We start from the raw sequence: 57,671 nt of genomic DNA, 5'->3' as shown, positions 1-57,671 counted from the left end.
TTGAGCTTGAAAAACGGTCGAAGTTTCCGCAATATTAACTAAATTCACTTCCCTCTTTAACAAGACAGCTAATTCTTGTGCAAGCATAAAAATTTCATATTTATCTATTTTTTATTCTTTGTATAAAAACCAATATCAATGTCACTTTCTCGATGGTTAATTCCTTTTGCAAACAATCCAAATACAATGATAAAAGAAGGTTATATGTGAGTGTGTAAAAACTTCGTAACGGTTTGAATGATCGTACGATCCATAAAACCCCTCCTTTGCTTACCCCTATTGTAGCAAATTTTATTTCTCTAGATAAGAATAGGTTGCATACTTTCTTTTTAGACAGATGAAAGTACTTAATGTGGTGGTGATGTAGTTCGCTTACATTATAGGCGACTTATTACCTTCTTATTCTCAACACCCATTTCCTTCTCTCTTTCTTTTTCACTTTACAATAAGTTCAACTAAATAAATATTATTGTTGATATTTGCAAGTTTTTGATGATAAATAAGTTCAACTAGAAGATTGAACAACCTTTTTTCTTTGTGTATAATTAGTTCAACAGAAGTTCAACTAAAAAAAGAGGTGTATAGAGATGAAAATTTCACGTTTTAATAAAGACTGTGGGAACTCAGTCGATATGAATATTATGGATGGGTACCTATTTGATTTTCCAACCAACGTAGTAGAACTCCAAAAAGAAGCTGCTGATTCATTCTTTACAGATGCGGTGACAGCACCAGAGGAATTTAAAAAGCGTATCTTACTGTCTACAACCATTGGAGAGGAAGAAAAAGAACGTTATTTCTTAGTTGGTGACATTGCCGCAAGCCAACAATTAGCAAACAATCACATCAATCGTTTACATAATAAAATTACAAGTCATATTCCATACGTGACATTTTTAGCTGCCATTGCGTATTACCATGCGTTGCATGCAAAAGATCAAAAGGACAACAACATCGAGATTGACTATTTCTCTACGATGTTACCAATCTGGTTACTAAAAAAAGAAAGCACATTTGGTGAAGCACAAAAAGCAATGGCAACTCGCTTCTTAGATGACCATACTTTCCGCATTCATACACCAGGGTTCGAAAAAGAAATAAAGGTCTCTGTAGAAGAAAGTGTATGTTTAAAAGAAGGTGAAATTGCACGCTTTGCGTTAAAGAAAGACCTAACACTTCAAGACCGTGAAGATGCCAATGAATATGTGGAATGTGAAACTGTGATGGTCGATATAGGTGGAGGATCTATTGATGTTGTAATCTTACCTGAAGGATTGAAGGCTGCGAACAGTCGTGAATCATTCCAAAGTATCGAAGGTATTCCATATTTAGCACATATCGATAAGTTAAGAAAAGAAAAATTCCCAGAGTTGTTTACCGATTTACGCGCTTTTGATCAATTTATTTTAGATAACTACAGCAAACAAAAGTTTGAATTAAAAAATGAAAACACAGGCGAATCCATTGATTTGACAGCTCAAATCAAATCTTCTCTAAGGGATTACGTAGAGATTTTACTAGCCAAGTTAAATGATGTGGCTCCACCACCTGCCAATAAAATCCGAAAATATGTATATAGTGGCGGTGTCGCTCCTACACTAGAAGTAGCCATTATGAATAGCATGAACGAAAAAATTGGCGAAGAACGTACAGAGAAATATCATAAAGTACCAGAAGATAGTCGTCACTTGAATTTATTCGGCTTAGAGATTCGAAGCATTGGTTACCTTCAAAAGAAACAAACCGAGAAGAGAGCCGTTAAATCCTAACAACGTAGGTGATAACCATGTCAGAGCGTCAGAACGCCTTTACAATTAAAACTAATCAGTTGAGTGATGAAGTCTATGGCATACTTGCAAAATATGCAAAGTCTCGAAAATTAGGGGACTATATTTCATCTTTAATTGTTCGAGACCTTCACCGTGCATCTACCAACCAAGTAGAACCAGGGCATAGAACAGAAGAACTTCTTAAACATATCAATTCAGAATTGAAAGAATTAAAACAATTAGCTAAGGCTAACGGTTTTGTAGGTAAACAAGAAGATTTAGAAGAGAAGCCTTCAGAAATTCAAACCTTAAAAGAAGGTCAGATTGCAGATTTAGAACAGGTATCTGGGTCTTTAGACGACGATGATCTCGAAGAATATAGCGATTTTTAAAAGACTCAGTCGCTAGGTGTACTAATACGTGAATTCTTTTATGTATTATGTTGGGTCTTTTCAATTACAATCTAATTATGCTAGTTCCAGGAAGATAGTACTATTATGTTAATGAGAATCCTCAGACATGATGGGCGCAAATTGGTGCTAGCTACCACTTCTCTGATGACAATGGAGCTTTTACGGGGTGGGCATGGTACCAAGGAGACTTGATACTATTGGAAAGCTGCATGATGGCGATGGAACGGCACTTCATGGGAATCTAGAATACCTCCAGCATAACTGAGGTAACTTTTGAGCAAACTACTCAAGATGCCGGGAGGTATCTTTGTATAAAGTCGTTAAATAGAAAAACCAACCTTTAGGGACTTAAAGGTTGGTTTTTCTGTTCTTCTAGTTGTATATCATATGCAACCCTAATTACCATAATGGATTTTATCAGCAATTGCTATGTATAAACAAGAAAAACAAATAAAAAAGTTAGCATAAAACTAACTTTTAATTATTAACAATCTCCAGCAAAGCCACAAAAATAAGAAGCGCCAATAATGATTAATAAAATAACCAATACAATGACAATAGCCCAAGCAATTTTAGTATCTAGGCCTATAATAATCAATGTAAAATCATTATAAATTTAAAGAGGGGTATAGCTGTGAAAAAAGCAAAAAAATCGTCAGAAAACAAAAAATGCAGATTAAAAGTAATATCAAATAGTTCATGTAAATTACCCAAAAGACCGTAAGTCTTACCTTAAAGAACAGAAAACATCATCTTAGCCAGTAGTTTTTTTCTGCTCTTTTCAGTCGTGTACCATATACGACCCTAGTTACGTCGGGTAAGTTTGGGGCATGATTGCCCCTGCTCCCCTAAGAACCGTGCGAGTCCCTTTCGAGATAACTGTATTCCCTTTCTTGCGTATCCTTTACCCTCTGCCATATCGTTTGAGCTTACGATTTCCCTACTGCACATCCAAATGACAAAGGGCTTACCAAGTTCCACAGCTTATATCTACGACAAGATTAGGTGGGTTCTTTACTGCGGGCAAGATATGGGACGTGTCACAGCAGCATTATGAGCCTGCATCCCCTCTTGCCAATACCCAAACAAATTTGTGAACTATCTTGATCTAATCCTCACGAAGCTTACAAATCTTCACTTTCGTTCACCATACTAATCTTCTCCTATAAATGTTCTGAGTCGTACACCAACTCTTTGTTTCCGTCTAAACTAGTGGAATGAACCACACTATATAAATACGATTTCTTGTCACAACATGATGTGGAATATAGGAAATAATTTCAATACCATTGGACAAGCATACAAGCATTTTTGAAAATTTTTCATATTAATAAAATATCACTATACAAAGGAGGTTAAACTTTGGGCTCTTCTAAAAAAGAACGTTGCCGCCGTTGTTCTCACAAATGCTCTAATCATTGTTGTTGTCTACCTTCAAAGCATTCCAGAAAAAAAGATAATAACATCGATGCGCTTATCAGATTCGACGAAAACCAAGTAATTACCGGAAATCAATTTTCCGATGCAATAGTTTTCGTGAAAAATTCTTGCAATGTTGATGTTAACTTAACGGATAGACAGACGATAATAATTTTTCAAACATTTATACAGTTGTTAGCGATCTTTTTATTATTAATAGGTTTAGATACCAATTCAATTAAACTGTTTATACAGGAAGTTACTCAAATTGTAAAAGTAATACAGTCTAGCCGCCAAAAAGTTATTATTAAAAACAGTAGCCATGTTAATGTAACTGCAACTAATACTGACACCGTTATTTTTATACAGACCTTTTTGCAAGCTTTGGCAGTTTTATTAATTGCCTAACGATATTTGTGAATTCCCCTCACTTATTAACCTTAAGGATTAATGAAATAGGAACTTCTTGGGTAATCGTCGCTTTTGATAGATGGAAAAATAGACCAAGCTAACCCCCTTCATTCCAAGAGTTTACATCTTTTTTTTCGTATCAGGTACTTGCTAATATGCGTATGCCTTCATTTTCGACATTGATGGCTGAATCATAATTTTTATCTAGATCGAGATGATATATATCGGTAGGTAGGTTCTGATAATAGTATTTCTTTCACCAAAATATAACATGGACAAGTTTTTGTAGACGGAAAGCATGTATCTACGTTGACGAGTTATTTCCCGTGTTCTTTTAATTTATAGTTTCAAACAATAGCAAGCATTCCTAATCCCTTGTCAGCAACACGCTTTCCGAGTGTATATACTTGTGAGAGCCTTGTTATATCTAAATCTGGAATTTCTAAATAGGTAATTCTAGATTTTCAATTTTTTAGATAGCATAATTTGAATACAGAACGAATTAAAGAAGTTCTGTATTAATTATTCATTTTCCCTTGGCCGCCAAAAATCTCCACTTTTCTCACCTGTATGAATTTAAAATGTTTTTGATAAAGCAAAATTTCTAATGCGGCCAAGCTTAACCATCTCATATAAGATCATAAAGTTTATAAATACTTGAAGTTTCAAAAAAGAATTATGCTTCTAAAAAGTTATAAAATAGTGCACTATTAGAAGTTTGCTGAACTTCTCTTCTACGTTCCACTGCAAATAAACCTCTAAGTGTTCCATAAAAATACGCTCTAAAAGTGTTCTTTATCCGCTTTTTCTTATAAGCAAAAACTGTCTCCTTAAATGCTTGAATAGCCACAAATTCTAGGTGTTCTAAAGGTTGATTAAGATCACTTATTCTATAAGCTAATCGCACTTTCCCCCATAATTCATAAATATCGTCTGCGTAAGGAAAAAAAGGTCTTACAGCATCTTTAAAAGCTGTTGGAATAAAAGACGGTACATAATCCGATGAGAGTTTATAATTAACATTATTACGTATGTATTTATTTAAATCTTTTAAAGATAAATTATAGGTAGACTGTTTTTTTGTATCTTTATTCTTACTCTCCCAAGCGTTCTCATTATTTTCTGTTTTAACATCTGCTTCAACATTAGACTCTAAATCAAGCTGTAAATACTTAACCCAATAACTAAAATAAGGGTGATTTACAAATAAGTGCACTGGGTTCCCTTTTCCATTGTTACGAGGACAGCGACGATAAACTGTAACAATTTGTCCTTGTTTTCGTAATTCTTTTAAATGACGATCGATTGTGCCTTTTGACTTTTCGTAGGTTTTACCTAAGTATGTACTGCCTGGGAAGCAAAATCCTTTTTCTGCAGCAAACCAACAAAGACGGTCTAAAGCTTTTCTAGTTCCTTCATGGAGACGATAAAATTTCTCTCCATAAAGGTTGATAATTTCTTTAAGTAATTTTCGTTTCATTGATTGATGTTGAGAACGGTTTTCTATAAAACTCTGATAACTTTTCATATAATCAAATTCTTCTGTCGTAAGCATACGCGTAGTAGCCATTAGTCTATCCTCTCCTTTTCAGGAACAAAAAAAAGACATCGCATCCCAGAAAATAGGAAAACGATGTCGGATTTTTTGACAGACTACGCCCTTGAAATAAATCTAATTATCCGATAAAATAAAGGCGTAATTAAATTTATGTATTAGGACTTCGACAGGTGTTTTCCCTAGTTGGTTTAGGGTTAACGGTGTAAGGGTGTTGGCGCACCACTTGCACACGTTGGAGTCTTTTTATATTCCGCACTGTTTTGGTGACTCTATTATACCGTCTATTAATCTTATAATTCAATAAGAATTCGTGAACTCCTCATAAAACCTCCGTATTTTACTTTACATATGATTAAAAATTTCTTCGCTGGGATATACTGCTAATATTCTAAAAACCTCACTACAAATGGATTCCTTTACTTAATTATTAATCTTTAAAGTTATAAAGTAAAAAAACAGCTACTCTCTTATGTTGTTTTACTGTTTTATATATTGTTTTATATATTTGTTTTATTGTTTTATTGTTTTAGAGAGCCCATAGACACTGATATTACAATGTTTATAAGCCTAAACTATCACTAATTTTGCGCGAACTATCACTAATTTTGCGCGAACTATCACTAATTTTGCGTGAAACTATCACTAATTTTGCGCGAAACTATCACTAATTTTGCGCGAACTATCACTAATTTTGCGTGGAAAATGCAAATATGGCTTAAGTATCACTAATTTTGCGTGGACAATCTAGATGTGCTTTAAGTATCACTAATTTTGCGTTGAAAATGCAGACATGCCTCAACTATCACCAATTTTGCGTGTTAAAATGAAGATTGAGTTTAATAAATCAAGAATGAGTAAGGTTTCTAAAGTTAACAAACCTCATGAAGTATCACTAATTTTGCGTGATATTTAATTTCTAAGGACAGGTTGCTATTTAACATGCAATTTACACAGTATCACTTTTATGATATTTTAGTGATAGTTTAGAAAAATATGGGGGATTTTATGAAGAAAACGACTGTCGTTCAACCATATGATCTGGAAAGTATAAATATAAAAAATTGGGTAACTAAATCAAACATCCTCATTGAGAGTACATATAAATTGTCTTTACAAGAGCAAAGAATTCTTTTAATCATGGCATCTAAAGTGCAGCCTAATGATGAAACGTTGAAGACCTATAGATTTCGAGCTAAAGACTTTATCGAAATCGTAGGCAATAAGAAAGGAACAGGTTTTTACTCTTACTTAAAAGAAATAGTGAATGGCCTTCAAACAAAAATTCTTACGATAAAAGAAAAAGGCAGACAAAGAAATTACAACTGGGTAATTACGTCTATTTATGAAGAAAACGAAGGATACATAACATTACAATTTCATCCTAGCTTAAAGTATCTGTTTTTAGAGCTTAAGGAAAAATTCACATCGTATCAATTAGAGAATGTAGTGAGACTCAATTCGGTCTATTCCATTCGTATTTATGAGCTGCTTAAGCAATATGAGCGTCTGCGAAAAAGGGAACTGACTCTTGAAGAATTACGTCATTTTTTAGCTATTGAACCTACTAAGTATAAACAGTATGGCCATTTTAAAAGTAAAGTATTAGCAGTAGCTCAAAAAGAAATTAATAATAAAACGGATATCCACTTTGAATTCGTAGAAATAAAAACCGGTAGAAAAGTAACATCCATAGAATTTATCATTACTAGTTCACCCGCGTTGAATGATGCTAGCGCTACTAAAGAGAAAAAACTAGAATTAAATCAACACTTAGTGGAGTTAGAAAATCACGAAAACATTATTCAGAACGATTTAGTGGACTTAGGAGTTAAACCGGAAAAAATAGAGTGGCTTTTATCAGAATTTACAAAAGAACACCTAGAAAGAAATATTAGATATACACAAGATCGTTTGATTACTGGAGATGTTACTCATCCTCATTCCTACGTAGTAAAAGCGATTCAAAAAGATTACGCCAAGCTCTCACAGGAATCAAAGCTTATTAATTCTAAAAAGACTGCAAAAAAAGAATTAGTTCCAGATTTTATAGCCCAAGATAGAGATAAACAACAACTCCTTAAAGATGCTACATTAAAGGAAAAGCAAGAATCATTTTTAAAAGAAATTGGAACTCAAATGGAATTTGAAGAAAAGCTCCTGCAGTTTCAAGAATTAAAAAAAATGCTGATTTTAAGTTCAGATCAACCCACTCAAGAAGAAGTAAAAAAAGCTAAAGAAGCCGGCTTACAAGAAGTCATTCGAAATATGAAAGAAGACTTCAAAAACCATGAAAAATTGGGTCTAGAGCCAAGACTTGTTAAGGATTTTAAAAATAAAGAGTTAAAAAAGATTTATAAAGATTTTTTACAAAGTAAAGTTTTAAATAGAAATTAAATATGGAAAAAACGTGTAAAGACTGGGTCTTTACACGTTTTTTCACAAAGATAGGTAAATTTAATATACAGAACGCAATTAGAACACTTTTAGTAAGCTTGTTTATTATTTTTTTGTTACAATAATAGTATATTAAATTCACCTAAAGATCGGATGTGTCTTATTTGGATGACTTTATTTTGCTTCGGGATTTCCTGTCTCACTTAGTCGATTCTAAAAAGAAACCTTCTACAATCTCAATGTATAAGCATGATCTAAAACAGTTTTTTGAATGGTTAAATCGTTATCACCCTAATATACCTTCAGAAACTTTGCCAGGAGGCAAGAAATATTACGAATCATACTTTACCTATCTAAAAGAAAAAAACTTGTCAGAAGCTAATCTGAGACGTGTAGCATCACATTTAAACGGATTGTTGAAATATTATAACCTCACAAATGATATTGGTCTTTTACAAGCAACAACAAAAAAACAACGAGAATTAACTGATACTGATTTTATAACTCAATCTGATACTTTGATTCTTTTAGATTCAGTTATAAGTGACGAACATTTAAGTGATATTCAGTTACAGATACATAAATATATAGGACCTCGTAATCATTCTATATTCATCCTGCTGCTCCGTTACGGTCTTACCATTAATGAAGTTGTATCTTTAACTATAAAAGACATTAACTTTGCACAGAATACATTAACGATTGACAATAATAAAACAAAACGCACCTTGGAGCTTTCTAAACATGACAAGAAAATCATATATAATTACTTATCAACGATCCCTTTGTTATTTAGACCTAGGGATTATACAAATGATCCGTTATTTATTTCTTTTCACCCTCAAAAAATGGTTTATTGGTATGATTACAGTTTAAGTAAACCTAAAAGGATTAGTGTAATTGGTACAAAACGTATGATTGAAAGAGAAGTTAAACGTTCTGGCATAAAAGCGATCGTAAGATCTACTCACTTTCGAAACAGCTGTATACTAAAGAAAATTCATGAGGGATATTCCAACGAACACATTATTTACTACTTTGGATTGTCTAGCCGCCATGCTTTATATCGGTTTAAGCGATATCTAAAAACAAAATGAAAAACTTTCTTGAAATTAAGTTAAACTTATTTCCTACTTAAATACCTTTATATCAGTATTTTCACCTTATAGGTTGAACTTAAATCCATTTTTATTTTAGTTCTTTTTAGAAAAAACGTGAAGTTGAACTTTAGTTAAACTTCACGGTTCACATTTTTGGAATTCACCTATTTTAAAAAGTCAAATGTCATGGCAATAGTTTTTTCATGTATTATAAATCTATAGTTTAACGGTCATACCTCAATTGTATAAGAACGGATTTCTCGTAAAATTATCTAGAATTTAATTAGATTTATTATTCTTGATTAAAATCTAGCAGAAGTTCACTCTAGATTCTTTAAAAATGCTTTATTATCAATGTTCATTATATTCTAGCTTTCATTATAAGGTTTAAATAACTTAGAAAAAATTAATGTTAGTTTCACACTAATAAAATACTTCTATAAGAATTGCATAAATAAAAAAAGAAATTTCATTAAATCACTACAATAGATTGAAAAAGGAAGGAATATAACGCTTACATTCTTTTGTAAAGAATACTTAATATGGTATACATGAATCTTGAATTAAAGCTAGAGAAAGTACATTCTAGATTCTTCTAAAACCGTTTTATATCAAACTCTATAAGCATTCTAGTTTTTTGAATTTCGGAAAAGGGAAAGATGTGAATTTTTATTACCAAAGATATTTCTTAACTCATGAAAAACATTTTTTAGAAACATTCGGTAAAATGAAAATTTAATTAAGGAAGAGCAAGCGTTAACTCTTAAATTAATTTTTTGAATCACCTATATAATTTATCTACGATTAAAATAAATGGTTTTACTCTTGTAAAGTTCATGTTTTCATTTAGAATTGAAAAGGAAGAATAAGAAGTTGAGTGAAACAAAAGAAAAAATGTACATAGAAAACAGGAATATAAAGTAATTAATAGAATTTTACTAGAAATGTAAAGCTTGAATAATATCTCGTACAACTACATTCTAGAATCGCTGTTAACATTGATATATCAACTTGAAAGTTTATCTAGATTTTTATATAGAAAGGAGAATCCTAGAAAAATGCTTGAAAAAAATGAGAATGAAGTAGTTTATACTTTGAAAGACACAGTAAAGCTAACTGGATTAAGTGTGGATCTTATTCGCTTATATGAAAAAGAGTTCAACCTCCAAATTCAACGCACAGAAGGCGGACATAGAAGGTATAACAAACAAAACATTGATTTATTAACCGAAATAAAAAAAAGAATTCAAGAACAAAATTGGAGCTATAAGATGATAAATCAATGGCTTCAAGGTGAAATTGTGCCCGAAGCAGTTGAAGTTCAATCAAATCTTGAGAAGAAAGTAGAATCTCTTGAAGAGAAAGTTCAAGAATTGCTTAATCGCTCTGAAAAAGATGAGCAATTTCAACTAGCACTTATCCAACGATTAGATGAACAAGGGAGTCTTATAAAGAAACTTACAGAAAAGCTAGACCATCAAGACAAATATATTGAAAACAACCTAGAAAAACGAGACGAAAAATTGACTAGTGCCATACGTGAAATTAGCGATACAAAAAAACTGATCGCGGCCGCCCAAGAAAATCTAGATTCAAAACCAAAAGGATTCTGGAGTAAGATTTTTGGCGGTTAATATGTAACTTAAACTATGAAAGCAGCAGGATTTTTTGTACATTACAGAAAATCCTGCTGCTTTTCTAATTTATTTTTAGTGATTAAATATTGAATTTCGAAACTTTATAGTTAGTTGCCAGAAAAAATTTATGATTGGTAAACAATTCTATAAGGTCTTGAAGGAGAATTTACAGGTGAGGCAGCTTTTACTAATACAGTTTGTCCATTTGATGGAATCCTATTTTTAAACACATAAACTCTGGTTTCTCCGCCTGGGGCACCACGTCCTCTAGAAGCTTTTCTCGGAACGATATTTCTTTCGTTATTTGGATCAAGTATCCAATGAGAATACCATAGCTGTCGTAGAAACTGTCTATTGGTACTTTGAGGGCGTTCATCAAATATGCAGTGATTAATTTGTCCTGTCCAATATAAATACCGACCATTAGAAATTCTCCATTCGTTACCTGAACGGTATCTAATTCCTACACATTCTCCAGGATAAATAATATTAGGGATATTATAATGGTTAGCCCTTTGGCAATTAGGGTCATTATATCCAGTATAAGGTGTTACCCTTACCATTTGTATCTGGTTTCTTCTAAAATAAAGATATTGTTGAGTTACTTGTCCTGTAGAGCTATCAACAGCCAAATGACTAAGAAGAATGCCATAGTAGGATTGAAGGTTTGTAGTATCTATACGTGTAGTGACAGTTAGCGTATTAGAAGTAGCATTTACAACGCCACCTACCAACCTTCCGTTATGAACACAATATCCATTTCTACATGAAGCGCCACTGCTTGCTCTATATAAAACTCCTACACAAGATCCACGGTTTATTATTGCCAATTGTTTTCACCTCCACTATAAGAAATTTTATGATTTCTTTGAAACTACCATCTCTACATTTCTCTAGGACCATAGCGATACTGCGGTTCTGTTTGGTAATAATATCCACTTCTCACTTGAGCAATCCAATTTTGAAATATCTCTCTCCATTCAACTCGATTAAAGAACTCATCAAGTGGTTTGGTAGAGTCCCATTCTATGATCTGGAATGGAGTGACAGCTGGATTCCATACACCTACGCTATTGACTCCTTTTTCTTTGATGAGCAGGAGAGGTAATCCTCTTTGATAACCCATACTAGGTTCTATCTGTAAAAAAGGAGCGCCTTCCCATGACGGTTGGGGTAGATTTTCTCCTGTATTTGTTTGTGTATAATTAGCAAAAACCTGCTGCATATTGACTGCAATTAATCCATAACTTGAGAGCACCAACCGTCGTACGTTTGTCAATGTTTTTTCAGGATACTGCTCTGTATCGGGTAAAGTACGTGGAAAAAGTAAAACATTCTCAATTTCTCGAATGAGACGTCGGAGAAATCTCGATTGAATAGTATTAAGAGAGGAGGGGTGGCTCAAAAATACAGGTATTCTAAAAGCCATGTCAGCTGCATTATCGATTCCATTTTCCTCTTGTGCCTCCCTATATTCCTTTTGAGAGTTAGGGTAACGCTCATTTAAATAATAATTGCCATCTCTAGAATTGTAGTGGGTGTAATATTTTTTGATTGTAATCATCCTTTCTTCATGAACTCTCTATATTTTATTCATTTTTATAAAAAAGAAATGTGTGCTTGTCCAAGGTCTTTAGTAACATTTTCACTTAGCTTTTTCAGAGTTAATATTAGAGGTTAAAAATTTATAGTTAAAGCAATCCATAATAACGGTTAAATTATCTTGAAAGTGTAGTAAGTTTGTCCAAGCAAAAATACATAATTAAGCATTTAATATACTAGAGAATTCAACGCATAAAAGATAAAGATACACCAGTCTTTTAGAACCTGACATTATAAACAATCAGCACTAATCCTGTTTGTAATAATCTAAGGTTGTTAGGTTTACAAACTCTCTTACAACATACAAAATTAAAGGAGCATACGGAGGAATATCTGTGAGTATATTGGTAACCGGAGGAGCTGGATACATCGGGAGTCACACTTGTCTTGAACTCCTCAATGCCGGCTATGAGATTGTAGTAATAGATAATCTTTCTAATAGCAAACCTGAATCATTGAAACGGGTATCCGAATTAGCTAAAAAAGATTTCAAATTCTACAATGGAGATTTACTTGATGAAAAAACTGTAGAGAAGGTTTTCTCTGAAAATAAGATTGACGCCGTTATTCATTTTGCCGCACTAAAAGCTGTTAATGAATCAATAGAAATTCCCCTTCATTATTATCATAATAACGTCACTGGGACCTTAATTCTTTGTCAAATAATGAAAAAACACAATGTTAAAAAACTGATATTTAGCTCATCTGCAAACGTTTATGGAATACCAAAACATGTACCAGTTACTGAGGATTCTCCATTAGGACCAATAAACCCTTACGGACGAACAAAATTGATTATTGAGGGAATTTTAAGCGACTTATATATTTCAGATCATAATTGGAGTATTAGCCTTTTGAGATACTTCAATCCAATTGGAGCGCATGAAAGCGGAAGGATAGGGGAAGATCCCTCCGCCATTCCAAATAATCTAATGCCCTATATTAATCAAGTTGCGATAGGAAAAAGAGAAAAGGTTAATGTATTCGGCAAAGACTATAATACGCATGATGGGACAGGGATAAGGGATTACATTCATGTTGTAGATTTGGCTAAGGGGCATATAAAAGCTTTGGAGAGAGTTCTTGGAACTACAGGCATTGATGTATTTAACCTCGGAACGGGAGTTGGATATAGTGTAATCGACTTGATTAAGAGTTACGAAAATATAACGTCTCAAAAAATTTCGTATAATTTCACCCACCGGAGAGCTGGAGATATTGATAAATGTTTTGCAGATACGACTAAAGCTAAAGAAATACTAGAATGGCGACCAAGCAAAAATCTCAGCGATATGTGTCGAGACTCCTGGAATTGGCAGAAGAACAACCCCAATGGCTATATAGAATAAAACATTTAATAACTAAAAATATGATTCAAACTATTCTCTGACTCCATTTACAAAATTTGTATTTTGGAGTCATTTTTTTAATTTATACATATCTTAATAAATGTTTTTTAAAAGAGAACAATTTTCTATTAAAGATTAGTTTGTATAAAATCAGGCCTGCTTATGCACGGAATTACTATTATATCCTGTTCTAAATTGTAACGCCTTATTTATTAGCCTAATAAAATATAAGGTTAATTTTTATAAGGAGGTAATACAATGGCTTTTCCCTCAAACAGCCAATTTCAGCCAATATTAATAGGAACCCAACCTATATTTGATATGGTAGGGGACCAATCTCCTGCAGCAACAGACCTTGTAGGCAACACGCAATTTCCTGCAGCATTTTTTGCATATGATGCAACAAATGTTTATTTTAGAATTCGTGTTAATGAGGATCCAAGAAACTCTAAATTAACTGGATTCGCTAATTACGGTTGGGGAGTACTTATTAATACGTCAGGAGATCCCGGTGTTTATGACTGGCTAGCTAACGTTAACGGACTGGATAATACTATAAATTTAATTAAAAACACGACACGGGTTTATAATTCATGGAATGATCCTGCAGAAGGAACAGATGGACGTGGAGCTCCAAATTTTTCGCGTCCAATTGTCAATTTTGATGTAGCCAGAGCTACATTAACCAATGATGGTTCAAATTTTGGTGGAAACCCTGATTATTTTATAGATTTTCAATTCCCCGCTGCAAACTTTTTTTCACTTCTTGGAATTACCGCCTCAACTCCCATTGGGCTAGTCATTTTTTCTTCCGCAAATGCAAATAATTATAATAAAGATTCTTTACAAGCTGGTGAAAACTTCCAATTTGTTCAATCGATAACAAATCCAACTCCCCCAGCAGATGTAGATGTTCGGGCAGCTTTGACTGCAACTAAAACAATTACCTCCGGTCCAACCTCTCTCTTAACAGGTTCCTTAACAACATGGACACAAAGGATAACAGTAACAAATACAGGCCGAGATATAGCAAGAAGCGTAGTTGCAAACGATGTCTTTGGTATTGATCAGCTGTCAAGTGTAAGTAATATTACAGCTTCCGGTGGCTCTGCCACTCTTAATGCGGCTAATAAGACATTGACATGGAATATTGGCAACCTAACCGCAGGACAGAGTGTTACGCTCACTTATACAGTGGTGGGAACATTTTCTACAGCAGGTACAAGAAGGCTAAACACAGTTACTGTTTCTGCTACTGACAACTTTACCGGCTCTCAATTAACTCCGGTAACAGCTGCTAATGACGTAACAGTAGCTGCAGCTGCATCAATTACAGGAAAGGTAACCTCCGGGCAGACTGGTTTACCTCTTAGTGGAGTTACTGTAGAACTTCGCAACCAAAGCAATGTATTAATATCTACAACTACAACTAATATGGAAGGAAATTATAGCTTTACCCAACTTGCTGCAAGTACCTACAATTTAAATTTTGCAGCTTCAAGCTTTGTCACAGCAACCCGTACAACAACGATTACTGCTGGACAAACGCAAGTTTTAAACGTCATTTTACAGCCTCAACCTGGAAATGTAACAGGCACCGTATTATCTCAAGATGGAACTCCAGTGAACGGAGCAACAATTAGATTAATTGATCAATTTAATACTGTTATTACGACAGTTACAACTAATACTCAAGGACAATATACAATTTCTAATGTTACTCCAGGACAGTATTCACTAACAGTCAGCGCGACAAACTTCCAATCACAAAGCGGAGGGGTCACTATTAATTCTGGGCAAACAACTGTTTCAAACTTTACTTTAATCCCTTCACCAGGAACAGTCACAGGGACAATTACAAGTTCTGCAGGTACACCAATTGAAGGTGCTGTTATAGAAATACTTGATTCAGGAAGTAACATAATTGCGACCGCAACTTCAAATGCTCAAGGACAGTATACGATCAACCAGCTTGCTTCTGGCACGTTTCGATTAAGAGCGACCGCTCAAAACTTCCAAACTTCATTACTAGGTTTTACTATTCAAGGGGGACAGACGACAACTCAAAATATCGTCCTTCAACCATCTCCTGGTACTTTGACAGGTACTTTAACTGATGCCCAAACAGGTAATCCTCTTATAGCGGCATCTGTAAATGTGGTGAATCAAGCTGGCGTTACTATTGCAACAGCTACTACCAATGCTCAGGGACAATATACTATTGCAAATCTAGCTCCTGGGACCTACACCGTAACATTTGGACAGCAGGGGTATGCAAGTCAGAGTGTCGGCACAGTTGTTAGAGCAAATACAACAGCCACACTTTCCACAGCCTTAAACCAAAATGTAGGTGTTATCACTGGAACGGTAACAAATAATGAAGGTGCTCCTCTTATTGGTACAGTTATCAATGTATTTTTAAATAACAACTTAGTAGCCTCTGTTAACACTAATGAAGCAGGAACGTATACCATTCCTAACTTAGCTCCAGATAGTTATACAGTAAATGCAATCGCTCAAAACTTTCAATCTCAAGTAAAGGGAGCGCAGGTTTCTGCTTTTCAAACAACAACTGTCAATTTTGCTCTTACCCTTAATCCTGGTGTTTTAACTGGATTAATCATTGATACAAACGATAATACAGTTTCAGGAGCAGTTATTAACGTACGAACCAATACTGGAGGGGCAATAATCGGAACTGGTGTAAGCGACCAAAGCGGTTTATATACCATCCCTAATTTAGCTCCCGGAGGCTATATAGTAACCGCAACAGCTCCTAATCTTCAAACTTCAAGTCAAGGTACCACTATTCAATCTAGCCAGACAACTACTTTGAATTTCACGCTTGTGTTTAGTCCCGTTACTGTTACTGGAACAATTCTAAATCAACAAACAGGAGAATCAATTGCAGGTGCACAAATACAAGTGCGAGTCTTGGATGGAAATGGTGCCGTCATTGCAAATGTATTAGCTAACCAGCAAGGTGTTTTTGAAGTTCCTCAACTTGCTCCCGGTACCTATACTATTTTTGCAACGGCTCCTAATTTCCAAACAAACTTTGCATCCGTGAATGTACCGCCAGGGAGTCAGCCGAACATTCAGATTTCGCTTACCCCAAGTCCTGGCTATATCACTGGGCAAGTTGTAAATACACTAACAGGCAATTCTATTGGTGGTGCCACAATAAGTGTTGTTAATCAGAATAACATCCAATTAAAAACTGTTTTAGCAGATAGTCAAGGAAATTACACGGTTGAAGGCCTACCACCTGGAAGTTATAACATCGTAGTAAATGCTACAGACTTTCAGTCTAATGTTACAGGTGCAATTGTTTTAGCAAATGCTACCACAACTACAAATATAACTTTATCGTCTTTACCAGGAGCCATTGTTGGGAACATATCTCCAAATCAGCCGAATACAGCTGTTCAACTTTACAATACGAACAATATCTTTATACAAAGTACAGTAGCAGATAATAATGGAAACTATCAGTTTCTAAATCTAGCTCCTGGTAGTTATATTGTAAAAGCACAAAGCCCTAACTTTATAACTCAATCGGCAGGGGCCTTAGTTTACTCAAATGTAGCAACCACGGTGAATCTTATACTCCCCCCAAACCCTGCATCTATTGCAGGAGTTGTTACGGATATAAATGGAAATGAAATTCCCAATGCAATAGTTCAGGTTCTAGATGCAAATGATACCATTATTGGAACAGCCGGAACGGATAGTAATGGAAATTATTCAATCGGAAATCTCCCACCAGGTTCTTTTACTACTGTGGTAACTGCGCCAAATTTCGGTAGTCAAATTGGCGGAATTACCCTACAACCCGGCGATGTCATTACAGACATAGACTTTAGTCTCGTTCCTAATCCTGGTGGAATCAGCGGCCTTATTACAAACGAGACAAATGGAGAACCGTTAACAAATACAAGTGTTATAATTCGACAGACTGTTGGATCAGGTACTGCCATTGCTACTGTTACTACAGATTCTTCAGGAAACTTTTTAGTTCAAGGGCTTGCGCCTGGCAGCTATACTATAACAGCGTCGTCTCCAGGATTTGGCACAAAGACTGTAGGCGCATTGGTTACTAGTGATTTAACATCGACAGCTAATATCAAACTCAGTGAACTACCTGGCTCAATTCGTGGGCAACTCATCGATTCTGCAGGAACCGAGATTAACGAGCAGAATTTACAAATTCGACTTCTTGATCAAAATGGCGTGCTGTTACTCACAGAACTTGCTCAACCTGATGGAACATTTGTATTCTCGAATATTCCCCCCGGTAATTACATTCTTAATGCTACAGCTCCTGGATTTCAGGCAAACACAGTTGGTGTTCAAGTTCTCAGGGACCAAGAGACTTCCACGTTTGTACCACTTAAACCTTCTCCATCAATATTAACAGGGCAGGTCATTAATGAACAAACGCTTACAGGTATACCTGGAAGCATTATATCAGTTATTAATCCGAATACCGGGCTGTTAGTAGGAAAAACAACATCAGGGCAAGATGGAACATTTATTCTAGAAGATTTGCCAGCAGGTCCTTTTATAGTAACGGCAAATGCACAAAATTTCGGAACAGATTCTAAAGCGGTTATTTTAAATGCTAGTCAGACAACAAATACAACCCTTACGCTTACCTCTAATCCTGGAAGTGTTTCCGGTTTTATCGTTAATCGTATTAATGGGGAACAACTCCCAGCTGCAAGTATTCAAGTATTCGATCAAACCGGCGCAGCTGTCGTTTCAGTTGTATCTGATCCAACAGGAGAATTTCTTGTTTCCGGTTTGGCACCTGGGCAGTATACGGCAATAGCCACTTCACAAGGGTTTACAAGTGGAATTATCAGCTTTACGATTATTGCTGATACACAGTCTATCGCAAGCTTTGCTTTAGAGCCAAATCCATCGTCTATTACAGGGCAGGTCATTGATATAACAACTGGCCAACCAATAGTTGGTGCTGATGTTATCGTTCGTCAGTTCACTTCTACAGGCCCTATTATCTCTACTACACAAACTGACTCAAATGGATCTTATATACTTTCCAACCTCCCACAAGGTAGTTTTACTGTCATTATTATTGATCCGGACTATAGTTCTCAGTCATCGTCCGTCACACTTACACCTGGGGCAACAATTAATCTTAATTTTAACTTGCAACAATTACCTTCAAGCATTCAAGGAAATATTATTAATCAAGACACCAGTGAGCCACTAATTAACACTCTTGTTCAACTCATTGACAATAATGGAATTTTTATTACACAGGCTCAAACAGACATTAATGGTTTCTATCAAATAACTGGTTTTAGTGCTGACCAATATACACTATCTTTTATTAATCCACTATTCCAATCCCAGACAGTAAGCTTTATTTCTGAACCGGGTGAAACGTCTGTGGTAAATGTAGAATTAGTTAGCAATCCTGGAGCTATAACAGGGCAAATATTTGATTCTCAAACATTAGCTCCACTCATTGGTGCATCAGTTCGTATTTCCCCTGCTTCAAGCTTAACCCCTATTGCTACATTAGTAACGGATAGTACAGGTCAATATTTTTTAACGGGTTTATCTCCTGGAGCGTATACTCTCACTGCTTCATTTGGGACCTATGCCTCTTCGTCTACTGGTATCACTGTACTTTCCAATCAAACAATTTCATCAGATATTATTTTGACTCCAGATCCATCAACCGTTTCGGGAACTATTACATCCGACACTGGATCTCCTATTCCAAATGCTACTGTAAGGATACTTGATCAAAATGAAACCGTACTTGCCACAGTCGTTACAGATGAACTTGGAAACTATTCTGTTACTGATTTACCACAAGGAAATCAAAAGATTATTGTTACTGCTCCAGGGTTCGCCACTCAACTTGGAGGGGTCACTTTGACTCCAGGTCAAGTAGCAACAGGCACTGATTTTGTCTTAACAGCTAATCCTGGTAGTATTACTGGGCAAATAGTGAGTGCTTCCACAGGCACGCCAATTGTAGGAGCAATTGCCATTGTCAGAACTGTTGCTGGTATCTCTGTAGTTGTATCCTCAACGGCAACCGATGAAGTTGGAAATTATACCGTAACAGGTTTAAAACCCGGCTCTTACACAGTCACTGGATCTGCTACTGACTTTGCTCTTAATACCGTTGGAGCGATCGTAGTCAGTGATCAAGTCACGCAAGCAAATATAACTTTATCTCCTCTGGTGGGAACGATTTCTGGAAATATAATTGATATTCAAGGAATCCCAGTCACAGGCCCTAATATTCAACTTCGGGTATTTGATCAAAGTGGTCTATTGCTTCAAACATTAGTCGCACAGTCTGATGGTTCTTTCTTAATAAATAATTTACAGCCTGGATCATACCAATTAACCATCTTAGCACCAAACTTTGAAGCTACTACGGTTGGGGCCGTTGTGACTGCTGATCAAATTACAACGCTTACTGTTCCTCTAACACCGAACCCGGGAACGATACGCGGTCAAGTCATTAACGAAGTAACAGGGAACGCGGTTACTAACGCCATAGTATCTATTACCAACATTAATGGTCTACCAATCGGTAGTGCAGTCACGGATAGCAATGGAAACTTTTCTATTCTAAATTTGCCTCCTACCACTGTTACTGTTTCAGCAGTAGCGCCTGATTTCGGTTCATTATCTCGTTCTGTTATTTTAACTTCAGGAGAGACTGTTACTACTACGTTAAGTCTGGCACCAAATCCTGGTACCATAAATGGGATCATTACAAGCGAGCAAACTGGAGAAATCACCGCCGGAGCAACTGTCCAGATATTTGATTTCACTTCTGGACTTGTAGCCACTGTTGTTTCAGATAGCAATGGCTTTTACCAATTTGCAGGTCTTACCCCGGGTCTTTATCAAGTAGTTTCCAGTGCCGACAATTTTGGAAGCAGCATACAAGATGCTCAAGTGTTCTCAAATCAAACAACTGCTGTTAATTTTAGTCTAGCTCCAAATCCTGGTTCTATTTTTGGTACAGTAGTGAATGAGCAAACTGGAGAATTTATCGTTGGAGCAACTATTGTTGTTCGACAATTTTCACCAACTGGTCCCATTGTGCAAACAATAGCAACAGATAGTAGCGGCCAATTTACTGTTTTAAATCTTGAGCCTGGTACGTATACAGTAACAGCTTACAATCTAAATTTTGGAGCGTAAAGTGCTACCGCATTAGTTCAATCCAATGTACTTTCGACTGTTTCACTTGCTTTAACACCGAATCCAGGAACGATAGAGGGACAGATTACTTCCATCCAAACCGGTACACCGCTTGTGGATACACAAGTTCGTGTTATTGATAATAACGGAGCTTTAGTAGCAGTGATTCAAACAGATATTAATGGAAACTATAGCCTTCAAGGATTAAAACCTGGCACATATACAATTGTATTTTTAAATACTGTTTTTCAAAGTCAAACATTTGGCTTTAGGGTAGGAGCAGGGGATTTATATACGCTTAACACTGCCTTAGAACCAAATCCTGGATTTATTACAGGGACAATTTTTGATAGTCAATCTGGTACTACTTTAGCAGGGGCAGCAGTGCAAGTTTTCCCTTCACAAAGTTTGATTCCAATTGCAAGTGCAGTGACAGACCAAAGTGGTTCTTACAACGTACTTGGCTTGGAACCAGGAGAGTACACTGTCGTTGCTAATGCCCAAAATTACGCAAGAGCAGTGGTAGGGGCCACCATATTTTCAAATGAAACAGCAGTCGCAAACCTTCTTCTCCTGCCTAATCCGGCAACAATAAGCGGGACTATTAATACAACTGACGGAACCCCTATCCCTGGAGCTATAATCCGAATTGTTGATCAAAGTGAAAATTTACTTGGGACCGGTATTACTGATCAAAATGGTATTTTTACAATTGGCAACATCCCTCCAGGATTCCAAAATGGTATTATCTCTGCTGATGGATTCAGTAATCAATTAATTGGCATTACTCTTGGTCCAGGTGAACTAATAACGAATTTTAGCTCACAACTTACACCAAATCCAGGATCCCTTGATGGAATAATTGTTAATGAGCAGACAGGTGAAGAAATTGCGGGTGCTAACGTTATCATTCGTCGTGCAGGTGCTACCTCTATTATCGTTGCTAACACAACGACGGATTTGCAAGGAAACTATCGGTTAGATAATCTTTCACCTGGATCCTATCTAGTAACGGCTACTGAGCCAGGCTTTGGAACAAACACAGTGGGAGTAATAATTATTAGCGATACTGTAGCTACTGCAAATGTTTTATTAACTCCACTTACTGGTTCCATTACCGGTACAGTGGTTGATCCACAAGGCAATCCAATTACGGGTAACAATATTCAAATTCAAGTATTTGATCAAAATGGAACACTTCTTAAATCTCTAACAGCGAATAGTACCGGTTCATTTACAATATTAGATCTGACACCAGGGTCGTATGGATTGACGGTTACTGCACCTAACTTTGCAACTAATACATTAAGTGCAAATATAGTTTCTGAACAAACTACAGATGTCACTGCCGTTTTACAACCAAATCCAGCTTCAACATTTGGGCAAATTATTAACCAAACTACAGGAGAGCCTGTCGGCGGAGCCATAGTAACAGTTACTTTGCCGAATGGAATTGTTGTTGGAGGCACAGTTACGGATCAAAATGGTTCATTTGTTGTGAATAATTTACCACCTCAAACGCTTGTTGTTTCAATTACAGCTAATAATTATGGCAGCAGTTCTCAATCTATTATCCTTACTCCCGGTCAATCAATCGAAACAAATATTGGTTTATTACCTTCTGTAGGAGTATTAAGAGGAACCGTATTTAACGAGCAGACAGAACAACCTATTGCCGGAGTAACCCTTGAAGTCTTTGATTTTACAAGAGGGATAATCGCTACAGTTGTGACTGATACGTTTGGATTCTATGAAGTTCCTAATCTTTTGCCAGGTTTATATCGTTTGATTGCAACAGCTAAGGGTTATGGTGCTATTGTTCAAGAGGTAACTATAAGTGTAAATCAAGAAACAGTTTTAAACTTCTTCTTGCCACCTGACCCAGGTACAATTCAAGGAACAATTACCAACCGTCAAACAGGGGAAGCACTTTTAGGCGTCTCTATCATTATTCGCCAGTTTTCACCTACTGGACCAATTATTGCGTCCCTGTCAACAGATCAAAACGGGCAATTTGTTATAAATAACCTAGCACCCGGATCATACGCGGTAGTTGCTCTCGATCCTGATTTTGGAAGTCAAGCTGCTTCCGTTTTTGTGGAGTCAGATGCTGCTTCAGCAGTTTCTATTTCTTTAGTTCCCAATCCTGGTATTGTTCAAGGAATAATTAGCAATGAGCAAACAGGTGAACCTTTAACTAATGCATTTGTACGAGTTTTAGATAATAACAGGGTGATTATACAGGAGGTTCAAACTGATACGACAGGAGCCTATAGAGTAGAAGGGTTATCACCGGGAGAATATTTATTGATTGCTGTCTCACCTAATTTCCAGAGGGAAAGTGTAGGATTTATCATTGCATCAGGAGATATTAATGAAGTTAATGTAGCCCTCCAACCAAATCCTGGTTTTATCAGTGGAAGAGTTACCGATAATCAAACGGCATTACCATTAGACGGAGCTACAGTTCAGGTTTTTCCTGCTCAAAGTCTTATTCCTATTGCCAATGCAGTTACCGATCAGAATGGTACGTATCAAATTCCTGGTCTTGCACCAGGTGAATATATCGTAGTTGCCACTGCACGTGACTATACGCGTGCTGCCGTGGGAGCAATTGTGTCCGCTGATCAAACGACGAGGGCAGACCTTCAACTATCATTGAACCCTGCCACTATTAGTGGAACAATAACGGATTCACAGGGAAATCCCATTGAAAATGCCACTGTAAGAGTCATTGACCAAAATGAAACAGTATTAGGAACAGCCTTGACGGATCAAAATGGAAATTACGTAATCAGTAATTTACCACCTGGTTCTCAAACTATTATTGTCACTGCTCCCACCTTTTCAAGTCAAGTTAGTGGAGTCACTCTTGGCGCTGGTGGCTTAGAAAATGTAAGCCTTGGACTCACTGGAAATCCAGGAATTATAACAGGCCAAATTACTAACGGACAAACGGGAGATCCTATAGTAGGTTCGATTGTTCTGCTTCGTACTAGTGGAGGGATTGGCTTAATTGTCGGATTTGATATTACTGATGAAAACGGTACGTATTTTATTACCGGTGTAGCTCCTGGAATATATACCGTATTGGCAACTGCAAATGGATTTGGTATTTCAAACGTTGGAGCAATTGTCCAAAGCGATATCACAACTAATGCCGATGTTGCTCTAATACCAAATGTGGGGGCAATCACAGGTGTCATTACAGACTTACAGGGTAGTCCTATTTTGGGAATAGACACGCAAATTGAGGTATTTGATCAGGGAGGGACTTTATTAAAGACATTACTTGCCCAGTCGGATGGGACATTTGCAGTACTAGATTTACCTCCAGGCAGCTATAACTTATTAGTGACAGCCCCTAATTTTGCAGCTCAAACGACTAGTATAGTGATTGTTTCCGATCAAACAAATGAGTTAAATATTTTACTAACACCTAACCCAGCATCTATTACGGGGCAAGTCCTTAATGTTGCTACAGGCTTGTCAATCAACGGTGCAATTTTAACAGTAACGGACTCTAATGGAATCGTTGTTGGATCTGGAACAAGTGGCTTAGATGGCAATTTCACAATTAATAATTTGCCCCCCAATACTTTAATTATTTCAGCAGTAGCCCAAACCTTTGGAAGTGATTCAAAAGCCGTCATCCTTACACCAGGAGGAGAAGGAGCAACGACACTTACTTTAACGCCAAATCCCGGAATCCTTCAGGGAACAGTTATCAATCAAAGAACAGGGCAAGTAATACCTGGAACTACTTTACAAATTTCCGATTCAACAAGAGCTCTTGTTGCTACCGTACAAACAGATCAGAATGGATTTTATCAAATTCAGACGTTATCACCAGGTTCATATCGGGTGATTGCAACTATACAAAATTTTGGTTCAGTATTAGGAGACACTCAAGTAAATCCAGAGGCTGTAACGGAGTTAAATTTCACACTTGTGCCTAATCCTGGAACAATTACAGGGGTAATCTATAATGAGCAAACTGGTTCGCCTATTTCAGGGGCAAGTATTGCAGTACGCCAATTCTCTCCGGTAGGTCCTATTATAGCTACCACTACAACTGATTCTCGAGGTCAATTCACTGTCCTTAACCTCACGCCAGGCGCTTATACTATTGTTGTCTCTGAACCAAACTTTGGATCGCAGGCCTCATCAACCTTAGTGCAGTCAGATCAGGTATCCACTGTCTTAGTAAATTTACCTCCAAATCCGGGAATCATTAAAGGGGCCGTTACGAGTGGGCAAACGGGGCAACCTATAGTAAATACACTTATACGAGTAGTTGATGTGAATGGGATTACGATTGCTGTTACCCAGACGGACATTAGCGGAAATTTCCAAGCGCAAGGATTAGCGCCTGGAACATATAGCCTTATAGCTACAAATCCTGAATTTCAAGGAGAAACAGTTGGCTTCTCAATTGGACCGAATCAGACCATTACTCAAAATATTTCATTAGCCCCTAACCCTGGAATACTTACTGGAACAGTAAGTGATTTACAAACAGGTGTGGCTTTGTCTGGAGCAGTTGTACAACTATTCTCTACAGGAAATCTTATTCCTATTGAGAATGCAATTACCAATCAAAATGGAAGTTTCATTGTAAGAGGTCTAGAACCTGGAGAATATAACGTGTTAGCCAGAGCTACAAACTTTGGTTCTGTAGTCGTAGGAGCTACAATAACACCTGGAGATACTACAAATATTACAATATCATTAGCTCCTCTATCTGGGTCTATTTCTGGGCAAGCTACTGATTTTTCAGGAAATCCCCTCTCCAATGCTACATTACGCTTACTTGACAGAAACCAGAATGTTGTTGGAATTGGAGCAACGGATATCAGTGGTGCTTATACAATTAGTAATATTGCGCCTGGAACGTATATCCTTGTGGCATCAGCACCTGGATTTGGAACAAGTAACCAGGGAATTACCGTTGGACCGGAACAATTTTTAACAGGTGTAAATATTCCTCTTGAAGCAAACCCAGGTAACATTACGGGGCAAGTTGTCAGTGGCGCTACTGGTAATCCTGTTATTGGAGCCACTGTAACAGTTCGTAGTCTTCAAACTGTTGGTGGAATAGCGGTGCAAGTCGCAAATACAGACCAACAAGGGAACTATGTGGTTTCAAATCTTAGTCCAGGATCTTACTCTGTCACAATTAACCAACTAGGATTTGGACTACAAACAAAAGTAGTTACAGTATTTAGTAACCAAACAACAAATGCAGATTTCACCCTTATTTTAGATACAGGAAATATTTCAGGTTTGGTAAGCGATACGAGTGGAAATCCGATTACAGGATCGAATATCTTTGTCCGTTTATTTGACGAGAATCAACTCCTGATACAATCAATAACAGCGTTACCTAACGGTACATTTACCATTTCAAATTTAGCACCAGGAACTTATTTCATCAGTGCAGAAGCTCCTAACTTTGGAGTGAACACTGTTTCTACCGTAGTTGTAGCTAATCAAACTGCCAATGTTACCATTCTATTAACACCAAATCCTGCTACAGTAACAGGGCAGGTATCAAACCAGCAAACAAGTACGTCACTTAAAGGTGTTTCAGTTACAGCAGTAGTAAATGGGCAGGTCGCGGCAAATACTGTAACAGACCTTAATGGAAACTTTCAACTTACCAACCTACCATCAGGGGAAGTTACTATTATAATATCGACACCAAACTTCGCAACAGAGACACAAACGTTAACTCTTACACCAGGCGAAACAGTATCTACTGATGTGTCTCTTACTCCTCTTCCAGGCACAATTACAGGTATTATTACTAATGAGCAAACAGGTGCCCTAGTTCAAGGTGCCATCATTACAGTTCGCCAATTCTCACCAGCTGGACCTATAGTGACAAATACAACAACTAATACTCAAGGACAATTTTCAACAATTAATTTACCACCTGGAACCTATACAATAATTGCCGAAGCAACTAGTTTAGGCACTACATCAGCTACAACTGTTGTCGTTCCTAATACATCTTCAACAGTGAATATTGGGCTTGCACCTAACCCAGGAACTATTCAAGGTACAATAACGGCTGCGGGCACTGGATCGCCAATTCCAGAGTCCAGAGTACAAGTGATTCGAAAAGATGGAACAATTGTTAATGAGGTAATAACAAACGAAGCTGGTTCCTTTAATATCACAGGTCTCACACTGGGTTTTTATACGTTAGTAGTTACAAAGTCTATTTTTCAAGGAAAGACTGTAGGATTTCAAATTTTCTCTGATCAAATTACCACTGTTAACGTTATTCTTCAACCAAACCCTGGTACATTGACAGGAAGTGTTACCGACTCATTTACAGGTAGACCAATTTCCAATGCATCTATTCTTGTCTTTCCGTCCCAGAGCCTAACACCTATTGCGCAAGCAGTAACCGACCAAGCTGGTTTATATACAATCGCAGGGGTAGCTCCGGGCGAGTACGAAGTTGTAGCTGCAGCTACGAATTTTGCTAGACGCGGCACTGGGGCTTTAATTCTTTCAAATGAGTCAACAATCGCAAATATTCAATTGTTCCCAAATCCTGCTACAGTTTCAGGAACAGTCTCAACTCCCGAAGGTGCACCAATTTCTAATGTATCTATTCAAATTCTGGATCAAAATGAAACAGTCTTAGGAACCGGTATTACTGATCAGAATGGAAATTATGCTATTTCAAATCTACCTGAAGGTACACTAACAATCATTGCCTCATCCTCAGGTTTCGCAACTCAACTTACGGCAGCAACAGTAACAGCTGGACAGATATTATCAAATGTAAACATACAACTTAATCCTCTTTCTGGAAATCTTTCTGGAAAAATAATTAATAGTGTGACAGGGGAACCAATCATCGGAGCAATTGCTATAGTACGTACGATTGGTGGAACAAATATCGTAGTCTCAACTGATACTACTGACACAGATGGAAATTACTTTATTGCTGGCCTTTCTCCTGGAACCTATTCTGTGGTTGGATCAAGTACAGGTTTTGGAACAGTGACGATAGGAGCAATTGTTCAAGCAAATCAAACGGCTACTGCAAATCTAAGCCTTCCTCCTCTAACAGGAACAGTAAGTGGAACTATAACGGATTTAAGAGGCAACGCTATTACGGGTTCAAATACTCAGATTCAAGTATTTGATATAAGCGGTATTTTACTAAAAACACTTCTTGCGAATGCAGATGGGACTTTTAATGTTATTGATTTAATTCCTGGAACGTATTTAATTCAAGTAACAGCCCTAAATTTTGCCACAGCCATTGCCAGTGCCAGTGTAGCAGTTGAACAAACTACAAATATTATCGTGCCACTCACTCCCAATCCTGCAACCGTTACGGGGCAAATTATTAACAAACAAACTGGGGCATCTTTGTCTGGTGTAATTGTAACTATAACAGATCTTAACGGTCTTATTCTTGGTAATGCTGTAAGTGATATTAACGGCCAATTCATCATCCGGAACCTCCCTCCAAATACAGCAGTAATTACAGCTACCGCAACGCAGCCTGGTTTAGGCTCTGCTTCTACATCTGTCCAACTTGGCCCTGGTTCTACTAATAATGTGACACTTTTCTTAACTCCAGAAGTAGGCAGTTTAACAGGTACCATCCGGAACATCCAAACCAGCGAAACACTTGCAGGGGCTACTGTCCAAGTATTTGATTTCACAAGAGCTCTTGTAGCTACACTCGTAACAGATCAAAATGGCCAGTATCTTTTAGAAAATATTACACCTGGAACTTACAGAGTTCTTGTATCTAATCAAGGTTTTGGAACACTTGCCCAAGAAGCAGTCGTTATCGTTAACCAAGAAATCATTTTAAACTTCAGTTTAACACCTAACCCTGGAACCATATTGGGAACAGTCCTCAATCAACAAAACGGCCAGCCACTCGGTGGAGTAGGTGTCGTTGTACGACAATTCTCTCCAGCAGGACCAGTGGTCGCTAATTCAGCAACAGATGGAAATGGAGTATTTACAATCCCTAACCTTGCTCCTGGCACTTATACTGTAATTGCAACACTTCCTAATTTCGGAACTAGCGCAGCATCAGTTGAGGTAATTACTAACTCTTCATCAACCGTTAAGCTTGCATTAACGCCTAATCCGGGTGCTGTTCAGGGAGTAGTAATAAATGCAGCATCAGGTGCGCCTTTACCAAATACGTTTGTTCGTGTGATTAATAACAACGGAGTTATTGTAGCGGTTATGCAGACTGATCCTAATGGCCAATATAGAGTGCAAAATCTCGAGCCAGGAACGTATACAATGATTGTTATTAACTCATCCTTTCAAAGACAAACAATAGGATTTATGGTAGCTGCGGGGCAAACAAATATAATTAATGTACCGTTAGAGCTAAATCCTGGCTCAATAAATGGTATTATTACAAATGCACAAACAGGACTCCCTCTCGCTGGTGCTACTGTTCAATTATTCCTTTCTCAGAGTTTAATACCAGTAGCAAATACCGTAGCGGATGAAAACGGTGTGTATCGCTTTAATGGTCTTGAACCTGGTGACTATATTGTGACAGCTAACTCCACAAGTTTTACGCGCGGCGTACTTGGTGCAACAGTCTTGCCAAACGTTCAAACAACAGCAAATATCTCGTTACAGCCTAATCCGGCCTCAGTTTCGGGAACAGTTACGGATCAAAATGGTAATTCTCTATCGAACGCGACAATAAGAGTCGTAGATGAAAATGAAACAGTCTTGGGCACAGGTGTTTCGGGTTTAGATGGAGCTTATGCAGTAGGCGGATTGCCACCTGGAACGTATGGAATTATTGCTACAAAAACTGGATTTTCAACTACTACAAGCGGTTTAACGTTGATTGCAGGGGAGATTCAAACAGGAGTTAATTTTATTCTTTTAGCTAATTCAGGCACACTAACTGGAATTGTCACTGATTCGTCAACTGGAACCCCTCTACCTGGCGTAACAGTTACTATCCGAAATATTCTAGGATTAGTAGTAGCTACCGCCTTTACCAATGTAGACGGCCGTTATATGATTCAAAACCTTGCTCCAGGGGAGTATAACGTTTCCTTTTTTGAAAATGGATTTGGCAACTTTGTGTTAGGAGCACAAATCACTACTAATATAACAACAGTCCTAAATACTGCTCTTTCACCTCTAGTAGGAACCATCCAGGGTCAGATATTAAGTGAACAAGGAATACCAGTTACAGGAGAAAGCATTCAAGTAAAAATCTATAACGAAAATTTAGTATTGATCCGAACAATTCTTTCTAATTCTGATGGAACATTTAATGCCCTTGACTTATCACCGGGAACCTATTTAGTAAATGTAACGGCCCCTGGGTTTGCTTCTAATACTGTGTCTGCTATTGTCCGTGCCAATGAACAAACATTAACTACAATTAGATTGGGGGCTCTACCGGCAACATTAACAGGTAAAGTCGTTAATGCAGAAAATAGAGAAGGAATAGCTGGATCCCTGATTGTGATTATACGTTCAAATGGTGTGGTTATAGGAACTGCCATAAGCGGAGAAAATGGAAGCTTTTTAATTTCGAACTTACCAGCTGGCTCATTTATTGTCACAGCTCAAAATCAAAAATTTGGAACTTCCTCTATCGGAGTTACTTTAGTTGCTGGGGATACAACTACAACACTTTTATCATTGTCACCTAACCCTGGACGCCTATTAGGGCAAGTCACAAATGAATCAACTACAGTACCAATTCCAGGTGCTATTATTCAAATTTTTGATCAAAACCGTTCTTTTGTCACTTCCGTTGTAACAGATGCTCAAGGGGCTTTTACTGTGTCAAACCTTTCTCCTGGACAGTATACAGCTGTTATAAATGCTGTTGATTTTGGAAGTGAGTTTAGAGAATTTATGATTAATGCTGGAGAAGATACAGTCATTTCAGCAAATCTTTCACCAAATCCTGGAATAATCCAAGGAACGGTAACTTCCGTAGAAAGCAGCCAACCAATTTCGGGTGTCAGTGTTGTGATACGCGCTTTAAGTCCTGCAGGTCCAATTGTTGCTACTACGGTAACTGATCAAAATGGGTTTTATCAGCTAACAGGTATCGCGCCTGGTTCATATACAGTTATTATTAGTGGACCTCCTACATTTGGTTCTGAAACCATTTCAATACTGCTTGATTCAGGAGAGGTTGAAACTGTGAACCTTACACTCAAGGCTCTTCCAGGGTCCGTTCGAGGTAAAATTACCGATGAAGCAGGTATTAGTCTTACTAACGCTCTAGTACAGTTATTCGATGAACAAGGTTCGCTAGTACGTCGAGTCCAAACAGATAATAACGGAAACTACTTTATTAGAGGCTTTACACCAGGAACTTATAAAATTACAGCAAGCCAACAAAACTTCCAAAATGCATTCACTAATTTTAACGTTGAGCCTGACGAGGTAGCTACTGTGAACCTTGTACTAGTATCAAAACCAGGGAACATTAACGGCACTATACGCAATGCTGTTACAAATCAATCCATTCCTGGTGCAATTGCTCAACTTTTTCCAAATCAAAGTTTAACCCCTATTGCAACCACAGTAGCTGATCAACAAGGAAACTATCAATTTGTTGGATTGCAGCCAGGGAACTATACAATCGTAAGCTCGGAATTTAATTTTGCAAGTGCTTCATCTGGAAGCACCGTTATTTCAGATCAAACAACTACTACAAATCTATTTTTACAACCAAATCCTTCCTCTATTTCAGGTATTGTTACAACCACTGAAGGCACACCAATTAATGATGCTTCTGTTCGCATCTTAGATCAAAATGAGACTATTATTGGGTTTGGTGTAACGGGACCCGATGGACGGTATGCAATTAGCAATATTCCAGCAGGAACGTTTACAATTATTATTTCTGCTCAACTATTCCAATCACAGTTGTCCACTATTACCTTAAATCAAGGGGAATCTCGACAAGATGTTAATTTCACTTTACTTTCAAACCCTGGATCAATAACAGGTACAGTCACAAATATAAATGGAAATCCTTTAGCTGGTGCCGTCATTACCGTCCGAATTTTAGGATCTACAGGTATTATTATAGGATCAACTGTAACTGATCAAGGAGGCCATTACCAGGTTAATAGCTTAGTTCCAGGCTCATACGCTGTAACAGTGAATTTGCCAGGACTTGAAACAAAAACGGCAGGAGCCCTGGTACAATCTAATACAACAACTATTACAGATTTTGTATTAACAGGCCTCACAGGTTCAATAAGTGGCGTTATTTTAGATAATTTGTCACAACCTATTATTGGATCTAATGTTTCAGTTTCATTGCTTAATCAAAATGGTATTCTAATTTTCACAACAACTGCAAGTTCTGATGGAACTTTCTCCTTCTTAAATGTTGAACCTGGAGACTATATTATCGTTGCTTCTGCTTCCGGTTTCATTAATGGTACAGTTGGAATTAATGTAGAAGCTGATAGAAACGTGTTTACTACCCTTTTATTGCAATCAAGTCCAGCTAGAGTTACTGGTCGAGTAATTAACTCAGTTACAGGTGAAGGAATACAAGGAGCATCTGTTACTGCTACTTCCAATGATGGGGAAGTTATTGCCGTGACAACCACCAGCGAAGATGGTTTCTTTACTATTCAGAACCTTCCTCCAGGATCTGTAGTTCTTACAGCTAACGCAGTAGGATTTGGAGCTGACTCTAAAGGAATTATTTTAAATCCAAATATTACAAGTACTACTACGTTGTCCTTAAATCCATCACCTGGTTCTTTAACAGGTTCCGTCGCTGGTGAAAATGGGCAGCCTATTATAAGAGCAACAGTTCAAGTATTTGACATCACAAGCGGCCTTGTTAGTACAGTAATAACAAACAATTTTGGTCAATATGCTATCTCGGGACTTACTCCAGGAAATTATCGAGTCGTATTTAGTGCTCCTGGATTTGAACGTTTAGCTGCTGGTTCTACAATCATTGCAAATGAGACGACTATACTAGATGTTCAATTGGATTCATTATTTGCAACGATTTCAGGAACTGTTATAAATGCCCAAGCGAGCACACCTATCGCTGGGGCCTCAGTAACGATTCGCTATCAAAGTGCTTCTGGTCCTTTAGTGGTGACCGCACTTACTAACTCGTTAGGTCAATTTGTGATCCAAGGTATTACTGAAGGTGAAGTTTCTGCAGTGGCTACTGCATCGGGTTTTGGAGCACAAGGTCTAAGTGGAGTTGTAGTTGCTGGCCAAACACTCACATTTAACTTCCAGCTTCTGCAGCAATCGGCAATAATTCAAGGAAATGTAACAAATAACGCTACAGGGGAAGATTTAACTAATACTAGAATTCGCGTTATTAATAACTTAGGAGTAGTCATTGCGACAACACAAACGGATATTAACGGTAATTATTTCATTCCAAATCTTTCACCTGGATTCTATCAAGTAGTTGCACTCAACGTGAATTTTGAAGCACAAACACAAGGTGTCACCCTTGTACCAAATCAAGTAGGAATTGTAAATTTCTCATTATTAGGAAACCCAGCAACATTGAGTGGAAGAGTTATAGACGCCGAGACAGGATCACCTATTGTCGGGGCACTTGTTGAAGTATTTGATACTTCTGGAGTACCAATTGCATTTGGATTAACGAATCAAAACGGTCAATATATTATTGAAGGATTACCTCAAGGCTTATTAACAGTTATTGCATCAGCATCCGGATATACTTCTATAACTGAACAGGTTGAATTTGCGCCTAATCAAAAAGTCGAAAAAGATTTCTCTTTAACACGTCCTTCTCCAGTTTTAGGTACGATTGCAGGTCAAGTCGTAGACGCTTCAACAAATACACCTATTTCAAATGCCCGTATTGATATTGTAAATAGCCAAGGTCAACTTGTTACTTTCGTATTTACAAACGAAAATGGCCAGTATGTGGTTCAAGGGTTACCGTCAGACACTTATACAGTATTTGCTAGTGCTACTAATTATGTAGATCAGCAGCAAACAGCTCTTATTAGAGAAGGTGAATTTGTATTTGTTCCTGTGAATTTCCAACTTGTCCGCGTTAATCAGTTTGGAACAATCACCGGCCAAGTAACCAACTCGGAGACTCAGCAACCAATACAAGGAGCCTTAGTGGAAGTTTTGAATACTCAAGGAAAAGTGATTGCCGCCATCCGTACCGATAAAGATGGGAACTTTACCATTAGAGGGTTGTTACCAGGCGATTACGCACTTCGTGTATCTGCTGAAGGATTTGCTCCATCTATTAAGCAAGTAGTTGTAATGGCGGGAGATATGACTCCAGTCTCAATTTTACTAACCCCTACATCAAATGTTGGCAGTATTTTTGGAAGAGTAATTAATAAAGAAACCGAGCAATCAATACAAGGAGCTCTAGTCGAAGTTTTAAACGGTCAAGGAGATGTAGTTGCAACTGATCGTACAGACAGTTTGGGTAATTTTACTATTAGAGGATTGCCGCCAGGCACTTATACACTCCGTGTATCCTCTAAAGGCTTCATACCACAGACTCAACAAATAACTATAGTAGCAAATAAAACTACAGAAGTTAATGTATATTTAACTCCAAACCTAATTAGTATTATTGGAACTGTTCTGGATAAAAAACTTGGAATACCGCTAGCTAATATTCTTATTGAAGTGTTTAATGATCAAGGGGATCTTATTGCTAGTGCTCTAACTGATGCTAAAGGTAACTACACAATATTTAACTTACCAGCAGGTGTATTTACTGTGAAGGCCAGTTCTAATAATTACCTTTCAGAATCGAAGGTTGTCAACCTAACATCAGGAGAGACTGCAGTAGTCAATTTTACTCTTATCAGAAAACAAAGATTTCCTTGGCCAATACCCATTGATCCTCAACTAGAAAATCAGATTCAAAAAACACCTCAACAAAGAAGTGTGGTTCAAGAAATATTAGATCAATTATTTGAGATAAGTACAAATATAACTTCAATCTGGATAAAAGATTCCTACAGAGTTAAAATTCAATTAACAGAGACCCAAACTGCTACTTCACTCCACCTAAGCTTGCAATTAGTAATTTCATTCGTTATTAACTCCATATTTGATGATATAAATGTTAACGACTACTCTAGAGGAAACAGGGACAGTAAAAGATCTAATATAGAGCAAATAAATAATAAAGAGATTACTATCGATAACTCTAAGGATGTTACAATACTAATTACAGACACAGAATTTATATTAAGTATTGAAATCTTGTTACAAATACTTTTAGTGTTGCTAGTACAACTTGATGTTTTATAATCTAGAGGAAAATGTTAAAAAATCACAATCTTAAACATGAGTAAAAAAGCTAACAAATTTAGTTAGCTTTTTTTACTTTTCAATTAGATAGCGGCATGTATGTAATCAGCGACTGCAAATCCCTCCTACATGAAATTATAATTCATATAGGAGGGATTTACAGTCATTTTGTAAGAATTGAGCCCCATTCTCCTTTAAGATAAATGATTCTGATATTCAACTTTACCTTCAATCTAATCAATCTTCTAAACATTGTCCATCTTTTCATATACTCTCTTCTTATGTTCACATTCTTTACTGGAGAACCATTAAATATATACCTATATTATCTTTATCTGTTCATTTACATGTCGTTCTAAGAAGTTTTTTTGATAACAAGAACTGTAATTAATAAATTTTCACAGAAAAGCAAGAAAAATGGTAGCTTGCATACGCTAGACACAAAGGTCAACTTAGCTCCTTTGTTATCACTTTATAGCTTTAGTTAGAAGGCTTAGTACAAAAAGATGGAGGTAAAATAACAACTAAGGACTTCAGAATTTACTTCATCACTTAAAATAATAAAGGATTAATAATATTACTATTGATATACTAAGAGACTAAAATAGATTGTTTAATGGGCCATTAATTAAAATTAAAAACATTCTATAAAGTACTATTTTTTTATTGATAACGTTTTATTGTAAATAAAAAATAGTACTTTAAATTAACTATTGCTTAGAATTTTTATTTTTCAAGGATTTTTCTGATTCCTTTATATAGGAGCTTATTCTATTACATATAGCTAATGCATTTACTCCATCTTCCCCTTTTACTGTGAGAGGAGTATCATTCTTTACCGAATTAATGAAATCCCCTAATTGTAATTTTAATGAATCAATATAGGGTACTTCAATAGTTTCTGTTCTTTGTATATCCGCATTATTATTTTGAAAATCTTTATAACCCTCAACAGTTTTTATTACTTCAATATGTCCATTTAATAAGTTCGCACTGATAATACTTTTCTCTGTAAACACACGAATAGTTCGAATCTTTTTTACTGATTTAAAACTTGCTGTAAGATGAGCTACACTTCCATCCCTAAACTTGATAATTGCAGATGCATGTTTTGGAGTATTATTTATTATTTGTCCTAAAGCACATAAATTTGAAATTTCAGAGGTTGCTAATTCCTTTAGAATGTAAATATCATGAATCATTAAATCTTGCACAACATCTACGGTCTCCAATCTTTGATCATATGGGCTCATCCGATGAACATCAAATGCAATAACTTTCTCATTAACCAACATATGTTTGAGTATATTAATTAAAGGATTATATAATTCAATATGTCCTACTTGAATTTTTAACCCTTTTTCTTTTGCTTTTTGAATTAATTCATTTGCTTCATTGACGTTATTTGTGATGGGCTTTTCTATAAGCATATGAACGTTATACTTAATACATAATAAACCAATTTCATAATGATATTCTGTCGGTACAACTATACTGACTATATCCACTACCTTCAACAATTCTGTAATTGATTCAAACAGGGTTACCTCATATTTATTAGAAATTTCTTTGGCTCTGGTCTTGTTATTATCGTAAATACCCATTAGATGACAATAGTTCGATAGTGCAGAGTATGCTCGAACATGTTTTTCGCCCATACTTCCCGTCCCAATTACACCAACTTTCATGAAAAATCCTCCACTCTACATAACTTGCTAACATATTTTATGCAAGCTAGGAAAAGAGGATTGGACTTTTATACTAAACACTTAAACCCCATTTACTATTTATTAAAAAAGCCTATTTATAAATAATGAGAATGGAAAAACAGGAGGAAAGATAAAGTTGATAAATTTATTATTTATAACTCCTAAGACTTCTGGTTTATTAGATAAAAACTATTATTTTTTAGAAAATGAATTAAAAAAAATCACTAATTTAACCTTACACAGAAATTCAGGAAGGATAAGTGATATATTAAAAAAAATGAACGTTACACCTGATTTTATTCTATTGTTAAATGACTTGAGTAATGAGATGTTTCCAATTATTAAAGGACTTTCTTCTGTTAATATACCTACTGGATTAATAATTAATGATGTCCACAGATTTAAAGAAAAAAGAAGACATTTTATAAGAAAAAGTAATATTTCTTACCTTTTTTCAGTGACACGAAAAAAATCCCGTGAAATTTATTCAGAATATACCAACAAAATGGAATGGTTCCCCCATTTTGTGAATACAGAAGTGTATAAGGACTATGGTTGTATAAAAACGATAAATCTATTAATGATGGGAGCAGTTAATGACTTCTATCCATTGAGGCAAGAAATCCTTAGGTATTATGAAAAAAGCAATGACTTTATCTATCATAGTCATCCTGGTTACCGAGAATTTAGTGAAGAAGAAGAACAACAACTATATATTGGAGAAAAATATGCAAGAGAAATTAATAAATCAAAAATTTTCTTTACTTGTCCCTCAGTGCTTGAATATCCTGTAAAGAAATATTTTCAAGCATTGGCCTGCAAATCCCTACTTCTTGCTCCCACTTTTAAGGAGTTAGAAGACCTTGGTTTTATCCCTGGAATTCATTTCGTCGAGATTAACAAATATAATTTTAAAGATAGAGCGGCATACTATTTAACTAATGCAAAGGATCGAGAGCGAATTGCTGAACAGGGATGCCAATTTATAAATCAAAATCATTCACTTCAAATTAGAGCGCAACAGCTTGTGAATAGAATTGAAGATTTTATTTCATAAAAACTCAAGGAGGTTCTTAGATGTCCCATATACCTAAAAGTATAAAAATAGGAAATAACGTTGTGATAGAGAACAATGTAGAAATTGGTGAAAATGTAATCATTGGTCACAATACAGTTATATTGGAAGGTACAAAAATAGGAAACAATGTAGAAGTTGGAGCAAATAGCGTATTAGGAATACAAGCAAAGAGTAATCATAAAATGCGTAAAGTTACTGATAGCCATAAGAAGTTAGTTATTGGTAATAATGTAAAGGTTGGAAATTTGGTTTCTATATATCTCGGTAGTATTATTTCCAAAGATGTATTTATTGGTGATCATGCAAGTATAAGGGAAAATGTCTCCATTAATGAGGGAACAATTATAGGAAGAGCAGCAATTGTAGAACTTAACTCAATTATTGGGAAGCGTTGCACTATTCAAACCCTTTCTTATATCACAGGTGATACAGTTCTAGAAGATGATGTTTTTATCGGTCCATGCGTTTCCATGTCTAATGATAAATATATGGGCAAAAAAGATTATAAATTAAAAGGACCCTATATAAAGAAGGGAGCTAAAATAGGAAATAATGCTTCACTTTTACCCAATATAGTAATCGGTTCTGAAAGCATAGTAGGAGCAGGGTCCGTAGTAACCAAAAATATAGATGATTATGGGGTATTCATTGGAATAGCTGCAAGGAAAATAAAGTGAAAGATTCGTATTCATGAATATAACAACTAATGCAACTATTCATCATACATACAAACTAGGATCAATATAAATCTTTAATTGTGTGTGAGTTATTATAAATTACTTTGATGCTTAGCTTTTCGATGCCCCAGATGCCCCATGCCCCCCTTTTATTGACTTAAAAAAATATGTTTTTCTACAGTAACAGTTAAGGTAAGTATGATGAAATGAAATGAAATTTTGTTTTTCTTTTAGGAGGAGTAAAATGACCGATAAAATGCCAGAATTCACACCTCGTTTGTCAGCTGTAAGTAGAGACAGATATAAAATTAAATTTTTGGAAGATGGATATCCTGGAAAGGAAATAGGGAATGAAACTCATTGTCACCCAATTTATGGTGTTTATGTAATAAGGGATTACTTATTTCAATACAGAAAAACAAAAGAAATGAAGTATCAAGATGCTGCTATTAAAGTAGCAAATGCTGCTATTCATAGAATGGAGACATTTAGAAATGCTCTTGTATTTTGGTATAAAAAGGATAGCCTTTTTAATTCTACAAGCAAGGAATACTATTCAGGTTTAACGCAAAGTTATTATGCAGAAATTTTTGCCCAAGTCTATAAATTAACTAATATATCAATTTATAAAGATGCTGCAAAAAAAGTATATGCAAGTTTAAAAATACCGGTCTCATTAGGAGGCGTATTTCATAACTCTTCAAAAGGTCCCAGTATTCAAGAATATCCCATGTCTCCAAATGGGTATGTATTAAATGGATGGCTTTCCACAATATCTGCAATTAAAAATTATGCAGATATATTACAAGATGCAGAAGCAGAGAATTTTTGGACGGATAATCTATTAACTCTAAGCAAATTACTCCCTCTATATGACGCTCCATATTTTTCAAATTCAAGATATACATTAAATGGAATGACAACAGTTAAACTATTCTCCCCTTCTACCCAGTTTGAATTACAAAGAGTAAACCTCATTGTCCCTGATGAGGATAGTTATGAACTAAAAATTGATTCTAAGAGAAGATATGCGAATTTTATTGAAGGTTCTTCTGTACTTCAAAAAAATGGGAAAATATTAACTAGAAAAAACACAGCTTTACTAAAAGTATTATTGAGTAGGTTTTCATATCCGAAAGAAAATGAACTTTCCATTAAATTATTTAGTCCTCACACAGCTAAAATCCAAATATTTATTGCCCAACCACAATATTTTCCCACTAAAATTATAGAACCACAAAAAAGTGCTTCATATCACTTTATCAAAGAATTATCCCTTCAAAAAGGTTTGAATGATATAAAAGTCAAGCTTCCATGGGAGCCTTTAGATGCAATTGGAATTCCTACTACATTTAAACAGTTTGGTTCAAAATGGCATAATGTATATCATTTTATACACATTGATAAGTTAAATTATTTTTATGAGATTACTAACAACAAACAACTATTAGATTATTCTACAAAGTGGAAAAAATACACAGATTCATGGGTTAATAATCCTTTATACGATGGATTAGAAAAATCGCCTTATCAAGGAGGCTAAAATTTTATATATTGAAAGTCAAAAGGCAATTCCCAATTAAAGGTATACAATTTAAATGGAGGTGCAAAATGAGAAAAAAAATATGTATGCTGGTTCATACCCACTCTTTTTTAGACTCAAGAATTTTCAAAAAGGAAGCTAAATCTTTACAGAGAAATGGTTATGACGTCACTATGATTGTTCCTAGAGTTAAAGGAACTTTATTTGATGTCGATAAAAAACCTTTTGATAAAAAATTTTCGGCAACAATCTTTAAACATGAAGGGATTAAAATTGTAACTTACAATTTGGAAACTTTTAAACCATCTGCTTCAGAAATGAATAAAAATCTTGTGAAAAATAATGATTCGTTATTTAACAATCCACTTACCAAGCTTGGAATTGAAGAAAATGCAGATATTTATCATGCTCATGAATTAGCATCTTTGTACGCAGGAATCGGAATTAAAAGAATGCTGAATAACAAGGGGAATAAAAATATAAAATTAATTTTTGATAGCCATGACCTTATTCCTGATCCTTTAGACAATAGAATTTTAACACCAACAAATAAAGCAGAGATGCTAAAGCTTTTAGAGACTATGATTGAAGAAATCGATCAACTTATCACAGTTTCTCATTCTATAAAATCTTGGTATATTGCAAAAAACCCCCTCCTTCCTACAGAAATAATTTATAATTCTCCACCATTAACACAAAATTATGTACAAAGAAACTACGATCAGTCTAGATTAACAGTTTGTTATGAAGGACATATTGCAGATAATAGAAAAGGGAGTAGAGATAAGATATTTAAATTAACAGAACTTTGTTCAAAGAAAATTGATTTCAATTTTAAAATAATAGGAGGTGTCTTACACGGCCACAAACTATCCATCCCGGACCACTTAGAAGAAAAGATTGAATTAACAGGATGGGTTGATTATCATGCTATTTCAAATTACATGAAAGATGTAGATATAGGTTGGATTGACTTTGATGACTTACAAAATTCCTTAAATCGCTCGTATGCTCTACCCAATAAATTTTTTAGTTATTTAAATAACGGTATACCAGTCGTGGTTAACAAATGTCATGAAATGGAGAATTTTATAAAAACACACAACTGTGGACTTGTAATTAATAAAGCTAAAGCTACTGCTGAGGATTATGCGGAAGCCTTTCTTTATTTAAACAAAAATAGAAAAAAACTAAAAACAATGAGTATTAATGCAAGAAAAGTCATGGAAAGACTTTACAGTTGGGACGAAATGGAGAAAGATTTATTAAAAATTTATAATTCGTTATTAGTAGGAAGTATAAATAAGTTTGATATTTGAGTAAGAATTTTCTCTTTAAAAATTTTTTTAAAGAGAAAATTTTTTATTTTAAAGCTATATATATATTTTCATTTCAGGGTTTATAGGCCAATAAAATATTGTATATTTTATTAGCAGTTGCTCCATCCCCAAAAAGCAAAGGATGATTATTAGGTATTTTTATATCTGACACAGCTTTCAAGATAGTTTTATAATCTAAACTATTAGTTAGGGTATTCCAACCAGCTTGCACAGTTTCTGTCCATTCGGTTTCATCCCTAAGTGTAATACAAGGGACTTCAAGCATATATGCTTCTTTTTGAACACCACCTGAATCTGTTAAAATAATTTTCGCCGCGCTTTCTAAAGCTAGCATGTCAAAATAATCTAGAGGTTCAACCACTCTAATGTTAGAGGAAGAAAGTAGTTTCTGTAAATTATAAAATTCAATTTTATTCTTAGTTCGAGGATGTAAGGGAAGTACTACACTTTTATCCAGCTCTCCTAACGCCGTAAGTAGTCCTTTTAATTTATTAGGGTTATCTGTATTCTCAGCCCTATGAATAGTAGCAAGATAATAATCTCTTGGACTAACTTTTAATTGTGAAAGAATATCTGAATGCTTAATGGCAATATTTCTATAATGTAATGTAGCATCATACATAATATCGCCTGTGAGATATACACCTTTTTCTATACCTTCACATTTTAAATTTTTTATAGAATCTGCTGTGGGACAGAACAGCCAAGTAGAAAGGTGATCTGTTAACAAACGATTTACTTCCTCAGGCATTTTTTTATTAAAACTTCGCAGGCCAGCTTCTACATGGGCAATAGGAACATGCAATTTTGAAGCTACTAAACTTCCTGCGAGTGTAGAATTTGTATCCCCATACACAAGAACAATATCAGGATTTTCAGCTAGAATAATATTTTCAATTTCTATAAGCATTTTACCAGTCTGTCTCCCATGAGAATCAGAACCTACTCCAAGATGATAATTCGGTTTAGGAATTTGTAATTGTTTAAAGAAAACATCAGACATATTAGAATCATAGTGTTGACCTGTGTGTACTAATATCTCCTCTATCTCTGAGCCATTATTAAATAGCCTTGATAACATACAAGCCTTGATAAATTGAGGTCTTGCACCTACCACTGTTAGAACCTTCATTAACAATTCTCCTTTACTTATTTAATTTTTTGTTCTTTATTTTTTATACCTTACATATTATTAATGTTTATAATAATTGTTAAATTCTTTTATCTTAGCTATTTATGAAGGTGTTCTTAAATTTCTTATTCAGAAGCAATTTTGTTTAAAAAAAGGATTAAATAAAACTTATAGCATCCATATAGAGGGGGATTGATTTATGAAGGTTTGTTTTTTAATTCAGGAACATCCCTTTTTAGACGCAAGAATTTTTCAAAAAGAGGCAAAGAGTCTTCTAAGACAAGGATATGAAGTGACTATGATTGTACCTAAAATTAAAGGATATTTATTTGATATAAGCGGAAAAAAGTTTATAAATTCTTTTAATTCAGACATTTTTACTCATGAAGGAATTAAAGTTATTACTTACGAAAAGTTCTATCCCCAACGAAACTTAAAAAACTTAAATTACAATATCCAATCAGGGACATATCATAGATTTGATGATCCATTAACAAAGATTGGAATAGCACAAGAAGCAGATGTTTATCATGCTCATGAATTTTTTTCCTTATATTCAGGAATTGGAATTAAAAGAGCTTTAAAAGCCACTAAAGCAAAAGATATAAAATTAATTTACGATAGCCATGAGTTAGATCCAGACCCTAATACTACAAACAGGAAAATAACAAAAACCATGATAGATATGCTCCAATGTATGCTAAGAGAAGTTAATTATTTAATTACAGTATCGGAGTCTATAAAAGCTTGGTATCAGAAAATCGCCCCTAATTTACCTATTGAAATAATTTACAATTCACCTCCTCTTTCATCAATCTTGCCTCTCAAACAAAGAAAACATGAAACACTTTCAGCTGTTTACGAAGGAATCATTCATCAAACTAAGGGGAATTTCAATAAAATAATTGAAATCACAGAATTATGTAACAAAGAAATAGATTTTAGATTTAGAATCATTGGCGGCACTAAGGAAACTGAAAGAGATAAACTACTAATTCCCTCTCATTTGAAGGATAAAATTGAGATTTTAGGTTGGGTCGATTACACTAAGCTTCCCTTTACCTTTTCCGACATAGATTTAGGATGGATTGATTTAGAAGCAAAGTATTCACTGAACCATCGTTTTGCCATGCCAAATAAGTTTTTCAGTTATTTAAATAACGGCGTTCCAGTATTAGTTAATAGATGTGATGATATGAAAAAGTTTATTGAATATCACCAATGCGGTTATGTGATAAATAAAATGCACGCAAGCTCCAAAGACTATGCAAATGCCATTATCTTCTTATCGAGAAATAAAAGCAAATTGGAGGAAATGAGTATTAATGCTCGGAAAATAATGAAAGATGTATACAATTGGGGAGAAATGGAGCGGAGACTGTTCAAGATATATAATAATTTTAAAAGTTAAGTTAAGTTAATTTTATTTTTCTACTAATAACCCAATCATTTTCCCGATTTAAAACATAAATTATGAGGGGAACTTTTTACAAATTAAATATAATGGAGTTGTAAAAAATGAATGATAGAAATACAAAGCAAAAAAATGTTACCGTCGTTGGTTTAGGTAAAATTGGACTAACTTTAGCAGCAGTTTTTGCTAATAACGGTTTTAATGTTTTTGGAGTAGATATTAATAAGAAAGTAGTTGACTCAGTAAATAAGGGAATATCTCATGTAAAGAATGAGCCAGGTTTAGAACAATTGGTACAAAATGCTTTCAGCAACCAAACATTGATGGCCACTTTAGATACTTCTGAAGCCGTTAATAAATCCGAAGTAGTTATAGTAATCGTTCCCGTATTGATTACCAACCAAAATGAAGTTGATTACACTTTTATTGACCTAGCTGTTGAGAATATTGCTAAAAGTATAAAAAAAGGTACGTTGGTCATTTTTGAAACAACACTACCTACTGGTGATACAAGAAATAGGTTTGGTAAAAAGATTGAAGAAACTTCAGGCCTAAAAATGGGAGATGATTTTTATTTAGCTTATAGTCCAGAAAGAGTTTATTCTAACCGGATTATAGAAGATTTAAGCAACTATCCAAAAGTGTTGGGAGCTTTAAATGAAAAAAGTCTTGAATTAGCATCTGAATTTTATCAAAAATCCTTAGATTGCGAATTAATAAAAGTAAGCTCTTTGGAAACAGCAGAATTCTCTAAGGTTGCAGAATGTGTATATCGTGACGTAAATATCGCTTTAGCGAATGAACTGGCGATGTTTGCTGATTCTAAGGGAGTAAATATGCTAGAAGTTATAAAAGCCAGCAATAGTCAACCTTTTTCAAATATACATTATCCCGGAATAGGAGTAGGAGGACATTGTATTCCAATCTATCCATATTTCTTTATAAATAGAGGGTTAAAAAATGGTTTAATCCAATTGTCTAGAGAGGTTAATGATACAATGGCAAGCTATGCAGTTGAAAAAATTGAGACCACTATTGGATCTCTTCAAAATCAAAATGTTCTTATTCTAGGCCTAGCTTTTAGAGAGAATGTAAAGGAAACAACAAAATCTTCCACACTTTTACTAATGGAACATCTAAAGAAAAAACATGCAAATATATTTTTAAATGATCCATTATTTACTGATAATGAAATTTCTACTCATAATGTTACACCTTTAGAATTAAACGATACATTAACTTCGAAAATTGATATTGTTATCCTTCAAGCCTTTCACAAAGAATATGAAAACCTAGATTTTGAAGTATTTAATAATTGTAAGATAGTATTAGATGGAAGAAATGCTTTAAATAAAGAAGAAATAGTGAAATTAGGAATTAAATATGAGGGAATTGGTAAATAGTTAGATGTTAGAATTTTATAAAAAATACTAAAAGGATTGATTCTTTTATGATTCCAATGGTGGATTTAAAACAAGAATTAGATATACTAAGAGAACCTATCTTAGAAGCAATAAAAGAGGTTCTAGAAAGCGGAGAATATATTTTAGGAAAGAAAGGAAAAGAACTTGAAAATCAAATAGCTGATTATACAAATACAAAGTATGCTGTTGGTGTAGGTAATGGAACAGACGCTCTATTTCTATCTCTTAAGGCTTTAAATATAGGACCTGGTGATGAAGTAATTACAACTCCGTTTACCTTTTTTGCTACATCCGAGGTAATTGCTCAAGTAGGAGCCAAACCAGTATTTGTAGATATAGAAGAAGAGTCATACAATATAGATCCTTCAAAAATAAAAGAAAAAATTTCGCCAAGTACTAAAGCTATTATCGTTGTTCATTTATATGGACAATCCGCCAAAATGAACGAGATAAAAGAAATTGCAAGAGAATTTGATTTAAAAATAATCGAAGATGCATGCCAATCTATTGGAACAGAGTACAATGGCAAAAGAGTTGGAGGGATTGGTGATATAGGCTGTTTCTCCTTCTTTCCATCAAAAAATCTGGGTGCCTATGGCGATGCAGGAATGATAGTAACTAACAATAAAAATCTTTATGATAAGCTCATGATGCTACGGAATCATGGAAGTAAAGTTAGATATGTACACTCCATGATTGGAATGAATACAAGACTTGACGAATTTCAAGCAGCTATTCTCCTTGTTAAACTTAAGTATCTGGACATTTTTTTACACCAAAGATATGAAATTGCAAAAAGATATACAGAAAAATTAAGCAGTTTAGTAAAAACACCTACTGTTTTAGGAGCTCGAGTGCATACTTTTCATCAATACTGTATTGAATTAGAAAATCGAGATGCATTATCTCAGTTTTTACAAAAAAATCATATTTCCTCCGCTATCTATTACCCCATCCCACTTCACCTTCAAGAAGCTTTTCAATATCTAAATTACCAAAAAGGTGATTTTCCAATCACAGAAAGAGTTTCAGAGAGTATTCTAGCTTTACCAATGTTCCCTGCAATGACATTCGAACAGCAAGATTTAATTATAAGTACTGTAAAGAAATTTAGCGATAAAACGAATTAAATATATTTAGGTTTACCAAAAAAATTGATTAAAACGCCGAGCGCATCCTCATAGGATAAGCATACTATAAGAATATAGATATATAAATTCAAAAACTGTGTCTTACGAGAGGAAAGGATGATACTATTGGCACTTTCAAGTGAAGCTAGAACACAACTGTTAAGAAGATTACTTCAATTAACACAATCTCAAACTACTCCAAATTCTACTGAGCTATTAGGTCTTAACCTTGACGTGTTAGGACGTGATTTATTAAATCTAGATTTATCACTTCCTATAACACTTCCGGGAAGAGGCTCTTCTACCCCATCTACCCCAACTAATTTACCGGAATATTTGTTAACATTATTAAACGAACAAGTACAAATTTCCACACCTTTTGATACACTTACAGGAACATTAATGGCTGTTCAGAACGATTACGTGGTATTAGTAGAAAGCACTGGATCATTAGTTTTTGTTGCAATTTCTCAAATTGAAACAGTGACAGAACTATAAGGAGGCGATTAACAGATGTTTGCAAGTACTTTATCAGCAGAATTAGCAAAACGGATTGGTTCACAAGTAGAAATTGCTCTTGATGACAGTTTATTTGAAGGTATTCTTTTATCTGTTTCAGGCGAACTACTCACTATTATTCAAAGCTCTGGATATGGACCTGGTGTTAATTTGACAATTTCGATTCCATCTATTAACTTTATTAGATTACCTCAGGCTGCTTAATTAATCGAGATACTTTAAAAAATCATTCCAATTGGGATGATTTTTTTTTGTAATACTTGAGTTATGTTCTCGTACATTGTAAATAGTAAAGTCCCTATATAGTAGATTTCCTTTTTTTAATAAATGATTTAGTACTAAAACATCCTCATACATCCTTCCATTTTCGAATTCGATAATCGGAAATCCCTTATTCCTTTTTAAAAGATCCGTACGATATATTCTTGGACCCAGAGGAAATGGGTAAGAAATTAATTCACTTTTATTTCCTATTTGTTTTCCTTTAGCAATACATTTATAGCTTATATTATTTATACTAGGTTGCTTCCATATTCTTAAATTCCCATACAGAACACTCACTTCTTTATCTAGTGTCTTCAGTATATCACCTACAATCAGCGTAGCATCTGGATCTAACCAGTCATCTGCGTCTAACTCCAGTACAAATTCTGTATTAATATATGGTAATAAATGATTTAACGCTTTGGCTTTTCCACCATTATCTTTTTTAAGAGCTTTAACATGAGAATACTTTGAAAACTCATTTATTTTCTCCCATGAATTATCCTTTGATCCATCATCAATAACAAGGATTTGATTAAATTGACGGTGTTGCAATAAACACGAATTCAAAGCTGAACCTATGTATCTCTCCATATTATAATTAGAAATCATTACAGAAATAGTAGGACAGTTATCTGTATTTTTTTTTGATGGTGAGTTGTATCTTTCCACAAAATCAAATTTTTGTACCATATTAGTAGTTTTATGCTTATTTATTTCGCTAAAAATCTTTCGATTTGTATGGTTTATATAGGATTTATTAATTTTAAATAACCAAGAAGGTAAAAGTGCTTCTTTAAATGGTAATTCATATTTTGACGAGAATTTGTTATCTTTTAATAAATCCCTTTCAATAAAAAAAGGTAGTCTAATTGTTTTATTCTTTAGAATTTGAGAATAAGTAATGACTTTTTGATCGTTTGATAAGTTTAAATTAAGACTTGCAACGTTTGAATTTAGAATCTGATTATGAAGAAAGAAAATGTATTGACCAGATAGGTTACTGATAAGCTTATTGAGCGTAAGTCCTAAGTCATTGTCATTTATCGATATGTAATTTATTTTTCTTATAATATCATTATAATTTGAAAACGAGGATATATTCTCGTCTCTAAGGATAGTTACATCTAATACACGTTGTTTAATATGATTGAGAGACATTAGTGCGCTCTTTAAGCTCTGATCAGTGTAACTTAATAAAATTACATGAATATTTTTCATTATCTTCATCCCTTATTTTTTCTTTTGAAAAACTTTTACATTTTATACTTAATAAAATATGATGTAAATATAAAAATATGGATAAAAAAAAGAAAATCCCCCTCCATCATGAAAGGGAATTTTCTTTTTTCTTTTTCTAAAAATAAAATCCGAATAAATTTAGCTAAATATATTCATGGTTAGAACCGTAATGTCTCAATAACTAGACAATGACATTCTCTAATTACCTCCCTGCTTTTTACGCTCAGAAGGTAATTAAAGAAATCTTAAAGAATATCTAGTGAAACTAAGATGGCAAGTAATACTTGGAGTAATAATTGAAGGTTTACAGCTACATCAGTGTCAGTAGTTTTAACCCTAACATTTGTAGAATTTTCAACAATTGTTTTTTGTGCATTTTTTTGTTTAATGCTAGAAACTTGCTTTAACTCTTGAATAACAGCATTTCCTTGTTCATTATCGCCGATTGAAATACGAACTACTACTGCAATAGCTATCTGTAAAGCAGCTTGAATAGTAGCTGCGACTTGAGTATCTGTAGATTGCACTTTAACGTTTTCTGAATCTTTAACAATAATTTTTTCAAAAGATTGTTGTTCTGCTTTAGCAATTTGATCTGCTTCTTGCCAAACATCTTTACCACTAAAGCGTTTATTTTCACAATGATCTAATGCTCTCCATTTTCTTTCAGTCATGTTTTTTCACCTCTTTTAGTTTTTTATTAAAGAACATCGATAAGCACGATAATAGCAACTAGTACCTGTAATAGTACTTGGACATTAAGTGCAACATCTGTATCAGTAGTTGTAATTTCTACATCTTTAGAGTTTTCAATATAAATTTTTTGCTTATTTGTTTGCTCTATATCAGATAGTTGCAATAAGTCTTGAAGGATACCATCGTTTTGTTCTGAATCAGCAATAGTAAGACGAAGTACTACTGCAATAGCTACTTGGATAGCTACTTGAATACCAATAGCAGCTTGAGTATCTGTTGTAGTGACCATAATATCGCAAGAATCTTTAATCCAAATTAATTCATTCGATTCTTGATCAATTAAAGAAAGTTGATCTGCATCTTGGACTACTTCTGCATCAAAAAACTCAGGGCTTTCAAAACTCTCACGACTATTATAGTATTCGTACTCTGTAGATTCACTTTCATAGTGATCTACTTTACAGCCATCTTTACAATGCTTCTTAGAATCATCTTTTTTATGTCTGTTTTTGCACTTTTTCTTTACATCGTAAGAATAATACTTTTTAGATGACATAACTAACACTCCTTTTTCATGGTATGTATTAATATATGAGCATACCAATCAATAGGATTGGGCCAATCGACTAATGAGTTCAACCATTTTCAAAAACAACAAAAACGCCTATTGAATGGCGTTTGGAAGTGTTACAGTTTATCTTTTTTTATTATTATCCTTTGTTTGCTGAACAAATTCATCTACTCGTTTTGATAAATCTTCAACCATTTCTTTCAGCATTTGTTTTTTTTCTTCAGATAGTCTTCCTTTGATTTGCTCTTTATCTATACCATGTTTAGAAAAAACATCGTTTACTAATAAATCCATTAGCTTATTTGGCACAATTTCCGGATTTTTTTGTGAATCGCTCATATATATCGCTCCTTTTTATAAGGTTTTATTTCATAACAACATATGCAACGCTACCTTAAAAGGAAACAATTCCTCTACCTATTTTTAAATATCACTTAAAAATACACGATATTTATGAATAACATACAGTTTAATTTAATTAACAAAAGATTCCCATTAGGTATTAATCATAAAATGGATCTCTAGTTTAAAAAAATTTAAGATAATAAAATAAATTTAACATCATATATTTGTACATAAGGTAAGTACCTTATGTTTTCAACAATTTTCTTAACAGTATTTATGAAAAGAGTTGAGTAAAATGGGAAAAAAAGCGAAGGCTGTACATGTTGCGGTTGATTTTCCATCTTCACAAGGAAAATCATCTAATAATCAAATTTATATAACAAACGAGGACAATAATACGGTTTCTGTTGTTGATGGGGTCACAGATGAGTTAATTACGACTATAAATGTAGGTCGTCAGCCAGTAAACGTAAATGGTAACTCATCTACCAATAGAATTTACGTGACTAATAAAGGTGACGATACAGTTTCCGTCATTGATGCTGGCACAAATACAGTTATTGGAATTATCCCAGTAGGAGGGCAACCATCAGGTGTAGGAATTAATCCTTATATGGATAGGGTTTATATAACCAACGCAGGTAGTGACACAGTTTCCGTCATCGATGGTTCAACAAATATTGTTGTTGCTACAATTCCTGTAGAAACCCATCCAATTAACGTAGATGTTCATCCTTATATTAATCGGATTTATGTCGCTAATAAGTTTAAAAATACAGTTTCCGTCATTGATGGATTAACGAATACAATAATGGCTACAGTTCCAGTAGGTGACCAACCTAACGACGTAGGAACTAACTTATCTAACAATCGAATTTATGTAGCTAATAAAAACAGTCATACTGTTTCTGTGATTGATGCAGGAACAAACACTGTTATCGGAATAGTACCTGTAATGGAACAGCCATCTGTGATTGATATTAATAAAGGTAACAACCAAATCCACGTTACAAACGAAGAAAATAGTATAGTATCTGTAATTGACGGGGCAACCAATATTGTTATTGCTACCCTCCCAGTCGGTGATCAGTCACCTTACACAATAACTGATGCCTAATATAAGACATACCACTAATATTTATGTTTTATAAGAGGTGGCATAACAATGATTTTATATTACAACCTGTAGCAACAATAACTTTATTTTAATGTGCTTATTGTTGCTACACTTAATGATGTTAACTACCGATTGGGAAATTTACTTCTCATCAAATTTTCTCCATTTTTGATAAAGAGATGGACAAATATCTTTAACATAGGATAAAAATTCTTTTGATAACTTTAATTTCTTCAATTCAGTTAGTAATTTAACAGGAATAGGGCGATTAGAACTAAAGGCTCTCTTAAGATCAATTACTTTCAAATTTCCCTGTTCATTCATTAGAATATGGCGTAATTCCGTATCTTGTCTACTAAAGTTTAATTTTTTCAATTCATCAATGAGATTTATAAGTTGCATAACTAAAGACTTCGTTATATACCTATTCTTCTTTAGATGTTTTGCTAAGGAAATTCCTTCTATATACTCCATGACTATGTAATTTGATCCATAACCGTAGAGACGAGGAATAATAGAAGACGACTGCCCAACTTGTATGGCTTTTAACTCCTTTTTATATACTTCTTCCTTAAAAAATACTTTTACACATCGATTAGAAGTCACTTGATAAATAACTCCATCTTTTCCTTGACCAACTACCGCATACTTTTTAAAATCCATGAATACGTTCTCTTTTTTTCTTAATGATACCTCCGAAGAACCTTCCAATACTTTTTCAATTAAAAAATGACTTTTTTTTACGCTATTAGATGAAATAAATTGGTCATTGTTATTTATTTCAAAATCAGGAAACAGACTCTTTTTTTGATTGTATCTTTTAAAGAAAGTTATTTCTGGTAATCTATAATCTTCGCTATCATCACTACGATAATGAAAATAAGGTTTCCCCACAGCCAACCTCCTCCTTTCCACATTTATTATTATATTCCTTTAAAATTAAAGTGCTTGTATAGTTATCTATTTACATAAAAGTTCGCAAAAAATTTTTGATGAAATCCAAGACAGGCACCCTCTCCTGTTACTTCCATTTACATATTATAGTAAGAGAGAGAGGTGATATCAGTATGAAATATAAAGAAGATTGGGATTATGCAGAAGAGGCTCATAAAAAACCTTGCAAAAAGAACGAAAAACATGATGAGCATAGTTCTTGCAAAGAGGTTTGTAAAAAGCAGGAGAAACATGATGACTACAGCAATTGCAACGATACTTGTAAAAAAATCAGGGTTATAAATTTATGGAAATCAAGTTCCAAACATTAATAATATAAACCCTAATAAATCAATAAGATCTGTTAACATCTGGTAACAGGTCTTATTCCTATGAAATAAATTCTTTTAATTCTAATTAACTTTTAATATTAATTATTGTTGACGAAAAATGACTTAGAAATTATTCTAAAAATTGGTATTTCAGCATTACTGTAAGGGTTATATCCCCTTATTGACTGCTTTACATAATAAAATTATTGATGTATAGATTTTTTATGATTAACTAGCATGTAACTACTTAATTTTCAATTCTCCGCCAATGACGGTTTCTAATATTTAGATAAATTCATATATTGTTTATAGTACAAGTATAGAAGAAGAAGCTATAGGAGGCACGAATATGAGCAATTATATACTAGTAATTGGGGCTCATCCTGATGACGAACTATTAGGAACTGCAGGAACCTTAAAAAAGTTGGTAGACGAAGGTTATAAAGTGATTTCAGTAATTACTGCTTTAGGAAGAAAGGAAGAAGCACATCATATCCAGCAATTCGGCCGGCTTGCTAATAAAGAAATTGGCATTGATGAAGTAATATTCCTTAAGCATGTCAATTTAGAGCTAGAAATGATTCCTCTTCACGAGTTAACGAAAGAAATTGAGCAGCTTATCCAAAAATACAAACCGGTAAAAATCTTTACACACCATTACGGTGATCTAAATAAAGATCACCAAATTACTTTTCAAGCGGTACTAACTGCAGCTAGACCTCTTCCTAATACCTCGCCTATAGAGTTAATTACATTTGAAACAGTATCGTCTAGTGAATGGAATGCTTCCACTCCTGATAAAACATTCAAACCAAATTATTTCGTAGATGTTACAGCACATATGGAGTGTAAACTCAATGCTCTTAGACATTATGATATTGAAATGAGAGATTTTCCTCATCCTCGTTCTTATGAGGGCATTGAGTACTTAGGAAGGCTACGGGGCATGAGCGTTGGCGTGCCTTATGCTGAAGCTTTCGAAATTATACGGAGGGTTTGGAAATGAACAATGAAATTACTTTCCCCTACCCTTATATAGTTGAAAGATTAGACCACTATTATGGACTTAAATCACACTTTCCAAAAAAAGTTATTTCAACGGAACAACCTAAAAAAAGAAACCCTTTCACAAAAGGGTCAAAAAAGAAATTTTCTATTTTAATTGCTACATTTTGGAGCTATCCTCATGTAGGAGGCCTTTCTAATTATATTACTACTCTAAGTAAAGGTTTAAAGAGTCAAGGACATAAAGTAGACATTATTTCTCCTAATCAATTCTCGACTTCTAAAGTAAAAAAGTTTCGAGAAAGCGTTACGCCAAATTTAAAAAGTTTCTTTACAAAGCGCTATGGAAGTTATAGCGATCGAATCTTAAATCATAAAAGACTTATATATGTATATGAAAAAATGTTAGAAACTATAGATTTAGAAAAATACGATATCCTTCATGCTCAAGATTTATTTACAGCAAATATCTTAGGAAGATTTAATGAAACCTACGGAAAACCCTTATTTTATACACCTCATGGTATGTTTACATTCAACAGACTAAAATTTAACATAATTAAAAACGATTCTGTTGAAGAAGCATATTTTAAAGAACTTGAAAGTAAAGCGATAGAATATGCAAGTCATATTATTGTTCTTAGTGATTCATTTCGTGAACCATTAATAAAATTAGGTGCAAAAAATAGAAATATAACTACAGTCATTACAGGTATTGATTATCCACTGAGTCCAAGGCAAGAAAAAGAAACACATTCACACAAGCTTACTATTACATGCGTAGCTAGACTTGGACCGCGAAAAGGACACACCCATTTATTTGAAGCGTTATCATACATTAAAAAATATACCACAAATATCGAAGTGTTAATTGTTGGTGATGGACAAATGAGGGAAACATTAGAAAGGCAGAAAAAGGCTCTAGGTTTATCCATGGTCAAATTCTTAGGATCTAGAGATGACGTACCCTTAATCTTAAATAAAACCGATATCTTTGTACTCCCCACAATCAACGATAGCTTACCTCTTTCTATAATTGAAGCTATGCATAGTGGAACTGCCGTAATTTCCACAAATTGCGGCGGCATCCCTGAGCTCATAAAGAATAATAAAACAGGGATTGTTTTAGAACCTGGAAATTCTGAACAATTGGCTCATGCATTAAAATTTCTGATTACGAATAAAGAAGCTCGAAATAAAATGAGTACAAATGCTAAAAATTTCGCTAAAAAACACTTAACCATAGACAGTATGGTAGGAAAAATAAAACATTTGTACACCGATTTTTGGGAGATGAATTAAGGTATGAAACATGAACATCCTGCAGTTATCCTTGACCTTAGCGCCAATGGCGTTGGCATTATTAGAAGTTTAGCCAAAAAAGGGATAAAAGTGTACGCTTTTGACACAAAAAAACCATATAAAATAGGAAAATCACGTCTCGCTACTTGTGGTATATGCCCTAGTCCTTTAGCTGAAGAAAAAAAACTATTAGATTTTTTAATTAATTTATCTAAGGAGGTTGGTTCTAAGCCTATCTTATATACAGGAGCAGATGATTATGTACAATTCATCTCGAAAAATCGAGATGAATTGCTAAAATATTTCTTGTTTTTATTTCCTGGTGATTCTTTAATTGAACAAGTTCTTGATAAAAACAAAACTTATGAACTCGCTATTAAGCATAATATTCCATGCCCGAGAACATATGTAATAGATAATAAAGAAGAACTTGAAGATGCTATTTCAACTCTTGATTTTCCTTGTATTTTAAAACCTGTTCTTGGACATGAATTCAGAAAAAAAGTTAATAAAAAAGCAATTGTATTTGAAAATCCCGAGGAGTTAAGAAATAAATATCCTTTTTATAGGGAATGCGGACAGTTAATTATTCAAGAACTAATTCCTGGAGATAACCAGTGTTTTTATAAAGTAGCTACTTTCTATGATGACAATATGAATTTACTTGGGTTATTTTCCTTACAAAAAAATCATCAATTCCCTGCAGAATTTGGAACAGGTGCTCATATTGTCAGTAAAAGAGTGCCTGAACTTATCGATATATGCATTCCGTTTTTTGAAGAAATAGAGCTCAAAGGTATTGGTATGGCTGAATTCAAGAAAGACCCAAGAGATGGAATTTATAAATTCATTGAAATAAATCCTCGTTTTTGGCTTACTCATAGCCTCACAGGCCCTTCAGGCGTTGATTTTGTCTACATGTATTATTTATATCTAACTAACCAAAATCCAGAACCTAGGTTACATCAAATAGACGGTATTAAATGGATTTACCTTGTAAGATATTATCTTACTTTTCTTCAAAAGAAAAAGAATTCAGAGATGACTTTTAAGGATTTTTACCAGGGATTACAAGGACAAAAAGAGTTTGCATTATTTGCATGGAATGATCCAATGCCATTTTTCAGAAGCGCATGGTCTCATCTAATTAATGCTTGGAAACCCAAGAGAAAGGAATGAATAGTGTGTATGACCTTAAAACTCTACCTCATCTGCTTAAAGATTTAAAAATAGCTGAAAAACTTTCTTATTCTATTAGTGAGAAAGTTACAATCGTTCCTTCAGAAATCAAGTGTTTAAAATCAACAAAACGAAGTGGTATATATAAATTACTGCTTCAAAAAAAGGATGGCTATTATCCAATAATCTTTAAGGTATACAATTCAACAGCCTACAAAAATGAAGTGGAGATCAATATCTATAAAAAAGCTTATCCAATTTTAAAAGAATTTTTGCCTCGCATTTACCTCATAGAAACGGTCAAAAACGAAACGTGGGTATTCATGGAATTTGTTAATCAAATACGTGGACAATTGACCTTCTTTCCATCTCATTTTCAATATATTATTCCTAGTATAGCTAAACTTCATGGTCAAACTTTCGAAGGCAGGTTTAGAAAGGACAAAACTATTTGGAATGATTGGCTCCCCGTTTATACTTCTATGAAAAAAAACAGGATCAAATATATGAATCAAACAATTGATCTACTGCATGCTGCAATGAAAGACAACCGCACTAGTCATCTAATAAAACCTTATTACCCATCATTAATCAAGGTATACAATAAAGGACCCGATTTCTTTCCGGAATTAATTGAAAATGGATCGTCTATTACGCATGGCGATCTTCATATGCAAAATATATGTAGCAAAAATGTTAATCAAAATACACCATGGAATATTCAATTAATCGATTGGGAATCAGCCAAATACTCTCCAGTATGGTTTGACATGGTTGTATTAGTAGAACTATTGTTGGGATTCAGAAAAGATTGGCAGCCAAACGCAGAAAAAATACGAACTCAGTGTGTACAAATATATGTAAATGAAATGAAAAAATACGGAATTACCTTTAAAACAAATCCAATGACTCTTTATAAAATGGCCTATCTCCAGCGAACGTTAGAAAGAGGTCTTCATACTCAACTAAGAAGGCTTGCTGATAATCGTGAAGGTGAGCTCTTAAGTTACCATCTTGAAAAAATTTCAACCTGGGGTAAAGAGTTGGGAATATATAAATAAATTGATTTTCAAGCCATTTTTCTGCAACGTGCGGGAGCTTAATGAACTATTCATCTATAACTTCTTAATTTTGCCCTTCATCTTTTCCTGATCTTTAAACTCGTAAATTTTCTTTTGTTTACTAATTTCTTCTCAGTTCTTCCTCAATCATTTTTAACGATTAAGTTAAAAATAGTTTAAAAGCCACTTTTTTCCGAATGTACAAGCAATTTTTCTATTCAAAAATAGAATATATAGAAACACCAATTTTAAATAAAGGTAGGGAATTCATTTGACTAAAATTTATTATGATCAAAATGATGAAAGTAAGCACTGCTTAAAAGCCATGTATGACCTTCGTAAAAATAAAGATGAAAAAAACCATGATAAAGACAAACACGAAAAAGATTATGGCAAAGATAAATGCAAAGACAAACACGAAAAAGATTATGGCAAAGATAAATGCAAAGACAAACACGAAAAAGATCATGGCAAAGATAAATGCAAAGACAAA

At 34.7% G+C, this 57,671-nt stretch carries 37 protein-coding genes and 1 pseudogene (1 of these 38 only partly in view); 25 read left to right on the top strand and 13 right to left on the bottom strand.

Features of this window, described 5'->3' with window-relative positions; genetic code table 11:
- Together ACFX40_RS25710 and ACFX40_RS25705 are read right to left on the bottom strand one after the other, a co-directional pair.
- Window positions 1-87, bottom strand: partial view of a hypothetical protein gene (locus tag ACFX40_RS25710; RefSeq protein WP_377257139.1) — the 5' end (the start) only. The gene continues 153 nt to the left of window position 1, outside the view; 87 of the gene's 240 nt are visible here — the first part of the coding sequence; its start codon is at window positions 85-87; the stop codon falls past the left edge of the window.
- Between the two features lie 17 nt (window positions 88-104).
- A complete protein-coding gene (locus ACFX40_RS25705) occupies window positions 105-176 on the bottom strand; it encodes a hypothetical protein (RefSeq protein ID WP_377257151.1) in 72 nt (23 codons plus the stop codon).
- A gap of 411 nt (window positions 177-587) precedes the next feature.
- Here ACFX40_RS25705 and ACFX40_RS25700 point away from each other — a divergent pair, with 411 nt between their 5' ends.
- Together ACFX40_RS25700 and ACFX40_RS25695 are read left to right on the top strand one after the other, a co-directional pair.
- Complete coding sequence (locus tag ACFX40_RS25700) at window positions 588-1,769, top strand: Alp7A family actin-like protein (RefSeq protein WP_377257136.1); 1,182 nt, start codon at window positions 588-590, stop codon at window positions 1,767-1,769.
- Window positions 1,770-1,786: 17 nt separating this feature from the next.
- Window positions 1,787-2,161 carry a hypothetical protein gene (locus ACFX40_RS25695; protein WP_377257134.1) on the top strand — a complete coding sequence of 125 codons (375 nt, stop codon included), beginning with the start codon at window positions 1,787-1,789 and terminating at the stop codon, window positions 2,159-2,161.
- A gap of 505 nt (window positions 2,162-2,666) precedes the next feature.
- Here ACFX40_RS25695 and yjcZ read toward each other — a convergent pair.
- Window positions 2,667-2,780, bottom strand: coding sequence for a sporulation protein YjcZ (gene yjcZ, locus ACFX40_RS25690; RefSeq protein WP_377257131.1), 114 nt, complete (start codon window positions 2,778-2,780; stop codon window positions 2,667-2,669).
- A 764-nt stretch (window positions 2,781-3,544) separates the two neighbouring features.
- Here yjcZ and ACFX40_RS25685 point away from each other — a divergent pair.
- Window positions 3,545-4,009, top strand: a complete 465-nt coding sequence (locus ACFX40_RS25685) for a spore coat protein (RefSeq protein ID WP_377257128.1) — start codon at window positions 3,545-3,547, stop codon at window positions 4,007-4,009.
- A gap of 679 nt (window positions 4,010-4,688) precedes the next feature.
- On the opposite strand, the gene ACFX40_RS25680 is transcribed toward ACFX40_RS25685, so the two are convergent.
- Window positions 4,689-5,582, bottom strand: a complete 894-nt coding sequence (locus tag ACFX40_RS25680; RefSeq protein ID WP_377257125.1) for a transcriptional regulator — start codon at window positions 5,580-5,582, stop codon at window positions 4,689-4,691.
- 993 nt (window positions 5,583-6,575) lie between these two features.
- On the opposite strand from ACFX40_RS25680, the gene ACFX40_RS25675 reads away from it, so the two are divergent.
- From ACFX40_RS25675 to ACFX40_RS25665, 3 genes are all read left to right on the top strand, one after another.
- Complete coding sequence (locus tag ACFX40_RS25675; RefSeq protein WP_162213352.1) at window positions 6,576-7,964, top strand: replication initiation protein; 1,389 nt, start codon at window positions 6,576-6,578, stop codon at window positions 7,962-7,964.
- Window positions 7,965-8,128: 164 nt separating this feature from the next.
- Window positions 8,129-9,061: a tyrosine-type recombinase/integrase gene (locus ACFX40_RS25670; RefSeq protein ID WP_377257122.1), complete on the top strand. Its 933-nt coding sequence runs from the start codon at window positions 8,129-8,131 to the stop codon at window positions 9,059-9,061.
- A gap of 1,061 nt (window positions 9,062-10,122) precedes the next feature.
- Entirely contained in the window at window positions 10,123-10,698 is a 576-nt protein-coding gene (locus tag ACFX40_RS25665; RefSeq protein WP_195695408.1) for a MerR family transcriptional regulator, read from the top strand.
- A gap of 128 nt (window positions 10,699-10,826) precedes the next feature.
- On the opposite strand, the gene ACFX40_RS25660 is transcribed toward ACFX40_RS25665, so the two are convergent.
- Both ACFX40_RS25660 and ACFX40_RS25655 read right to left on the bottom strand, forming a co-directional pair.
- A complete protein-coding gene (locus ACFX40_RS25660; protein ID WP_377257119.1) occupies window positions 10,827-11,531 on the bottom strand; it encodes a hypothetical protein in 705 nt (234 codons plus the stop codon).
- A 53-nt stretch (window positions 11,532-11,584) separates the two neighbouring features.
- Entirely contained in the window at window positions 11,585-12,265 is a 681-nt protein-coding gene (locus tag ACFX40_RS25655; RefSeq protein WP_377257116.1) for a hypothetical protein, read from the bottom strand.
- A gap of 373 nt (window positions 12,266-12,638) precedes the next feature.
- On the opposite strand from ACFX40_RS25655, the gene galE reads away from it, so the two are divergent.
- From galE to ACFX40_RS25640, 3 genes are all read left to right on the top strand, one after another.
- Window positions 12,639-13,652, top strand: a complete 1,014-nt coding sequence (gene galE, locus ACFX40_RS25650; protein ID WP_377257113.1) for a UDP-glucose 4-epimerase GalE — start codon at window positions 12,639-12,641, stop codon at window positions 13,650-13,652.
- A gap of 1,137 nt (window positions 13,653-14,789) precedes the next feature.
- A complete protein-coding gene (locus ACFX40_RS25645; RefSeq protein ID WP_377257110.1) occupies window positions 14,790-20,858 on the top strand; it encodes a carboxypeptidase regulatory-like domain-containing protein in 6,069 nt (2,022 codons plus the stop codon).
- A 114-nt stretch (window positions 20,859-20,972) separates the two neighbouring features.
- Window positions 20,973-35,165 (top strand): carboxypeptidase regulatory-like domain-containing protein, encoded by a 14,193-nt coding sequence (locus ACFX40_RS25640; protein WP_377257107.1) that lies wholly within the window; start codon window positions 20,973-20,975, stop codon window positions 35,163-35,165.
- A 710-nt stretch (window positions 35,166-35,875) separates the two neighbouring features.
- On the opposite strand, the gene ACFX40_RS25635 is transcribed toward ACFX40_RS25640, so the two are convergent.
- Complete coding sequence (locus tag ACFX40_RS25635) at window positions 35,876-36,853, bottom strand: Gfo/Idh/MocA family protein (protein WP_377257104.1); 978 nt, start codon at window positions 36,851-36,853, stop codon at window positions 35,876-35,878.
- A gap of 157 nt (window positions 36,854-37,010) precedes the next feature.
- On the opposite strand from ACFX40_RS25635, the gene ACFX40_RS25630 reads away from it, so the two are divergent.
- The 4 genes from ACFX40_RS25630 (at window position 37,011) to ACFX40_RS25615 (ending at window position 41,491) form a co-directional block, all read left to right on the top strand.
- On the top strand, window positions 37,011-37,931 hold the full coding sequence (locus tag ACFX40_RS25630; RefSeq protein WP_377257101.1) for a glycosyltransferase family protein: 921 nt from the start codon (window positions 37,011-37,013) through the stop codon (window positions 37,929-37,931).
- Window positions 37,932-37,951: 20 nt separating this feature from the next.
- Complete coding sequence (locus tag ACFX40_RS25625) at window positions 37,952-38,629, top strand: DapH/DapD/GlmU-related protein (RefSeq protein WP_377257097.1); 678 nt, start codon at window positions 37,952-37,954, stop codon at window positions 38,627-38,629.
- Between the two features lie 244 nt (window positions 38,630-38,873).
- A complete protein-coding gene (locus ACFX40_RS25620) occupies window positions 38,874-40,172 on the top strand; it encodes a D-glucuronyl C5-epimerase family protein (protein ID WP_377257094.1) in 1,299 nt (432 codons plus the stop codon).
- Between the two features lie 68 nt (window positions 40,173-40,240).
- Window positions 40,241-41,491, top strand: coding sequence for a glycosyltransferase (locus tag ACFX40_RS25615; protein WP_377257091.1), 1,251 nt, complete (start codon window positions 40,241-40,243; stop codon window positions 41,489-41,491).
- Between the two features lie 73 nt (window positions 41,492-41,564).
- On the opposite strand, the gene wecB is transcribed toward ACFX40_RS25615, so the two are convergent.
- Window positions 41,565-42,644, bottom strand: coding sequence for a non-hydrolyzing UDP-N-acetylglucosamine 2-epimerase (gene wecB / locus ACFX40_RS25610; protein ID WP_377257088.1), 1,080 nt, complete (start codon window positions 42,642-42,644; stop codon window positions 41,565-41,567).
- Window positions 42,645-42,843: 199 nt separating this feature from the next.
- On the opposite strand from wecB, the gene ACFX40_RS25605 reads away from it, so the two are divergent.
- The 5 genes from ACFX40_RS25605 to ACFX40_RS25585 all read left to right on the top strand — a co-directional run bounded on the left by ACFX40_RS25605 (window position 42,844) and on the right by ACFX40_RS25585 (window position 47,335).
- A complete protein-coding gene (locus ACFX40_RS25605) occupies window positions 42,844-44,055 on the top strand; it encodes a glycosyltransferase (protein ID WP_377257086.1) in 1,212 nt (403 codons plus the stop codon).
- Between the two features lie 107 nt (window positions 44,056-44,162).
- Complete coding sequence (locus tag ACFX40_RS25600) at window positions 44,163-45,461, top strand: nucleotide sugar dehydrogenase (RefSeq protein WP_377257083.1); 1,299 nt, start codon at window positions 44,163-44,165, stop codon at window positions 45,459-45,461.
- Window positions 45,462-45,508: 47 nt separating this feature from the next.
- Window positions 45,509-46,612 carry a DegT/DnrJ/EryC1/StrS family aminotransferase gene (locus ACFX40_RS25595; RefSeq protein ID WP_377257080.1) on the top strand — a complete coding sequence of 368 codons (1,104 nt, stop codon included), beginning with the start codon at window positions 45,509-45,511 and terminating at the stop codon, window positions 46,610-46,612.
- Between the two features lie 126 nt (window positions 46,613-46,738).
- The gene (locus tag ACFX40_RS25590) at window positions 46,739-47,110 is read left to right on the top strand and encodes a DUF2642 domain-containing protein (protein WP_244658403.1); all 372 of its coding nucleotides are present in this window, start codon (window positions 46,739-46,741) and stop codon (window positions 47,108-47,110) included.
- Between the two features lie 15 nt (window positions 47,111-47,125).
- Window positions 47,126-47,335 carry a hypothetical protein gene (locus ACFX40_RS25585; protein WP_162213336.1) on the top strand — a complete coding sequence of 70 codons (210 nt, stop codon included), beginning with the start codon at window positions 47,126-47,128 and terminating at the stop codon, window positions 47,333-47,335.
- On the opposite strand, the gene ACFX40_RS25580 is transcribed toward ACFX40_RS25585, so the two are convergent.
- The 4 genes from ACFX40_RS25580 to ACFX40_RS25565 form a co-directional block, all read right to left on the bottom strand.
- Window positions 47,336-48,616, bottom strand: coding sequence for a glycosyltransferase family 2 protein (locus ACFX40_RS25580; RefSeq protein ID WP_377257077.1), 1,281 nt, complete (start codon window positions 48,614-48,616; stop codon window positions 47,336-47,338).
- Between the two features lie 266 nt (window positions 48,617-48,882).
- On the bottom strand, window positions 48,883-49,311 hold the full coding sequence (locus ACFX40_RS25575) for a spore coat protein (protein ID WP_047749645.1): 429 nt from the start codon (window positions 49,309-49,311) through the stop codon (window positions 48,883-48,885).
- A gap of 26 nt (window positions 49,312-49,337) precedes the next feature.
- The gene (locus ACFX40_RS25570) at window positions 49,338-49,889 is read right to left on the bottom strand and encodes a spore coat protein (protein WP_047749644.1); all 552 of its coding nucleotides are present in this window, start codon (window positions 49,887-49,889) and stop codon (window positions 49,338-49,340) included.
- A gap of 138 nt (window positions 49,890-50,027) precedes the next feature.
- A complete protein-coding gene (locus ACFX40_RS25565; protein ID WP_043978849.1) occupies window positions 50,028-50,243 on the bottom strand; it encodes a spore coat protein in 216 nt (71 codons plus the stop codon).
- Between the two features lie 301 nt (window positions 50,244-50,544).
- Between ACFX40_RS25565 and ACFX40_RS25560 the strand changes: the two genes are divergently transcribed.
- The gene (locus tag ACFX40_RS25560; protein WP_043978846.1) at window positions 50,545-51,366 is read left to right on the top strand and encodes a YVTN family beta-propeller repeat protein; all 822 of its coding nucleotides are present in this window, start codon (window positions 50,545-50,547) and stop codon (window positions 51,364-51,366) included.
- 141 nt (window positions 51,367-51,507) lie between these two features.
- Here ACFX40_RS25560 and ACFX40_RS25555 read toward each other — a convergent pair whose 3' ends face one another.
- Window positions 51,508-52,260 carry a hypothetical protein gene (locus tag ACFX40_RS25555; RefSeq protein WP_377257074.1) on the bottom strand — a complete coding sequence of 251 codons (753 nt, stop codon included), beginning with the start codon at window positions 52,258-52,260 and terminating at the stop codon, window positions 51,508-51,510.
- Window positions 52,261-52,433: 173 nt separating this feature from the next.
- On the opposite strand from ACFX40_RS25555, the gene ACFX40_RS25550 reads away from it, so the two are divergent.
- The 6 genes and pseudogenes from ACFX40_RS25550 to ACFX40_RS25525 form a co-directional block, all read left to right on the top strand.
- On the top strand, window positions 52,434-52,631 hold the full coding sequence (locus ACFX40_RS25550) for a hypothetical protein (RefSeq protein ID WP_047749643.1): 198 nt from the start codon (window positions 52,434-52,436) through the stop codon (window positions 52,629-52,631).
- Window positions 52,632-52,980: 349 nt separating this feature from the next.
- On the top strand, window positions 52,981-53,637 hold the full coding sequence (locus tag ACFX40_RS25545) for a PIG-L deacetylase family protein (RefSeq protein WP_377257071.1): 657 nt from the start codon (window positions 52,981-52,983) through the stop codon (window positions 53,635-53,637).
- The gene (locus tag ACFX40_RS25540) at window positions 53,634-54,938 is read left to right on the top strand and encodes a glycosyltransferase family 4 protein (RefSeq protein ID WP_377257068.1); all 1,305 of its coding nucleotides are present in this window, start codon (window positions 53,634-53,636) and stop codon (window positions 54,936-54,938) included. The genes ACFX40_RS25545 and ACFX40_RS25540 overlap by 4 nt, the downstream gene beginning before the upstream one ends.
- Window positions 54,939-54,941: 3 nt before the next feature.
- Entirely contained in the window at window positions 54,942-56,117 is a 1,176-nt protein-coding gene (locus ACFX40_RS25535; protein WP_377257066.1) for a carboxylate--amine ligase, read from the top strand.
- Between the two features lie 5 nt (window positions 56,118-56,122).
- Entirely contained in the window at window positions 56,123-57,178 is a 1,056-nt protein-coding gene (locus ACFX40_RS25530) for a protein kinase family protein (protein ID WP_377257148.1), read from the top strand.
- 271 nt (window positions 57,179-57,449) lie between these two features.
- A pseudogene (locus ACFX40_RS25525) lies at window positions 57,450-57,671 on the top strand (hypothetical protein); the annotation flags it as partial.

Source organism: Priestia sp. YIM B13552 (assembly GCF_042787775.1).
GTDB classification, from domain to species: domain Bacteria; phylum Bacillota; class Bacilli; order Bacillales; family Bacillaceae_H; genus Priestia; species Priestia megaterium_E.
Note: the sequence above shows the minus strand (reverse complement) of the source record. Positions and strands in the feature narration are given on the sequence as shown.

Excerpts from the sequence above, each read along its gene's own strand:
- ACFX40_RS25550 (WP_047749643.1), top strand. The coding sequence starts at position 52,434 with ATGAAATATAAAGAAGATTGGGATTATGCAGAAGAGGCTCATAAAAAA.
- ACFX40_RS25605 (WP_377257086.1), top strand. The coding sequence starts at position 42,844 with ATGAAGGTTTGTTTTTTAATTCAGGAACATCCCTTTTTAGACGCAAGA.
- ACFX40_RS25565 (WP_043978849.1), bottom strand. The coding sequence starts at position 50,243 with ATGAGCGATTCACAAAAAAATCCGGAAATTGTGCCAAATAAGCTAATG.
- ACFX40_RS25700 (WP_377257136.1), top strand. The coding sequence starts at position 588 with ATGAAAATTTCACGTTTTAATAAAGACTGTGGGAACTCAGTCGATATG.
- ACFX40_RS25615 (WP_377257091.1), top strand. The coding sequence starts at position 40,241 with ATGAGAAAAAAAATATGTATGCTGGTTCATACCCACTCTTTTTTAGAC.
- ACFX40_RS25580 (WP_377257077.1), bottom strand. The coding sequence starts at position 48,616 with ATGAAAAATATTCATGTAATTTTATTAAGTTACACTGATCAGAGCTTA.
- ACFX40_RS25535 (WP_377257066.1), top strand. The coding sequence starts at position 54,942 with ATGAAACATGAACATCCTGCAGTTATCCTTGACCTTAGCGCCAATGGC.
- ACFX40_RS25675 (WP_162213352.1), top strand. The coding sequence starts at position 6,576 with ATGAAGAAAACGACTGTCGTTCAACCATATGATCTGGAAAGTATAAAT.
- ACFX40_RS25540 (WP_377257068.1), top strand. The coding sequence starts at position 53,634 with ATGAACAATGAAATTACTTTCCCCTACCCTTATATAGTTGAAAGATTA.
- ACFX40_RS25635 (WP_377257104.1), bottom strand. The coding sequence starts at position 36,853 with ATGAAAGTTGGTGTAATTGGGACGGGAAGTATGGGCGAAAAACATGTT.
- ACFX40_RS25680 (WP_377257125.1), bottom strand. The coding sequence starts at position 5,582 with ATGGCTACTACGCGTATGCTTACGACAGAAGAATTTGATTATATGAAA.
- ACFX40_RS25625 (WP_377257097.1), top strand. The coding sequence starts at position 37,952 with ATGTCCCATATACCTAAAAGTATAAAAATAGGAAATAACGTTGTGATA.
- ACFX40_RS25545 (WP_377257071.1), top strand. The coding sequence starts at position 52,981 with ATGAGCAATTATATACTAGTAATTGGGGCTCATCCTGATGACGAACTA.
- ACFX40_RS25600 (WP_377257083.1), top strand. The coding sequence starts at position 44,163 with ATGAATGATAGAAATACAAAGCAAAAAAATGTTACCGTCGTTGGTTTA.
- ACFX40_RS25585 (WP_162213336.1), top strand. The coding sequence starts at position 47,126 with ATGTTTGCAAGTACTTTATCAGCAGAATTAGCAAAACGGATTGGTTCA.
- ACFX40_RS25620 (WP_377257094.1), top strand. The coding sequence starts at position 38,874 with ATGACCGATAAAATGCCAGAATTCACACCTCGTTTGTCAGCTGTAAGT.
- ACFX40_RS25655 (WP_377257116.1), bottom strand. The coding sequence starts at position 12,265 with ATGATTACAATCAAAAAATATTACACCCACTACAATTCTAGAGATGGC.
- wecB (WP_377257088.1), bottom strand. The coding sequence starts at position 42,644 with ATGAAGGTTCTAACAGTGGTAGGTGCAAGACCTCAATTTATCAAGGCT.
- ACFX40_RS25575 (WP_047749645.1), bottom strand. The coding sequence starts at position 49,311 with ATGACTGAAAGAAAATGGAGAGCATTAGATCATTGTGAAAATAAACGC.
- ACFX40_RS25595 (WP_377257080.1), top strand. The coding sequence starts at position 45,509 with ATGATTCCAATGGTGGATTTAAAACAAGAATTAGATATACTAAGAGAA.
- ACFX40_RS25560 (WP_043978846.1), top strand. The coding sequence starts at position 50,545 with ATGGGAAAAAAAGCGAAGGCTGTACATGTTGCGGTTGATTTTCCATCT.
- ACFX40_RS25665 (WP_195695408.1), top strand. The coding sequence starts at position 10,123 with ATGCTTGAAAAAAATGAGAATGAAGTAGTTTATACTTTGAAAGACACA.
- ACFX40_RS25570 (WP_047749644.1), bottom strand. The coding sequence starts at position 49,889 with ATGTCATCTAAAAAGTATTATTCTTACGATGTAAAGAAAAAGTGCAAA.
- ACFX40_RS25695 (WP_377257134.1), top strand. The coding sequence starts at position 1,787 with ATGTCAGAGCGTCAGAACGCCTTTACAATTAAAACTAATCAGTTGAGT.